Below are 54,962 nucleotides of genomic sequence, written 5' to 3' on the forward strand. Positions count from 1 at the left end.
CTGGCATCCGCCCAGCATGTTCGGGGCGACCACGAAGTAGCGCTCGGTGTCGATCGCCGCCCCCGGACCCACGAGGTCGCTCCACCACCCGGCCGTGGGGTGACCGGGGCCGGCGGCACCGCGGACGTGGCTGTCGCCCGTCAGGGCGTGCAGGACGAGCACGGCGTTGTCGCGCGCGGGGGAGAGCTCTCCCCAGGTCTCGAATGCGAGGCGGAAGGCGGGGAGGGACTCGCCGCTCTCGGTCTCGAAGGCGCCGAAGGCGGCGAACCGCCGGTCGCCGACCGGGTCGCCGTCGCGCCAGGCGCCCGTCGCGGGCGGCCGGCCGAGCAGGGAGCGAGCGTCGGCCTCCGTCACCGGGGCCGAGGGCACCGTGTCTTCGGAGATCTGCCAGTCCATGGCATCCATTCTCTCCGGCCTCGGACGCGGGCTTCGCACTGTTACGGTGATGCCCCACGCTTCTCGGACGATGGCGCGCGAGGGCGTGTCGCGTGCCGAGGCGTGGACGAGCGCCGCCGCCGACCACCGGCTGACGCCGTTGTCCAGCCCCCGCTGACGCGGAGGCCTGCTCGTCATGATCTCGGCATGGCGAACTTCCTCCTCATCGCGGCCTCGAGCGACATCGGTCAGGCGACGGCGACACGACTGCGCGACGCGGGTCACCGCGTCGTGACCACCGCGCGGGACTCCTCGCGGATCGAGCCCGATTTCCCCCTGGATGCCACGGACTTCGACGCCGTGGACCGTGTCGTCGGCCAGGCCGGTGAGCTCGACGGCATCGCGGTGTTCGCGGGCTCGATGCTGCTCAAGCCCGCACACCTGACCTCTCGCGCGCAGTACGACGACCTCATCGCCGCCTCGCTCACCACGTCATTCGCGGCAGTGCGCGCCGCGGGCTCGCATATGCGCGGCGGGGGAGCGGTGGTGCTCGTGTCGTCGGCGGCCGCTCTCGCGGGGCTCCCGAACCACGACGCGATCGCCGCGGCGAAGGCCGGGGTCATCGGCCTGACCCTCTCGGCGGCGGCCAGCTACGCCGCGCACGGACTCCGTGTCAACGCCGTCGCCCCGGGGCTCGTGCAAACGCGGCTGACCGAGAAGCTCACCTCGAGCGACATGTCGCGAAAAGTATCGGAGGCGATGCATCCGCTCGGCCGGCTCGGCGAGCCCGACGACGTGGCGCGCGCCGTCGAGTTCCTGCTCGCGCCCGAGAACGCGTGGATGACGGGCCAGGTGCTCGGAGTCGACGGCGGGCTGGGGAGCTTGCGTCCGCGGCAGAAGGTGTAGCGCGCTGCCGACCGCGCGTCGGTGACGCCCCGCCGCGAGCGGAGGGGATGCGGGCAAAGGAGGAGGGATGCGGCGACGTCGGTCCTGCGCTCCCCGAATCCCCTCCCGCGGGCTCGATCCGAGGCGGTGCGCGCGGCGCGGTCGGACCGCCCCCTTCTCGAACATGCCCGACGTGCGGAAACGCACGAACGCCCCGCCCGCAGAACCGGGACGGGGCGTTCGCGGCACCGCGTCAGGCGCGGGCGGCCTCGGACAGACGTCGCGCCGAGGCGAGAGCCTGGTCGAGATCGGCCTTGAGGTCGTCGATGTTCTCGAGGCCCACCGACAGGCGCACGAGGCCCGGCGTCACGCCGGCTGTCAGCTGCTGCTCGGGGGTGAGCTGCGAGTGCGTGGTCGAGGCCGGGTGGATGACGAGCGAGCGCACGTCGCCGATGTTGGCGAGGTGGCTGAACAGGGTCAGGGTGTTGACGAACTCGCGGCCCGCCTCGACCCCGCCCTTGAGCTCGAACGACAGGACCGCACCCACGCCCTTGGGCGCGTAGTTGTTGGCGGCGGCGTACCAGGGCGAGGTGGGGAGACCGGAGTAGTTCACCGTGGCGACGTCGGGGTGCGACTCGAGCCACTCCGCGATCTCCTGGGCGTTCTGCACGTGGCGCTCGATGCGCAGCGACAGTGTCTCGATGCCCTGGATGAGCTGCCAGGCGCTCTGCGGGGCGATGGACGCGCCGAGGTCGCGCAGCAGCTGCACGCGCGCCTTGATGATGTAGGCGAGAGCGTCGCCGACGGCCTGCGTGTACACGGCACCGTGGTACGAGGGGTCGGGGGTCGTGAGGCCGGGGAAGCGGTCGGAGTGCTCGGACCACGGGAACGTTCCGCCGTCGACGATCACGCCGCCGATCGTGGTGCCGTGTCCGCCGAGGAACTTCGTCGCCGAGTGCACGATGATGTCGGCGCCGTGCTCGAAGGGGCGGATCAGGTACGGGGTCGCGATGGTGTTGTCGACGATGAGCGGAACGCCCGCGTCGTGGGCGATGTCGGCGACCGAACGGATGTCGAGCACGTTGATCTTGGGGTTGCCGATGGTCTCGGCGAAGAACAGCTTGGTGTTCGGGCGGACCGCCGCGCGCCACTCGGCGGGGTCGTCCTGGTTCTCGACGAACGTCGTCTCGATGCCGAGCTTGGCGAGGGTGTACTTGAACAGGTTGTACGTGCCGCCGTAGATCGAGCTGGACGAGACGATGTGGTCGCCGGCCTGCGCGATGTTGAGCACGGCGAAGGTCTCGGCCGCCTGGCCGCTGGCGACGAGGAGGGCGCCGGTGCCGCCCTCGAGGCCCGCGACGCGCTGCTCGACGACGTCCTGCGTGGGGTTCTGGATACGCGTGTAGATGTTGCCGAACTCGGCCAGCGCGAAGAGGTTTGCGGCGTGATCGGCGTTGTCGAACACGTACGAGGTGGTCTGATAGATCGGCGTGGCGCGAGCCTTCGTCACCGGGTCGGGCTGGGCGCCCGTGTGGATCTGCTTGGTCTCGAAACGCCAGTTCTCGGGTGCCGACATGGCTGCTCCTCAGCTTCGGGAGGCCGGGCGGTCGCCGTGGCCTGCTGCGAGCGTAGGGACCGCCCCGGACGCCGACAAGCGCCCCGGACACGGGCCGTAACACCTCCGCCGTTCCGGTGTCGGGAAGGACCGATAGCGTGGATGCCATGACGCGACGCGCAGTGGTGACCGGGGCCAGTTCGGGTATCGGAGAGGCGACGGCGCGGCTCCTGCGCTCGCGCGGGTGGGACGTCGTCGGGGTGGCCCGCCGCGCCGACCGTCTCGACGCCCTCGAGGCCGAGACGGGAATCGTCGCGCACGCGGCCGATCTCACCGACGCCGACGACATCGCGGGTCTCGCGACCCGGCTGGGCGAGACCGGGGGCGTCGACGCCCTCGTGCACGTCGCGGGAGGGGCCCGCGGCAGTGACCGGGTCGAAGACGGCGACGCCGAGGACTGGCGCTGGATGTTCGAGGCCAACGTGCTCTCGGGGCAGCGGCTCGTGGCATCCCTTCTTCCGCTTCTGCGCTCGGCTGCGGACGCGACCGGCCATGCCGACCTGCTCTTCGTCACCTCCACCGCGGCGCAGACGGCCTACCCGGGTGGCGGCGGGTACAACGCGGCCAAGGCGGGCGAGGCCATGCTCGTGCACGCGCTCCGCCAGGAGCTCAACGGCGAGCCGCTGCGCGTCATCGAGATCGCGCCGGGCATGGTGCGCACGGAGGAGTTCACCCTCAACCGCCTGGGTGGGGATCAGGATGCCGCCGACAAGCTGTACGCGGGTGTCGAGGCGCCGCTCGTCGCCGGTGATGTCGCCGACGTGATCGCCTACGCACTCGAGGCGCCCGGCCACGTGAACCTCGACCTCGTGACCCTGCGTCCCGTCGCGCAGTCGGCGCAGCACCTTCTGGCGCGGGGGCCGCTCACGACGCGCTGACGCGGGGCGGGCCCCGCTCGCCGCGGCGACCGCGATCTCCGCGTGATCCGCCGAACGCGACCGCCCCTCGGGACTCCGCATGGCCATGCCCGTCGAGCGTGCTACGTTCATTCGTAAACGTGCAAAAAGGGGCGGTCGGATGGGGCGGGACGCGCAATCCGCGATCGGCGGGGCGGGGCTGCGTTCCGACATGACGCCGTCCGAGATGGTGACCCGCTTCGCGCGACTCAACGATCTGACCCTCGCGCAGTCCGCAGGAGAGTTCGATGGCCCGCTCTCGACGACTCCGACCTTACGTGCTCGCACCGTCTCCGCTCGCCTCGCCGAGGAACGGCAGCTCCTCGGGGGCGTGACAGCGCGGTGTTTCGCCGACGCCGTGTTCGATCGCTGGCTGCGCGCGCACGTTGCGGTGTCGCACCGGGGAGTGGCGTGGGAGCGGGTGAGCACGCTCGGACGGTACTCGCGGCTCGTGTTGACGCTCGCGGCCACGATGAGAGTCGATACCCGTGCCGCTCTGGTGCGCCTGGATCACGATGTGAGCCGTGTCGCTCAGGCCCTCGAGATCGAGGGGTGCGCGGGGGCGTTCGCGGACTTCCATGACGGAGCGCGCGCATTCGCCCACCCCGGATCGCCTCGGGTGCAGGCCGGGGTGCATCTGCGTCCCCCGGGGGACTGGCGTTGGGCCGAGCGCGAGCGGTTCTCGCGCATGCTGCAGCGGCACGGACTTCGCGCGCGCTCCGGCCTGGTCGAGGATCAGTGCCGTCTCGACGGTGCCGCGCCCCTCGTCGTCTGGAACCCCCGTCTCGTCACCCTGCCCCTCGGGCTGCCGCCCGTGACGGCCGGAGAACTGCGGGTGGCGGCGCGCCTCTGAATCGTTCGCCGCGGCGGGGGACGTGACGCGGGTTCTGCGTGCAGCGTCCGGTGCGAGCTCACGGTCAGCGGTCAGGTGTGTTACTTTCTGCTTGTAAACAAGCAAAAAGCAGGAGCACCCGTGTTGAGCAGCGTCACTGCCCCCTCCGAGTTCGCACCCCGCATGTCGCCCGAGCGCCTGGCACGGGAGAACCTGCCCCTGGCGAAGTACCTCGCCGTCGAGAAGGCGCGCACCGCCCTGCACGTGGACCTCGACGACCTCCTGTCGGCGGCGTATCTGGGCTTGGCCACGGCGTCCCTCGAATACGAGCCCGAGCGCGGCATCCCGTTCGGCGCCTACGCCCGCACCAAGATCACCTGGGCGATCCTCAACGAGATGCGCTCGGCCGATCCCGCGGGGGAACGCAGCCGCGAGAAGATCGAACGCGTGCGCGTCGCCGACGAGCTCGTCCGGGTGCGCACGGGACGCACGCCGACCGCGGCGGAGCTGGCTCTCGAGTCGGGACTCGACGTCGAGGTCGTGGGGAGGATGCAGATCCTTGACGAGATGGTCCGCACGGGGACGAGCTTCGAAGTGCAGTTCGCGGGCGACGACTCCCGCCCGGCACCCGACCTGACCGACACGGTGATCCTCCCCGAGCACGCGGTCGAGCAGGCGGAGAAGCAGCGGATGCTCGACCGCATCATCGACGCCCTGCCCCATCAGATGCGCCAGGTCATTCGCGGCGTGTACCTCGACGAGCGCATGGTGAAGGACGTCGCGGCCGACCTCGAGGTCAGTCACGCGTACGTCTCGAAGCTCCGACGCATCGGGCTGGGGCTCATGCGCGAGGCACTGGACGCCTGGGAGAACGGCACGACGCCCGACCGCTCGACGGCCACGCGAGCCGCGTTCTTCGACGGCGTCTTCGGCCCCGTCGCGGTGCCGTCGGCCCGGGGCCCGCGCGAGGCGGGAGCGTCGAGCGTCGACCTGACGGGACTCGCCCTGCCCGCCTGAGCCGCGAATCTCGTCGCGCGCCTCGGTTACGCGTCGGCGGGGCCGTCGCGATGGTGGGTGGTGCGGGGCCACGGACGGCCCCGCGTCGAATATCCCATCCACGGAGGAACAACATGGGTCTTCAGATCGCAACCAACGTCGGCGCCCTCAACGCCTACCGCAACCTGTCGTCGAACCAGAACGACGTGTCGAAGTCGCTCGAGAAGCTCTCGAGCGGTCTGCGCATCAACCGTGCGGCCGACGACGCCGCCGGCCTCGCCATCTCCGAGGGCCTGCGTTCGCAGGTCAACGGCCTGAACGTGGCCGCACGCAACGCCCAGGACGGCATCTCGGTCATCCAGACCGCGGAAGGCGGCCTGACCGAGGTCCACTCGATCCTGCAGCGCGTGCGCGACCTCGCCGTGCAGGCCGGTAACGACTCCAACAACACGGACTCGCGCAAGGCCATCACCTCCGAGGTGACCCAGCTGGTCGACGAGCTCGAGCGCATCGCGGACAGCTCGAACTTCAACGGCATCAAGCTGCTCGACGGCTCGGCCGGCGCCGCCGGAGACGGCAAGCTGAGCTTCCAGATCGGCGCGGACGGTTCGGCATCCAGCCAGATCTCGGTCGACCTCGGTGCCGCCGACATCAAGACGCTGGCCACCGACCTGCGCACCAGCATCGTCACGACCGACGGTTTCGCCGACCCGACGGTCGCCGCCGCGACCCTCGACACGGTCGACACGGCGATCAAGTCCGTCTCGTCGGCCCGCGCGGAGCTCGGTGCCGTCCAGAACCGCTTCGAGTCGACCATCAACTCGCTGCAGGTCTCGGCCGAGAACCTCTCCGCGGCCAAGAGCCGCATCGTCGACACCGACATGGCGGCCGAGATGGTCAAGTACACGGCCTCGAACATCCTGGCTCAGGCGGGCACCGCGATGCTCGCCCAGGCCAACCAGTCGGGCCAGGGCGTCCTGCAGCTCCTGCGCTGATCCGCAGCGCTGACGCGCCGACGACGCCCGGGCGGGGGTTTCCTCCCGCTCGGGCGCCGTCTCACCCGGGATCGCTTCACCGACGGAAGGCGGAGACACGATGAACATCGACGGCTTGGCATCCGGCATGAAGACGAAGGACGTCATCGACGCGCTGATGAGCGTGGCGGCGATCCCCAAGACCCTGGTGACGAACAAGATCACCGACCGCAACACCATCATCTCCAACCTGCAGTCGCTCAACACGTCCCTGCAGGCCCTCGCGGACAAGGCGAAGACCGCGGCATCGGCGACGTCGCTCGCGCGTTTCTCGGCGACGAGCTCCGCCGAGGCCGTGACCGTCGCCGCCGGCGAGAAGGCCCGCGCGTTCTCGACCGCCGTGGTGGTCGACACCCTCGCCACCGCCCACGCCGTCGTGACCGCCCCCGGAGGCGCGGACGCCTTCGCGGGGCCGTTCACCCTGGTCGCCGCAGACGGCACGGCGACCGAGATCTCGCCGGCCGGTTCCGCGGCGAGCGACCTCGTCACCGCCCTCAACGCCGCCGGTGCGGGCGTCACCGCCACGGTCGTGCCGGGCGGGAAGGATGCCGACGGGCGGCCCCTGTCGCGCGTGCAGATCACCGCGACGCAGACGGGAGCGGAGGCCGCCTTCACCCTGCACCGGGGCAGCGCCGCCGAGGTCGCCGCGGGAGACGCATCCAACATGGCGACCGAGACGGGCGCGGCGGTCATCGGGCACGGCGCGGACGCCGTCATCCGCCTCTTCGCGGGGACCGCCGCCGAGCAGACGGTCACCAGCTCCTCCAACACCTTCACCGGGATCGGCGAGGGCATCGACATCACGGTCGGCGCCGCCTCGACCCAGCCCGTCACGATCACCGTCGCCGCCGACGTCACCGCGCAATCCGATGCCGCCGCGGCCTTCGTGAAAGACATCGCCGCCCTGCTGACCCGCATCGACAACGGCTCGAAGGCCACCGTCGCCGCCCCCGGCTCCGCCACCACGCTCGGCGTGTTCACCGGAGACAGCACGGTGCGCGCGCTGCGCGGCGCCCTCGCGAGCGCCGTGCAGAGCCCCGTCGACGGTGTCTCCCCGTCGACCATCGGCATCAGCGTCGACAAGTTCGGCGCACTGTCGTTCGACCAGGAGAAGTTCACCGCGGCGATGCGGGCCGACCCGGACGCGACGCAGGCGACCTTCTCCGCCATCGCGGGGCGTGTGCAGTCGACCACGGCGCAGTACTCCGACAAGTACGACGGTCTGCTCACCCAGCGCATCACCGGCCAGCAGACCGAGGTCAAGACGCTGCAGCAGCAGGTGGAGCGTATGGACCTGCGGCTCGACGTGCGCCGGGCCACGTTGGAGCGCACCTACGCCGCGATGGAGGTGCGTCTGTCGGGGCTGCAGTCGCAGTCGTCGTGGCTCACCTCCCAGCTGGCCGCCCTCACCCCCTCGTCGAAGTGACGCGAACAGGAGACAGATCGATGCCCGTCACCACCCTCGCCCGGGCCCAGCAGGAGTACCTCGAGCAGCAGGTCTCGTCGGCCACCCCCGAACGCCTCGTCACGATGCTGTACGACCGTCTGCTCGTCGACGTCGAGCGCGCACGCGTCGCTCAGGAGAGCGGCGATTGGCCATCGGCCGGAACGTACCTCACACACGCGCAGGCGATCATCGCGGAACTGAGCGGGTCGCTGAACGACGGCTGGGACGGGTCGGACGGGCTGCGGGGGCTCTACACGTACCTCACGAGCCGGCTCATCGCGGCCAACGTCGGTCGCGACACGAAGGCCACGGCGGAGTGCGCGGCCCTCATCGCCCCACTCCGCGAGGCCTGGCACGCCGCGGCCGCCGCCCTCACCGTCTCGTGACGCACCGATGACCGACGACGCGGCCTGGGCCGCCCTCCTCGACACCTTCGAGCGCGCCCTCGACAGGGGCGACGAGGTCGTCCCGGGAGGTTTCGCGCGACCGGACGGTCCACCGCCGGAGCACCTCGTCGCCCGCGCGCGAGAGGTGCTCGAGAAGCAGCTGCGTGCGATCGAGGCGCTCGGGGTGGCCCGTGCCGAGGTCGCTCGCGAGCTCGCGGCTCTGCGGCGGATCCCGTCCGCACCGGTGGGTGCACCCGTCTACCTCGACGTGCGCGGGTGAGCCGAGACCACCGCTCGGACGATGTTCCGGAGGTGCCCGAGGGGTGGCATCCGTCCGCGCATCCCGATCGCGGTTACGCCGCGGTGCACCCGTCGCGATAGTCGGTGCCGAGCACGGATCGCTCAACGACTGGCCACGGATCGGCTCGCCCCCTCGACCGGAGTGCCGCGTGCTCGAATCCGTCACCTCAACCGCCCTGTCCAGCGCCCTCGACGCGTTGTCGATCCGGCAGCGCGCCATCGCCGAGAACATCTCGAACGTCAACACCCCCGGCTACCAGGCCAAACGCGTGTCGTTCGAGAACGAACTCACGAGCGCCGTCGCGCGCGGGTCGGGGAGCGTCGAAGCGGTCGTCCAGCGTTCGCTCGAGCCCACGCGGCTCAACGGCAACAACGTCAACCTCGACACCGAGACGATGTCGAACATCGACACGGTGCTGCGGTATCAGTTCGCCGCACAAGCCCTCAGCGGGCAGGCGTCCTCCATCACCAAGGCGATCGGGCAGGCCTCCGCATGAGTTTCGACGCGATCGGCATCGCCGGAACCGGGCTGTCGGCCCACCGCAAGTGGCTGGACGCCATCAGCGACAACATCGCCAACGTCAACACCGCCACCCCCGCGGGCCAGGACATGTTCCGTGAGAAGTACGTCACCGTGGCCGAGGGGACCGAGACTCCCGGCGTCTACGTCACCGGTGTGCGCGAGTCGACGGCCGAGGGGCGTCTCGTGTACGAGCCGGAGCATCCGTACGCCGACGAGAACGGTTACGTGCAGTACCCCAACGTCGACCTCGGCGACCAGATGAGCATGCTGATCCTCGCTCAACGCGGCTACCAGGCCAACGCCGCGGTCATCGACCGCGCCAAGACGAGCTACGAAGCGGCCCTACAGATCGGACGAAGCTGATGAGCATCCCCATCGACCCGGTCGCGGCCGGCGGCGTGACACCCCTCAGCCCCTTGAGCTTCGAGCAGACCGCGGCGGCGCCCGCGGCCGCGGGCACCTCCGGCGGACAATCGTTCGCCGGTTCGCTCGCCGCCGCCGTCGAGAACCTGCAGCAGCTGCAGGCGACCTCGAACGGCTTGGCCGTGCAAGCCGTCACCGGAGACCTCGACGACATCCACAAGGCGACGCTCGCCTCCACGCGCGCCGGGGTCACGCTCGACCTGATGGTGGCCGTGCGCGATCGCGGTGTCGCCGCGTTCAACGACGTCATGCGGATGCAGGCCTAGTCGTGCCCCGCGTGCTCGCGTCGTCGCTCGACCGGCTCAAACGGATCGTGGCCGGATTCAGCATCGCTCAACGCACGATCGCCGTGATCGGCGCCGCCCTGGTCGTGATGGGTGTCATCGCGCTCGGCACCTGGCTCGCGAAACCCCAGATGAGTCCGTTGTTCACGGGACTGAGCCCCAGCGACGCCTCGGCTGTCGTCGAGCAGCTCAAGTCGGCGGGGGTGAGCTACGAGCTCACCGAGGGCGGTGCGACGGTCCTGGTACCCGACGCGCAGGTCTATCCGCAGCGTCTGGCCGCCGCGGCGGCGGGCCTGCCCACCTCCGACACCGGCGGGTACACGCTCCTCGACAAGATGGGCGTGACCGCGAGCGAGTTCCAGCAGTCGGTGACGTACAAGCGCGCCATCGAGGGCGAACTCGCCGCGACGATCGGGGCGATGTCGGGTGTCACCGCGGCATCCGTGCAATTGGCCATTCCCGAGCAGAGCGTCTTCGTGGCCGACAGGCAGCACCCCACGGCATCCGTGTTCGTCAAGACCCAGGGCGGGTCGAGCCTCAGCGAAGACCAGATCGCCGCCATCGTGCACCTCACCAGCGCCTCGATCCCGGGAATGACTCCCGAAGACGTCGCGGTGACGGATCAGTCGGGGCGGGTGCTCGCAGCGGTCGGTCAGGGGCTCACCGGCTCGGCGAGCACCCAGGCGTCCGAGCACGAGGCGAAGGTCGCCGGGGCGGTGACGAAGATGCTCGAGACCATCGTGGGCCCGGGCAACTCCACCGTCAGCGTCAGCGCGGACGTTGCCAACTCGACCTCCGAGCGCATGGACGAGACCTACACCGCTCCCGAGGGCGGCGTGATGACGAACGAGCAGACCCGCACCCAGACCTCGACCGGCGGTCAGGCGGGGGGAACGGGTGTGCTCGGACCCGACAACATCGCCGTGCCGAACACCGGGGGAGCGGGCTCGTTCGAGTCGGAGGAGTCCACGCGCAGCAATGCCGTCAACAAATCGACCGAGAAGACGACGACCCCGGCCGGCGAGGTGACCCGGCAGACCATCAGCATCGCCCTCGATCGCGGGTCCGTGCAGGGCGTCACGGCCGAACAGGTGCAGGCGCTGGTGACCAACGCGGCCGGCATCGACGCGGCCCGCGGCGACACCGTCACGGTGGAGTTCGTCGACTTCAGCCAGAGCGCCGCCGCCGCGGCCACCGCGGCGCTCGACGCGGCGGAGGCCGCGAAGGCCGCTCAGGTGCAGTCCGAGCTCGTGCGCGCCGCCATCATCGGCGGTTCGATCGTGCTCGCGGCCTTGATCCTCGTGGTCGCCCTGCTGGTGCGTCGCCGCATGAAGCGCCGCACGCTGTACACCGACGATGGACCCATCGAGTACTTCGCGACGATGACCGAGACCGAGGAGCAGAAGCTGAAGACCCTCAAGGGTCTGGCCGAGCCCATCGCGCTTCCCGCGGTGCCGCCGACCAAGGTCATCCCCACCCTCCTCGACATCGAGGAGGAGCCAGAGTCGCCGCAGGTGCTCGTCGAGCAGCGCCGGCGCGAGGTGGAGCAGCTCGCCAAGAGCGACCCGCAGAACGCGGCGAAGGTGCTGGCACACCTGATGGACGAGGCGATGGCATGAGCCCGTCGGACACCCGGGCGACGGATGCCGAGCACGCTCCCGCCACCGCCGCGACCGAGGTGCTCGCCGTGCCGGCGGTCACGATGTCGGGTCTGCGGAAGGCGGCGATCGTCGTGCTCGCCATGGACCGCGACACCAGTGCCGAGGTGCTGCGTCACCTGGGCGAGGAGCGTGCCGAGCTGCTGGCCGGCGAGCTCGCGCAGCTCGGCGGCATCGACGCCGCGGCCACGGCCTCGGCGCTCGCCGACTTCCGTCGCATCGCCTCGGGCCGCTCGTCGCTGAGCCGGGGCGGCGAGCAGTTCGCGACCGGGCTGCTCGAGACGGCGTTCGGGCGCGAGAAGGCCGTGGGCATGGTCGGCCGCGTGATGTCGCAGGGCGTGGTCTCGTTCGACTTCCTCAACGCGGCGGACCCGACCCAACTCGCCACGATCCTCGACGGCGAGATGCCAACCACCGTCGCCGTCGTGCTCGCGAACCTCCGCGCGGATCGGGCCGCCGCCGTGCTGGCCGCCCTACCGGACCCGTTGCGCACGGACGTCGCCCAGGCGATCGCCGAGCTTGGGGTCGCCTCCCAGGAGGCGATCACCGTGGTCGCCGAGTCGTTGCGCGCGCGCACGGGCGTGTTCGGCATGCGAGAGGCGCACGAGGCCGTCGGGGGCGTGCAGCCGCTGGTCGACATCATCAACCGGTCCGACACCGCCCTCGAGAAGGCGCTGTTGGCCGGCCTGGAGGACCGCGATCGGGTGCTCGCCGAAGAGGTGCGCAGCCGGATGCTGACCTTCGCCGACATCTCGCGGCTCGAGGATCGCGACGCCCAACGCGTGCTGAGAGGAATCGATCTGCGCGTTCTCGCTCTCGCGCTGAAGGGCGCCGACGAGCAGATCCGCGACGTGATCCGCCGCAACATGACCGAGCGCAACCGCGAGAACCTCGACGAGGAGACGCGCGCTCTCGGACCCGTGCGCATGCGGCAGGTGGACGAGGCGCGCGCCGAGGTCGTGCGCGTCATCCGCGAGCTCGAAGCCGCCGAGGAGATCACCCTTTCTCGCGAGGACGACGACGAACTGATCGAGTGATCGCGGTACCGGCCGCCCTCCCCGGGGACGGCCGGTTACGGCGGGGCGTGCGCGTCGCGATAGTCCGGGGAGAGCACGGATCGCTCGTCGACTTGGCCACGGATCGGCTTCGCCACAACCGCAGGGTGCTCACCGTGTCCGATCCCGTCTTCACGCCGCTGGTGCCGCCGCGCCTGGGCGAGGAGCGACCGGATGCCCGCGCCGTGGCGGAGCGGGCACGGGCGCGCGGGTACGCCGACGGGTTCGCCGCGGGACGCCGTGACGCACGCGTCGAGCTCGAGCGCGAGCGTGTCGAAGCCGAGCGCCGCTTCGCCGAGCGCCAGGCTGCGGCCGACGACGCCCACCGGGCGGCCCTGTCGGCTCTCGGCGTCGCGCGGAAGCGGCTCGACGCCGAGGTCGCCGGTGTGGCGGCATCCGATGTGCGACGTCTCGAAGAGCTCGCCGTCGAGATGGCCGCCGCGATCCTGCGGGCGGAGATGTCGGATGCCGCCCGCTCGGCCGCGCACGCGATGCGGCGGGCCGCGGGAGCGACGCCCCCCGCGACGTGGGTGCGCGTGGCGGTGAACGCGCGCGACCTGCTCACGCTCCGCGAAGCCGGTGCTCTCGCGCTCCCGGAGGGTGTCGAGGTCGTGGCGGACATCGACGTCGATCCCGGCGGTGCGCTCGTGCAGATCGCCCACGGGAGCGTGGACACGCGGATCGACGCGGCGCTCGCACGGGCACGTGAAGAACTCGCCGTGGACGAGAACGTCGAGGACCCCGCGTGACCGCCGTGAGCCGCCGGTGGGAGCGGGCGCTGACGGCGACCGGGGCGCACCGATCGGGGGTCGTGAAGGCCGTCGTGGGCCTCGGCGTCGAGGCGCTCGGCATCCCCGCCGCCGTCGGCGATCGCGTGCGCATCGCCGGTGCCGTCGAGATCGAGGCGGAGGTCGTCGCGGTCGACGGCGACGCCATCCGGTGCATGCCGATGGGGCCGATGACCGGCGTCCGCGTCGGGGCCGCGGTACGCCACGCCGGCGCTGCGCTGATGGTCCCGACCGGTCGCGCACTGCTGGGCCGCGTCCTGGACGGTCTCGGTCGTCCGATCGACGGTCGCGGCCCGCTGACCGGTGCCCCCGTCGTGCCCCTGGGCAACACCGCGCCCAGCGTGATCGGTCGTCAGCGCATCGACCGCCAGCTCGGGCTGGGCGTGCGCGCTCTCGACACGATGACGCCCGTCGGCGTGGGCCAGCGTCTCGGACTGTTCGCGGGATCGGGCGTCGGCAAATCGTCGCTGATGTCGATGATCGCGCGCGGTTCGACGGCCGATGTCACCGTCATCGCCCTCGTGGGCGAGCGCGGACGCGAGGTGCGGGAGTTCCTCGAGGACGACCTCGGTCCCGAGGGCCTCGCGCGGGCGGTGGTCGTGGTGGCCACCTCGGATCAGCCGGCAATGGTGCGCCTGCGCTCGGCCTTCGTCGCCACGCGCATCGCAGAGCGGTTCCGCGACGACGGCCTCGACGCAGTGCTGATGATGGACTCGCTCACGCGCGTCGCGATGGCGCAGCGCGAGATCGGGCTGTCCGCGGGAGAACCACCCGCGACCCGCGGGTACCCGCCCTCCACCTTCTCGGTGCTGGCGGGTCTGCTCGAACGTGCGGGCACCGGGCCCGCCGGGTCGATCACGGGGTTGTACACCGTTCTCGTCGACGGCGACGATCACAACGAGCCGGTCGCCGACGCCGCGCGCGGGATCCTCGACGGGCACGTCGTGCTCGACCGCGGTCTCGCGGTGCGGGGCCACTTCCCGGCGATCGACGTGCTGGGGTCGGTCTCGCGGGTCGTGTCGAAGGTGACCACGCCCGAGCAACGTGAGACGGCGGTGATCCTCCGCCGTGTGTTGGCCGCTCGCCGCCAGGCGGACGACCTCATCGACATCGGCGCGTACACGGCCGGAGCGAACCCCCTCGTGGATGCCGCCCTCGCCCACCGCGGAGCGATCGACGCGTTCCTCACGCAGCGCATGGACGACCTCACCCCGGCCGACGACTCCTGGCGGCGGCTGGCCGCCCTGACCACCACCTTCGGAGGACTCCCGTGACGTTCCCCCTCTCCGCTCTGCTGCGCGTGCGCGGCGTCCAGGAGCGCGCCGCGGCCGCCTCGCTCTCGAACGCCCGCGCCGCGGCCGACGCCGCGGAATCGGCGGTCGAGCGGGCGGTGTCGAGCTTGAGCGACATCGCCCCCCAGATCGACGATCCCGCGACGCTGCTGGCGATGGTCGCGGCGCGTTCGTCCGGGCAGGCGGCGCTGGCCGACCTGCGTGTCCTGGCTCAGGTGCGACAGGATGCCGCCGAGGCGGCGTCCCGCGCTCACGTCGAGGCGCGCCGTGAGCTCAAGGGCCTCGAACGGCTCGAGAGCGCCCACCTCGAGAGCGAGCGTGCCGAGGAACGCCGGGTCGAACAGAACGTTCTCGACGAGATCGCCGTCGTGCGCGCGGCGCGGGACGCGGGGAGTGCCGCGTGAGCATGCTCCTGTCGACGGTGGGGTCGACGCCCCCCTCACGCGGGGGTGCTGCCTCGACGGGGGACGGATCCTCGCTCGCGGGTACGGGCTCGAGCTTCGCCGACGCGCTGGCCGACGCGGTGACGAGTCGGGGCGGGGCCGCCGATCCGGGGCTCGAGGCCGGCTCGACCACCGCCGCGGGAGATGACCCCGACGCGCCCACGCGCGAGTCCGACGACCGTCCCGCCGAGCCGGGGCGGTCACCGGGGCCGGATGCCGCGGCGTTCCTGACCGGAGCTGCGACGGCGAACCCGACACCCGTGTCCGTGGCGCTCGCCACCGGCATCACGCCGGCGGTCGGCGCTGACGTGTCGCTCACCGCGTCGGTGCCCGTCGGGGTGCCCGCCGCGGGGGAGTCGCCCGCGGCGACGGCGGCTCCCGCGGGAGGGCAGATCGACGGCCGACACGCCGTCGGCGCACCCTCCGCCCGACCCCTCGTCGAGGGGCACACATCGTCGAGTGCCGATCGGGGCACCCCTGCGCCCGTCGCGCTAGCCGGCGTCGAGAGCCCGTCCGAGGGCGCGGTGACCGAGGCTGTCACGACCGGCACCCCCGCCGAGACCCCCCTGCCGATGTCGGCGTGGCGCGGGGTCGCCGTCGTATCCACTCCGGTGGGTGCCGCGACGGCGGCGTCGCCGGCCACGGGGGTCGCCGCGGAGTGGACGCAGGCGGCACGCGTTCCCCCGGCCGTGCCGGCATCCCCCGCCCCGCTCCTCGGCTCGGCCCCCGCGGGAACGCCCGAGGCGGCGGACCCCGCTGGCATCGTCGTCACCGGCCCCGCGCCCGTCGTCGCCCCGGCAGACGCGCCCACCCGTCACGAGGCGGCACCGCCGGCGGCCACCACCGCCACCGGGTCGACCGGCGTCGCGGTGACCGCGCCCGTCCCGGCATCCGTTCCGCTGTCATCCGCCCCGGGGGAGGCCGCCGCGCCGACCGTCGCCCCGCGGTCGCTCGCCGCGCAGGTCGCCCCCGCGATCGTGCACATCGCGCAGCGCCCCACGGGCACCCATCAGATCACCGTCACCGTCGCCCCCGAAGCGACGGGGCCGGTGACCGTGCGCGCCCACATCGGACCCGGGGGAGAGGTCCGCATCGACCTGGCGGGGGCCACCGAGGCGGGCCGCGACGCCCTGCGCGCCCTGGTCGGCGACCTCCGCCGCGATCTGGCCGCCGTCATCCCGCACGCCCACCTCAGCGTCGGCTCCGCTCTCACCGCCGACGCCGGAACGGGCGACCGCGGCGCGTCCGGCGGGATGGGGTCCGACCCGTCCGACGCCCGACGCGGCTCCCGCTCCGACGACACCGCCCCCCCGGCATCCGCGCGCCCCACCGCCCGTCTCCCGCCCGCGCCCTCGACCGCCGTCGCCGGCGGCGGGCTCGACATCCTCGTCTGAAAGGACCGCCATGACCGTCACCGCCGTCACCGGCACGCCCGCCCCGATCCCCGCCGGTACGACCACCGCCACGACCACCGCCGTCGCCGCGAAGAAGGGGCTCGACAGCGAGGTGTTCATGAAACTCCTCGTCACCCAGCTGACGAACCAGGACCCGTCCACCCCGATGGACACAAACCAGATGATCTCGCAGACGACGCAGCTGGCCATGATGGAGCAGCTGACGGCCATGAGCCGTACCTCCACCGAGGCGTTCGCCCTCGACATGCGCCAGGCCGCGTCGACGCTCATCGGCCAGCAGGCCGGCTACCTCGACGCGAAGGGCGTCGCCGTCACGGGGATCGTGACCCGGGTGAGCTTCGACGGCCCCGTCCCGCAGGTCACCATCGGCGACACGACCGTCGCTCTCGACGAGATCACCTCCCTCGCCACCTCCCGTACCCCCGCGTCCGCCTGACCAACCCACGAAAGAGACCTCCATGCTCCGTTCCCTCTCGTCCGGCATCTCCGGACTCCGTGCGCACCAGACCATGCTCGACACCACGGGCAACAACATCGCCAACGTCAACACCGCCGGCTTCAAGGGCGCCTCGGTGCTCTTCCAGGACACGCTGTCGCAGGTGGTCGGCGGGGCGGCGATCCCCGGTGCCGACGCCGGCGGACGCAATCCCGCCCAGGTCGGACTCGGCGTGCAGGTCGCCGGCATCCGCACGAACTTCAGCCAGGGCGCCGCGCAGAGCACCGGCCGAGGCGGCGACCTGATGATCCAGGGCGAGGGCTTCTTCGCGGTGCGTTCGGGCGGAGAGACGCTCTACACACGCGCGGGCGGCTTCGGCTTCGACGGCGCCGGCAACATGGTCACCGCCGACGGGGCGTTCGTGCAGGGATGGACCGCGCAGAACGGCGTCTTGGGCGCCGGTCAGGCGATCGGCAACATCTCCCTGCCCCAGGGGGCGGTCTCGCCGGCGCGCGCCACGACGACGGCGACCGTGACGGGCAACCTGCCCTCGTCCGCCGCCGTCGGCGACCAGCTCGTCCGCGACATCGACGTGCACGACGCCCAGGGCGCCACCACCACTCTGAGCCTCACCTTCACCCGGACCGCGACGGGCTGGGACGTCACCGAACCCGTGAGCGGCGCGACCGGCGCCCTCGCCTTCACCGACGGCCGCCAGACCGGGGGACTCACCCTGAACGCCGGCGGCGTCGCCGTCGACCTCACCACGGTCACCGGGTTCGCCGACATGAGCACGGTCGCCCTCACCTCGCAGGACGGCGCGGCGGCGGGCACCCTGCAGTCGTACGCGATCACGGCAGACGGCTCGATCGTGGGCACCTTCTCGAACGGTCGCACCGAGACCCTCGCGAAGGTCGCCATGGTGACCTTCGCCAACGCCGAGGGTCTCGAGAAGGTCGGTGGGACGGCCTACCGCGCCACCGTCAACAGCGGAGGCGCGCAGGTCGGCGAGGCCGGCCAAGCCGGTTTCGGCAAGCTCGTCTCGGGCTCGCTCGAGATGAGCAACGTCGACCTCTCTCAGGAGTTCACCAATCTCATCGTCGCGCAGCGCGGCTTCCAGGCGAGCGCCCGCATCATCACGACGAGCGACGAGGTGCTGCAGGAGCTCACGAACCTCAAGCGCTGACGCTCCGCCCTCGACGACGCGGCCCATCCGAGTTACCCCGGGTGGGCCGCGTCGCGATAGTCGGGGGCGTCCCCGCACCCCTCGACCGGAGATCCCCCGATGATCACGCTCACCCGTCTCGACCACACGCGATTCGCGGTGAATCCCGACCTGATCGAACGGGTGCACGAGTCCCCCGACACCACGCTGCACATGGTCGACGGCCGCGTCTACAACGTCGAAGAGAGCCTCGACGAACTCATCGACCGCATCGTCGCCTATCGCGCGCGCGTGCTCGCCGCGGCATCCGCCCTCTCGGCCCCGTCGGAGAGCTGACATGGACATCGCCTTCATCGTCGGCGTCGTCGTGGCCTTCGGCGCCCTGTACGCCATGATCACCATGGAGGGCGCTCACCTGAGCGCGCTCCTGCTGCCCGCCCCGATGATCCTCGTGCTCGGTTCGACCATCGGCGTCGGTATCGCCAGCCACACGCTGCGCGACGCGATCGCTGCCTTCAGCTCGCTGGGACGCATGGTGCGCGGCCCCCGTTCCACCCCGGCCGCCGTGATCCCGATCCTCGTCGCATACGCCGAGAAGGCGCGGACCGAGGGTCTGCTGCGCCTCGAGGACGAGCTCGACTCCGCGCCCGACGACTACACCCGCCGCGCCGTGCAGGCGGTGGCGGACGGCGTCGACGCCGAGGAGCTGCGCACGCTGATGGACGACGAGATCGTCGCCGAGGCCTCTCGCAACCGCGTGGCCGCACGCTTCTTCTCGGCGCTCGGCGGGTATGCGCCCACGATCGGCATCGTCGGAACGGTCGTCTCGCTCACGCACGTGCTCGAGAACCTCAACAAGCCCGACGAGCTCGGCCACATGATCGCCGCCGCTTTCGTCGCGACGCTGTGGGGCCTGCTGTCGGCGAACTTCATCTGGAACCCGATCGCGGGGCGCCTGAACCGCATGGCCGCCGTCGAGCAGGAGCGCATGACGCTGGTGTGCGAGGGCATCCTCGCCATCCAGGCCGGCAGCGCGCCACGCCTGGTCGAGGAACGACTGCTGGCGCTGACCACCTACAAGCCGAAGAAGAAGAAGGATCCGCGGCCCGACAGGGTCGCCGCGACGGGGGATGCCGAGTGAGCACCGGCCGTCGCTCCCGCGGCCGCGGACACGACGAGGGCGAGCACGACGAGCCCGACGAGCGCTGGGCGGTGTCGTACTCCGACATGGTGACGGTGCTGATGTGCCTGTTCATCGTGCTGTACGCCGTGTCGATCGTCGACGACACCAAGTATGAGCAGCTCAAGAACGGTCTCGCCGAGGCGTTCGGCCAGTCGCAGACGCCGGGCGGCGGCGACTTCACCGAGGGGCTCGTGATCCCGCCCGAGCTGTTGGCCCCGGAAGGCGTCGAGGACGTCGCGGTGCGAGCCGCCCGCGAACGCGACAATCTCGAGCAGATGAAGCAGCAGATCACCTCGGCGCTGGCCGTTCAGGGCCTGGCGGAGACGGTGGACTTCGTCATCGACGAGCGCGGACTGAAAGTGGGTCTCGTCGGCGCCGAGACGTTCTTCACCGACAATCGCACCGACCTCTCGGCGAAAGCGGACGCCGTCCTCGACGCGATCGGCGACGTGCTCGCCTCCGCGGGAAACCCCCTCAGCATCGAAGGGCACGCCGACCACCGGGCGGCGGTCGCCCCCTACGAGAGCAACTGGGAACTCAGCAGCGGCCGTGCGACCAAGGTCGCGCGTTTCCTCGTCGAGCACGAGGGGATCGCCGGCTCCCGGGTGCAGGCGGTCGGCTACTCCGACCAGCGCCCCCTCGTCGAGGGCGACACCGCCGAAGACCTGGCGGCGAACCGTCGCGTCGACATCGTCGTGCAATCCACCGAGGAGGAGCAGGTGCGTGCCCTCATCCCCGGCCTCGTTCAGACCGCCCCGCAGGGGTGACCCCCGTGACGACCATCCTCAAGGAGACCGCCATGTCGACGACCGTCGTCCGCGATGACCCGCTGCGCCGCTTCCCCGCGTACGACTTCAGCCGCCCCGCCCAATTGGGGCGAGAGCACCGGCGTCGGCTCGAGGCGGCCTTCGAGGCGTTCGCGCGGCAGTGGGCGTCGCAGCTGACCGGCAAGGTGCGCCTGCGCACCCACCTCACGCTCGAGGGCGTGGAGGCGATGTCGTACCAGGAGTACGCCGACACCCTTCCGACGACGACCGCGATGGTGACCGGGGCGACCGCGGGCCGCGACGAGCCGGGAGTCGTCCAGTTCGATCTGGGCGTGGCACTGACATGGGTCGTGCAGATGCTCGGCGGCCGGACCCGTGCACCGATCGAACCGCGCACCCTCACCCCCATCGAGGCGGCGTTGATCCGTCAGCTGATGGACCGCACCTTCGAGCTTCTGACGACGAGCCTGGGCACGCTGCTCCCGCACGCGCTCACCTACGCCGGTCTGCACGACAACCCGCAGTACCTGCAGGTCATCTCGCCCGGAGAGGCCGTGATCGTCGCGCGGTTGGCGATGCGCCTGGGCGATTCGCACTCGACGGCAACCGTCATGCTGCCCGCGGCCCTCGTCGTCGACCAGCTCGCCGAGAGCGAGCGCGACGCCGCCTCGGCGCATCGAACGGGCGCGACGGCCGACCAGGTGCTCGGCACCCCGCTCGAGGTGTCGCTGCGCGTCGCACCGCGGGTCATCGCCGCCGGAGAGGTGCTGAACCTCGCCCCGGGTGACCTGTTGCGCTTCTCGCACCCCGAGACCAAGCCCTTCGAACTCGTCGTCGGCGACGTCCCGATCGCGCGCGCCGTCTCCGGTGCCCAGGGATCACGGCTCGCCTGCACGATCACCACCATCCTCGAGGAGACCACCCGATGAGCACCTTCCACGCCGCCGCCATGGCCGCCGCGATCGCGGCGAAGCTCCCCTTCGGCTTCCCCGTGCTGCCCACGCCCTCCACCGACCCGGGGGCGTCGGGGAGCGCGGTCGTCGTCGCCTTCAGCGGTGCCCCGGGCGCGAGCATCGCGATCCAGGTCGCGGACGCCGCGGCCCTCGACGACGGCTCGAGCGACCAGCGGCTCGCCGATCGCCTGCACCCCGCTTTCGAGGCGGCCGTTGCCGTTCTCGGAGCCGGCACCCTCGGCGAGGGGGACGAGGTGGATGCCGCGAGCGTCTTCACCGAGGCCGGATCCCAGGTGTTCGATCTCGTGCGCGAGGACGGCAAGACCGTCGCCCGCGCGGCGATCCGCATCGACGACGCCCGCGTGGCGGCGTCGGCGGGCCCGGTCCGTCTCAGCCGGATCGCCGGGGTCGAGATGGAGCTCGTGGTCGAGATCGGACGTACCCGACTGCCGGTGCGCGACGTGCTGAGCCTCGAGCCGGGTCACGTCGTCGAATTGGACCGCGCCGCGGGTTCCCCCGCCGACATCACCCTCAACGGTCGCCTCATCGGCCACGGCACGGTCGTCGTCGCCGACGGGGATTTCGCGGTCCGCGTCGAGCGCATCATCGACCAGGCCGGGACCGACTGATCGTGGACGAGCTGCTTCTCGCGGCACGCACCGTCGTCTCGCTCGCCGCGGTAGTGGGGCTCCTGCTCTTCCTGGCCAAGCGCGTGCAGAAGGGGCAAGCCGCGGGCGACGGTCCGTTCTCGGCGCTCATCCCGAAGAGATGGGGCCGACTGCGGAACCTCCCGGGTCTGCCTTCCCGCCCCGGAGCGGGGTCACCTGCGCGTCCCCGCGGTGAGAAGATCACGGTCGTCGCCCGTGCCGGTCTGGGCGGCCGCGCACAGCTCGTCGTGGCGGAGTTCGGCGGCATCCGGTACGTGCTGGGCGTGAGCGAGAAGGGCATCGACGTGGTCGACACGCAGGAGGCGCCGATCGCGGACGAGAACGAGAACATCGTGACGCTGACGGATGCCGGCAGCCCCCGCGGCGGCGAGACCACCGGGGTGCACGCGGCCTGAGCGGTTACGGCGCACGGACCCCGTCGCGATAGTCGGGCGCGAGCACGGATCGCTCGACCCCCTGGCTACGGATCGGCCTCGTCACCCACGCACGGAGTGCCGTCTTGCCCGTCCCCTCGCCGCGCACCGCGCCCCGCCCCGCCGGGCGCCGCCGCGGGCGCCGGGGTGCCGGCATCCTGGGTCTGCTCGGTCTTGTCGCCGTGCTCTTCGCCGTCGACGTCCTGTCGCCGGGAGCGGCTCTGGCGGCCACGGGGGACTCGGGCGGCGTCAGCATCAACGGCATCAACGCGACGCCCTCCGACAGCATCACGACGCTGCTGGGCATCACCGTCCTCAGCGTCGCGCCGGCCCTGCTGCTGATGATGACGAGTTTCACGAAGATCTTCGTGGTGCTCGCCCTCACGCGCAACGCGCTCTCGCTCCCCTCGATCCCCCCGAATCAGGTGCTGGCGGGGCTCAGCCTCTTCCTGACGCTGTTCATCATGTGGCCGGTGCTGACCGAGATCAACCAGCTCGCCGTCGCACCGTTCACCGCGGGGCAGATCGACTTCGGGCAGGCTTTCGACGCCGCTCAAGCTCCGCTTCGCACGTGGATGCTGCAATTCACGCGCGAAGAGGACATCGCGCTGATGCACCGCGCCGCGCAGATGGCGAACCCCGACAGTCCCGAGGCGATCCCGCTGTACACGCTCATTCCGGCGTTCATGCTGAGCGAGTTGCGCGCGGCCTTCGTGATCGGGTTCATCGTGTTCATCCCGTTCCTCGTCATCGATCTCGTCGTCTCGAGCGCGCTGATGTCGATGGGCATGATGATGCTGCCCCCGGTCATGATCTCGCTGCCGTTCAAGATCCTGCTGTTCCTGCTCGTCGACGGGTGGGGCCTGGTCATCACCTCGCTGGTGCAGTCCTATCGAGGCGGCACGTGAACCCCGAGGCGGTCGTCGACATCGGTGCGAGCGCCCTGATGCTCGCGGCCAAGCTCAGCGCGCCGCTGCTCATCACCGCCCTCGTGGTCGGCTTCGCCATCTCGCTCCTGCAATCGATCACGCAGGTGCAGGAGATGACGATGTCGTTCGTGCCCAAGCTGCTGGCGGTGGGGATCGCGCTCATGGTCTGCGGCAACTGGATGATCGCCGAGACCGTCACCTTCACCCACGAGCTCTTCGACCGCCTCCCGTCGCTCCTGAACGGCGGCGGATGAACATCCCCGTCGACTTCCGGTGGCTCGAGGCCACGGCCCTGGCGATCGTGCGCATCACGGCGTTCCTCGTCATCGCGCCGCCGTTCAGCCACGGCTCGATCCCCATGCGCGTGCGCGCGATGCTCGGGGTGGGGCTCGGGCTGGCCGTGTCGCCCGTGGTCGTGCCGGGGTATCAGCGCCTGGACGCCGGGGGCTTCCTCCTCGCGTCCGCGGGGCAGGTGCTCATCGGCGCGTTGCTCGGCTTCCTCGTGCTGGTGCTCTTCAGCGCCGTTCAGGGCGCGGGCTTCCTCGTCGACACCTTCGGCGGGTTCCAGCTCGCCCAGGCCTACGACCCGGGGATGAACGTGAACGGCGCGCAGTTCACCCGCCTGTTCCAGATGACGGCGATCCTGCTCCTGTTCGCATCGGACGCGTACCAGCTCGTGCTGGGCGGGTTGTTTCGCTCGTTCGACGCGGTCTCCGTCGCGGGGACCATCGACCTGTCGCGACCCGCCGAGGTGCTGACCTCCGCGGTGGGACAGATGCTGCTCAGCGCGGTGCAGATCGCCGGACCCCTGCTCATCGTGCTGTTCCTCGCCGACGTCGGCCTCGGTCTCGTCTCGCGCGTGGCCCCCGCCCTCAACGCCTTCGCGCTGGGCTTCCCCATCAAAATCGCCCTGACCTTCCTGCTGGTGGGCTTCGTGTTCGCCGCTCTCCCCACGATCGTCTCGGCGATCGCCGACGAGGCCGCCCGGCTCGTGATCGGGGTGACCCGATGAGCGGCGCGGATGCCGGGGAGCGCACCGAGAAAGCGACCCCGGAGCGGCTGAGGAAAGCCATCGCGAAGGGGCGCATCGGTCGCAGCCAGGACTTCACCGCGTGGGTGGGAATCGGTGCGGCCGCCGTCATGATGCCGGCGACCCTGTCGTCGGCCGAGGCGGTGCTGACGGAGCAGACGCTGCGGGTGGGGACGATCGCGAAAGACCCGTCGGCGAGCGCCGCCGTCGAGTCGTTGGCCACCGCGATCGCCTCGATCGGTGAGGTGCTTCTCCCGCTCCTGATCGTCGTGCTTCTGGCCACGACCCTCACGGCCGTCGCCCAGGGCGGCATCCATCTGCGAGGCATCCCCGCGCGCGTGGAGCAGTTCGACGTGGTCGCGGGCCTCCGGCGCACGGTCGGCGTCGCCGCCCTGTGGGAGGGGGTCAAGGCGCTCCTGAAGACCGCGGCGATCGGCGCGGCGCTGTGGAGCGTGGTCGTCGGTCTCGTGCCGATCCTCATGGGCAGCGGGCGCCACCGCATCGCGTGGCTGCTCGAGGTGGCGGGCCAGGCCGTGGCGACGCTCCTGCAGGTGGCGGTGGTCGTGGGCCTGCTGCTGGCGGCGATCGACGTCTTCGTCGTGATCTCGCGCAACCGCAAGCACACGCGCATGACCAAGCAGGAAGCGCGCGACGAGCACAAGAAGACCGAGGGCGACCCGCTCATCCGTTCGCAGCGTCGCGCGCGCCAGCTCGCCGTGAGCCGCAACCGCATGATCGCCGCGGTCGCCGACAGCGACGTGGTGCTGGTGAACCCGACGCACATCGCCGTCGCCCTGCGGTACGAGCCCGGGACCTCGGCTCCCCGGGTCGTGGCCAAGGGCGCCGGCGTCATCGCGCAGAAGATCCGCGAGCGCGCCCAGGAAGCCGGGGTGCCGCTGGTGCGCGACGTCCCGCTCGCGCGGGCTCTGCACGCGGGTGTGGAGATCGGTCGCGAGATCCCGGAGGAGCTGTACACCGCGGTGGCGCAGGTCCTCGCCTTCATCCAGCACCTGAAGAAGAGGGGAGCGCGCACGGGGACGTTCGAGATGCCCCCGGCCGCCCTGACCGGACGCGGCCTCTAGCCGCCCGAGAACCACGAGACGAAGGAATCGCATCGCATGATCGGTCAACTGCTGTCGAAGGGCGCCGTCCCGGTCGGCGTGGTGGGAATCATCCTGCTGCTCATCGTCCCCATCCCGGTGGGGCTGCTCGATCTGCTCATCGTGACCAACATCGCCTTCGCCCTGCTGATCCTGCTGACCGCGATGTTCGTGAAGAAGCCGCTCGATTTCTCGGTCTTCCCCAGCCTGCTGCTGGTCGCGACGCTGTTCCGCCTCGGTCTCAACGTCGCCTCGACGCGTCTGGTCCTGAGCGAGGCGCACGCGGGTCAGGTCATCCAGGCGTTCGGGCAGATCACGATCAGCGGTTCGCTGGTGATCGGCTTCGTCATCTTCCTGATCCTCGCCGTCATCCAGTTCGTCGTCGTCACCAAGGGCGCCGAGCGCGTCGCCGAGGTGGGCGCGCGCTTCACCTTGGATGCCATGCCGGGCAAGCAGATGGCCATCGACGCCGACCTCAACGCCGGGCTCATCACCGACGAACAGGCCCGCGCGCGCCGCGCCGAGGTGGCCGCCGAGGCCGATTTCTACGGGGCCATGGACGGTGCGAGCAAGTTCGTGAAGGGCGACGCCATCGCCGGCATCGTGATCCTCGTCATCAACTTCGTCGGCGGCATCATCATCGGCATGACCATGCACGGCATGGCCATCGACGAGGCCCTCGAGACCTACAGCCTGCTCACCATCGGCGACGGCTTGGTCACGCAGATCCCCGCCCTGCTCATGGCGGTGTCCACGGGCATGATCGTCACGCGCGAGAACGCCGAGGCCGAGCTCGGCCGCGCGGCCGGCCGTCAGCTCCTGCAGTCGCGCACCGCCCTGCTGATCACGGCGATGGGGGCCATCGGCATGGGGCTGATCCCGGGCATGCCCTTCCTCGCGTTCCTGGCCATCGGCGCGGCCCTGCTGTTCGCCGCCTCGAGGGTCAAGGCGAATACCGAGCGCGCGGCCGCCGATGTCGCCGAGGCCGAGGCGCGCGAGCGTGCCGAGGCCGCCTCGGCCGAGGGCCCCGACGACCTCATGGACACCATGCGCGTGCACGCTCTCGAGATCTCCCTCGCCCCCGACATCGTCGACCTCGCGGCCGGCGGCGCGGGAGACCTGCTGTCGCGGGTGAAGTCCCTGCGGCGGAAAGTCGCCCTCGAACTCGGCACCCTCATGCCGCCCGTGCGTACGCGCGACAACGTGGGGCTACCCGCCGAGACCTACGCGATCCTCGTGGCCGGCATCGAGGTGGGGCGCGGCGTCGTTCCGCGCGGGCACGTGCTCGCCATCGGCGCGGGACTCGAGCACCTGCCGGGCACCGCCGTGGTCGACCCGGTGTTCGGTCTCGAGGGCAAGTGGGTGCCGACCGAGATGTCGCACGCCGCCGACATGGCGGGGGCCACCGTCATCGACCGGGCGAGCGTCATCATCACGCACCTGTCCGACATCGTCCACGCCCAGGCGCACCGCCTGCTCTCGCTCGAGGACGTCCGTCAGCTCACCGACCACCTGAAGCAGACGCAGCCGAGCGTCGTGGAGGAGCTGACCCCCGCGCTGCTCCCGCTCGCCCTGCTCCAGCGCGTTCTCGCGAGCCTCCTCGCCGAGCGCGTCTCGATCAACGACCTCGGCCGTATCTATGAGTCCCTCGCCTTGCGCGCGAAGTCGACGACGGAGGTACCCGCGCTCGTCGAGGCCGCGCGTTCGGCTCTCGGCCCCGCCATCGCTGCGAGGTTCGCCCAAGACGGGCGTCTGCGTGTCGTGATGTTCGACACCCTCCTCGAGCAGCAGATGCTCGAGGGGCTTCGGCACGTGGAGGGTCGCGCGCAGATCGTCCTGAACGCCGATCAGACGATGCAGCTGATGGAGGGAGTGCGCCGTGCGGTTGCTGACGTCGAACCCCTCGGCGGCGAACCGGTGCTCGTGTGCGCCCCGTCCCTGCGTCAGGGCGTGCGGGCGCTATTGGCCGGACAGGTGGCCGGCATGCCGATCCTGTCGTACGACGAAGCGGCCGCGGGCGGCTTCGCGACCGACGTCGTCGGCATCGTGCGTGCCGAGCAGATCGCCCTGCCCTCGTCATAGGTGAGCGAAGAACGCTCGTAAGCGAGGAGAAAAGGTAGTCTGGCGGGGGACGGCGCCGCGGGCGCATCAGCCACGGAAGGCGGCCACACGCACATGCTCGTACTCACTCGACGCCCCGGTGAAAGCATCATGATCGGCGACGACGTGACGGTGACGGTCCTGGGGGTCACGGCCACCGGTGTGCGCATCGGCATCGACGCCCCCCGCGACACCCGCATCCATCGCAGCGAGATCGTCGTGGCCGTGTCGAACGAGAATCAGGATGCCATCACGGCCTCGCGATCCGCGGATGCCGAGGCCGCCCTGCTCGATGCGCTGCGCGGGGGAGCGCGCGTGGAGGCGTCGGACTGAGGGGTTACTCGCGCGTCGCGACGTCGCGATAGTCGGTCCCGTGGTGGGCGCACCCGCCCCACGACTCGACCCGAACGAGGTGACTCACGTGTCCGCTACCGACCTGAGCATGCATCTGCTGCGTCAGCGCGAGGTGCTCGAGCTCATGCTGTTCAAGCTCGAAGAACTCGAGCTGCTGCTGTCGACGGGCAGGACGCGCTGGATCCAGCGCGCCACCGTCGAGGTCGAGCGCGTCGCCCAGGCCCTCACCGCGGGAACCATCGAGCGGGACACGCTCTTCGTCGACGTCGCCGCCGAGTGGGGCGTCCCCGAGGCGACCTCGCTGCGCGAGCTCATCGACGTCGCCCCCACGGACGCCTGGCGCGAGGTCCTGGGATCGCACCACGAAGCACTGTCGGACCTCGCCGCCGAGATCGCCGAGAAGAAGGGCTCGGTCGACCAGCACCTGCGCTCGGCCCTGCGGGTCACACAAGAGACCATCGCCGGCCTCGGCGAACCCACGGGCGAGTACGCGGCGAGCGGCTCCCGCGTCGCGGGCGCCGGCTCCCGACTGCTCGACGTGCAGGTGTAGACGGTGTCGACGTTCGCAGGACTCCAGGTGGCCGCCTCCGGTCTCGCCGCCGCGCGGGCCGGAATGACCGTAACCGGTCAGAACATCGCCAACGAGACCACCCCCGGCTACACCCGTCAGCGCCTCGAGCAGTTCTCCGTGAGCGCGTCCGGCACGGCGGGGCTCTGGGCGACGGGGTTCTCCGTCGGGGGCGGAGTCTCGGTGCAGGGCATCGCCCGCCTCGGCGACGAGGTTCTCGACGCCCGCGTCCGCGATGCCCTCTCGGCATCCGGATTCTGGTCGGCCCGGTCGTCCGCAGCGCAGAAGGCGGAAGCCCTGATGGCGGAGCCGACCAAGGACGGGCTGGCCGCCAGCCTGAACCGCTTCTGGTCGGGGTGGTCCGACCTCGCCAACACCCCCGAGCCGGCGGCCGCGCAGGTCGTCCTCACCAACGCCCGTGTGCTCGTGGGGCAGATCGCCGCGGGCTACGACGCCGCGGTCGGGCAATGGTCCGATCTGCGCGCGCAGATGGATCGCGACGTCGCGGTCGTGAACGTCACCGCGAGCCAGGTCGCCACGCTGAACGGGCAGATCCGTTCGGCCCTGCAGTCCGGACGCACCGCGAACGAACTCATCGATCAACGCAACGTCCTCGCCCAGCAGTTGTCCACGGCCATCGGAGCGACGGGTCGTGTCGAGGACGACGGCACGCTCACCCTCCGAGTCGACGGGAACGCCCTGGTGAGCGGCGACTCGAGCCGCGAGCTGTCGATCACGGGACCGCGTGCTCTCGCGGACGGCGGAAGGGTCTCGATCACGTGGTCGGATCGACCGGACGCGCCCGTCGCGGTCACGGGCGGGTCCCTGGGAGGGGCCATCGGCGTGCTCGCGCCCGCATCCGACGGGGGGACCCTCGCGCGCGTGGCCGACGCCTACAACGCCGCGGCCACCTCGCTCGCGCAGACGGTCAACGACGTGCACCGGTCGGGGCAGACGTCGGCGGGCGCCGCGGGGGGAGACTTCTTCGCGCTCGCGGCGACCGGCCCCGCCGCCCTCGGGCTGTCCGTGGTCCCCACCTCTCTCGACGAGCTGGCACTGGCCGCACCCGGCGCGGGAGCCCTCGACACCTCGGTGGCCGATCGCATCTCGACTCTCGCCACCGCGGAGGCAGGCCCCAGTACGAGGTGGGCGGGTTTCGTGACCGGTTTCGCCGTGGCCGTCGCCGGCGATGTGCAGCGCGCGGACACGGCGGACCGCAGTGCGATCGCCGCGATCTCGGGCCAACAGTCCCACGCGTCGGTCGACGGCGACGAAGAGACCATCAGCCTCCTCACCTATCAGACGGCCTATCAGGCGGCGGCGCGCGTGCTCACCGCCGTCGACGAGGCCCTCGACACCCTCATCAACCGCGTCGGCCTGGTCGGCCGCTGATCCGGGAGCCATCGTGATCGGACGAATCACCAGCAGCACCGTCAACCAACAGGCGCTGCGCACGCTGCAGGCGGGCCTGGCCGACCGCGCGCGACTGCAGGACCAGGCCACCTCTCAACTCGCGATCCGCACCCCCAGCGAGGACCCGACGCTCGCCGCCGCCATCCTCGGCGTGCACGGGGAGCAGGCGCGTGCGTCGCAGTACGCCCGCAACATCAGCGACGCGCTGACGTGGGTCACCACGGCCGACACCGCCCTGGGCGCCAGCATCGACCTGCTCAACAGAGCGCGCGATCTCACCGCGCAGGGGGCGAACTCTGGGGCCCTCAGCCCCGCCGCGCGCGAGTCGATCGCCGCGGAGCTCGACAGCGTGAGCCGCGAGCTCCTCTCGCACGCCAACACCACGGTTCTCGGTCGCACCGTGTTCGCCGGCACCGACGACAGCGGCCGGGCCTTCGATCCCGTGACCTTCGCGTTCAGCGGGACACCGGGATCGACCGTCGAGCGTCGGATCTCCGAGAACGAGAAGGTGCGGGTCGACGTGGACGGCGCGGGCGCTTTCGGGACGGGCGGAGCCAGCGTCTTCGCCACCCTGCAGGGCGTGGCCGCGGATCTGCGGGCGGGAACGGATGTGAGCGCACGGCTCACCGAGGTGGACGCTCAGCTGAAGCAACTGGTGGCGGCCCGGGGAGTCACGGGCGCGCGCCAGGCGCAGATCGAACGCGCTCAGGCGGCGAATGTCAGCGCCGGTGTCGATATCGAGGCACGGCGGGCCGGGGTCGAGAACGTGGACACTTTGGAGGTCTACATCGCGCTTCAGTCTGCGGAGCTCGTCTACCAGTCGGCCCTCCAGGTCACCGCCAAGACCCTGCAGACCACTCTCTTGGAGTTCGTGAGATGACGACACCCTTTCCCCTGGCCAACCTCGACGTCGACTTCGCGACATCGCTCCCGGGCCTCGCCCCGCGAACGTCCTTCCGCCTGGAGCGGATCGAGGGAGCCGAGGGTCTGTTCGCTCTGCGCTCCACGAGCGACGACCTGCGCCTCTTCCTGCTCGACCCCGCCGGCGGCGGTCTGGTCTACGACCCGCCTCTTACCGCGGCGGCACTCGGCGAGATCGGAGCATCCGCCGGCGAGGTGGGGGTGTTCGTCGTCGCGAACCCGGGGGAGGACGGCGTCAGCGTCAACCTGCGGGCGCCGATCCTCGTGAACGTCCGCACCGGGGCGGCGGCCCAGGTCATCTTCGACGACCCGGCGTATCCGATCCGTGCTCGTCTGAGCGAGCGCCCCGTCGAAGCGGGCGGCGCTGCGTAACACGACGCCCGCACGGGGGTGGGACCAGTAGGATCGACGCGAATACGAGCAGAATCGACGTTCGTCCCCGCGACCCGAAACGCGGTGACGTCCGCCCGTCGGACGGCTGGGGCATGACCCCACCCGTCTGTCCAACCGGTGTCGTCTCCCCGAACGACGATGCCGACGACGTGCGCGTTGCGAGTGGCGAGGCAACCCCTCTGCCTTTCGCGACGACGACGCCTACGTTCGTAACCGAGCACAAGAGCAGGGGAGGGCGAGCAATGCCCGTCACGAGAACCGATGAGCCCAAGGTGAGCAAGAGGGAGTTCATCCAGCGCGTATCCCAGCGCGCCGGATTGTCTCCGAAGGTCACGCAGATGGCGTACGAAGCGATCTTCGGCGAGATCCTCGATCTGGTGAATGCGGGCAACCGCGTCACGTTGACGGGTTTCGGGAAGTTCTACGCCCAATCGCACAAGGGGCACAACGTCGTGCTGAACATCCGCGACAATCCCGAGAGCCGGGGTCGTGTCGAGGATTACAGCGTGTTGAAGTTCTCGGCGACCCGAGAGGTCAATAAGAGAGTCACGCAGCCTCGCGACCTCGGCGACTGACGGCGTCAGCGGTCGAAGGAATAGCTCGCCTGCCCGACGAGGGTGAGGCTGATGCGGATCGGCAGCTCGTCCGGGATCTCGTCATCTTCGTCCGACGCGTCGATCTTCTGGACGGGGACCGAGATGTTGCCGTCGTCTTCGAAGATCACATCTCGGGGCGCGAACGAGAAGAAGAGCGCGCGCTGGGTGCTCCGCAGCTCGACGGTGCGGCTCACGTCGCTGCGCTCGTGGAGGTTCAGGACCGCTTCGTCTGCGACGACGGAACCGTCGAGGTACGTCGCTTCGACCCGGTAGGTGCACGGCTCGATCGCCTTGATGTTCAGGTCCTCGACGATGTCGGCGAAGGTCGCCTCGGGGTGGTTCATCTCGAACGCGATCGCCCGCAGGTGGTCATAGGTGAGGTTGACGCGGCGCGAGAAGAGCGCCGCGTTCTCGATCTCGGACGGGGCCGCGTGCGGCGCCTGGTCGACGAGGTACTCCCGTACGTCGTCGGGGCTCGGGTAGTCGAACCGCATGTGGTAGTGGAACCGACCCGGTCGATTGACGATGTAGTGACTGACGTCCTGCACGTCGTTCACGGTGAGGCAGTAGATGCGCTTGATCGAGGACGTCCCGTCGAACAGCGTGAGGAACTGGTTCTGACGGTTGGGGCCGTCGAGCGGGCCGCGGCCCGATGAGAAGGTCTTCTCGAACTCGTCGAAGATGACGAGGCACTCGTCGAGCGTGTCGAGGAAGTCCACGATGCCGTCGGCGTCCTCGCTGACGAGGACGACGGGGATCGCATTCTCTATCGCGCGGGCGGCCAGCATGCGCAGGAACATCGATTTGCCCTGGCCCTTGTTGCCCGAGAGCATCACGCCGAGGTTGCGCTCGAAACGCGCGTAGGTGCGGAAGATCTTGTCGACCTTGGCCTCGCGGCGGCCGTACACCTTCTCGGATCCCACGCCGAGGTCTTCGGTGCGCAGGAGGCTGAAGCCCTCTTTCACGCTGTAGCGCACGCGGTAGGTGCCGAGGGGGAGCGAATCGTGAGCTTGGACGGCCGAGTCGTAGACCCGCACCTGTCCGCCGGTTTCGATGTACGTGCTGCTCACTGCGTCGGGCTCCTGAGGGGAAGAAGGCGTGCCGGTGGGCGGATCCTTGTCTGAGATTTACATTAGCGTCTTCTCATCTTTGTGTGAGGATTGCCCGAATTTTGGCGCAAGAACGTAACACAGGCCCGTATTTCCGGGCTTTCTCGCCGCGGCCTACCGCATACCACGCCGCATTCCTAGCGCGAAAGATGAGAACTGCCCGACGGCATTTCGCTATGGTCAGGAAAAAGCCGAGTGCCTCCCGACACTCCGACAGGCCGTGGGGGCCACATGGCAGAACAGTCCGACCCGGATGCGACCGCGTTCCAGCTCACGCTTCGCACCACCGACAACGGCGTCGACCCCGAGATCTGGCGGGCGACGATCCGTACCGGCAGTGCGCCCGGCGTGGCCGAGGCGACGGTCTATCGCGTCCATTACGCGAACCCGCGTTGGGTCGAACAGCTCCAGGATGCCAAGGTCGACCTGACATCGATCAGCTCCGCATTCGTGGACCGAGAACTCATCTCTTTGCTCGACGAGTCGTCATTGTTCACAGACAATCTCTGCGTCATCTCGTCGGTCCACGTCGAGGATTTCCGTGACGGGCCGTCGCTGAGTCACGAGCTCGTTCGCCGCATCGCGCGGGTCTTCGACGGCGACACGATCACGCTGCTGACCGCGCGCCGCACGGGCGACGACGGGGCGACCGGGTTCTGGGCCGATCGTGCGCACTGGGCGGCGATCGGGTTCGTCGACATCCCGGGGACGATGTCGATGATCCTTCCGGTGGGCTCGCGCCCCTAGGACGGCCGCCCTCGCTGTGCCCCTAGGGTGAAAGCAATCGAGGAGAGGAATCCGCCGTGACGGACGAACGCGAACGCCTGAGCTGGGACGACTTCGGAGTCGCGACACGCGACATCTCACGGGCGATCGTGGCCGACGGTTTCCAGCCCGAGGTGGTCGTGGCGATCGCCCGCGGAGGGCTGCTCCCGGGTGGGGCCATCGCCTACGGACTCGGTGCGAAGAACTGCGGAGCCCTGAATGTCGAGTTCTACACCGGCGTCGGCACCGTGCTCGACGCCCCCGAGGTGCTGCCCCCGGCTCTCGATCTCTCGTACCTCACCGGACGACGGGTGCTCCTCGTCGACGATGTCGCCGACAGCGGCCGCACGCTGGATCTCGCCGTGAAGCTCCTGAACCGGCAGGGTGCCGACGTGCGCTCCGCGGTCATCTACACCAAGCCCACGACGATCATCGCGCCCGATTACTCGTGGCGTGATACGTCGCTGTGGATCGAGTTCCCCTGGTCGCACCGGGGTTCCGTGCAGGAGGAAGACGCCGCGTGAGCGCGATGACGCTTCCCGAGCTGGCGGACGCGGGTCTCATCGATCGCTCATGGGTCGAGGACCTCGCGCCGGTGGCCGCCGACATCGCGGCCGTGGGGGAGCGTCTGCGAGCCGAGGGTGCTCCGTACTTTCCCGCCGGCGACCTCGTGCTCCGCGCCTTCCGCACCCCTCTCGACGCGGTGCGCGTGCTCATCGTCGGACAGGACCCGTACCCGACCCCGGGTCACCCGATCGGCCTCTCGTTCGCCGTCGACCCCCATGTGCGTCCGCTGCCCCGGAGCCTGTCGAACATCTACCGGGAACTCTCCGACGACCTGGGCATCGCCCCCGCGCCGCACGGCGACCTCTCGGCGTGGGCCGCTCAGGGCGTCATGCTGCTGAACAGGGTGCTGACCGTGGCGCCGGGGGCACCGGCATCCCACCGCGGATGGGGATGGGAACGGGTGACAGAGCACGCGATCCGCTGCCTCGTCGCCCGCGAGGCCCCGCTGGTGGCCGTGTTGTGGGGCAAGGACGCCCAGGGTCTCGCGCCCCTGCTCGGCGACACCCCGATCGTGGCCTCGCCGCACCCCTCGCCCCTGTCGGCGAGCCGTGGTTTCTTCGGGTCCCGCCCGTTCTCGCGCGTGAACGTCCTGCTCGAGGAACAGGGCGCCCTGCCCGTGGACTGGCGCATTCCCGCCTGAGACCCCGTCGGCACCGTACCCGTCACACGCGCGAAACCGCGACGCCCGTAGAGTGGCGGGGTGCTGGAAGAGGAGTACGAGAAGAGCCGGCGGCGGTTGCCCGCCCACCTGCGTCCGACGCCGAAGCCGGAGCAGCCCTTCTCCTTCGAGATCCGGCCCGCGACCGAGGCCGACATCCCCGACATCCGCGAGATCTACAACTACTACGTCCGCAACTCGGTGGTGACGTTCGACGAGAAGGCCTGGTCGCTCGCCAAGTGGCGCGACAAGTTCGCGACCCTCCACAAGCTCGGCCTGCCGTTCCTCGTCGCCCAGTCGCCCAGCGGACAGATCCTGGGCTACGCGCTCGTCCAGCCCTGGCAGTCGAAGTCCGCGTACCGGTACACCGTCGAGAACTCGATCTACCTCGGCCAGGCGGCCGCGGGCAAGGGCCTCGGTCGCGCGCTGCTCGAAGCCCTGATCGCGGCGTGCCAGGAGCTCGGCATCCGCGAGATGGTCGCCGCCATCAGCGACAAGGGCGCCGACGCCTCGATCGCCCTGCACGAGAAGCTCGGCTTCACCGAGGTGGGCCGGATGGGCCGTGTCGGGTTCAAGTTCGGGCGGTGGCTCGGGGTCGTGTACCTGCAGAAGAGCATCCCGTCGAAGAAGAAGCGGCGGAAGCTGTTCGGCTGAGCCGGCTCGAACGGGCGTGCCGAACTCCGGAGATTTCGCATCAGGATGCCGTTCGCCGCGCTCGCGACGGGCGCCGCGCTGCATTTCTCCGGAGTTCGGCCCGCCCGGCCGGCTCAGTCCTGGCGGGCGGCGGCGAGGATGACCTCGGCGAGATCGCGCGGACGTGACCACATGGGTCAGTGGCCGGTCGGCAGGTCGATGCTCTCGACGCGCGTCAACATCGCCACCTCGGCGAACATCGGGTGGCCCGCGTGCGCGAGCTCGAAGACCTGCGCGCGGGGAAGGGAGCAGCACACGAGGGTGGTCGGCACGTCGTGCGACTGTCCCGCTGCGTTCGACGCGGCCTCAGCGCCCGCGCGGCGGCGATGGAGCGGCCTGCCGCACCTCGTCGACCAGCGTGCGCCACGGCCCCTCGAGCTGCCCGTCGCCCAGCCGCGCCTGGTGGACGGCGGTGTCGCCCCGGTGCACCTCGATGCGCCACTGGTAGCGGTCGGCGCCGGGGGAGCCGGGGGAAGGGGCGTCCCAGGGGCAGCTCTCGACGAGCTGCCGCCACCGGGGGAGCCGGTCGCGATCGGGCTCGGCCCGCCACTGCTTCGAAAGCCCCGCGATCCCTCCCGAGCGCACGACGAGGACGCTCCAGCGCTCTTCGTCGTCAGGCTCGGGCATCCTCCTCGACGCCGACCCCGGCCCATGCGGCACGGACGGCGGCGACCTCCTCCGACTCCTCACCGTACTCGCTGGCCGCGGCGCGGAGGGTCGCGGTGGCGAAGGCCGAGAAGTCGGCCGTCGTCGACAGGGTGCCCGCGGTGATCGTGCGGTACCAGATGAGGCCCGCGCGCTCCCAGGCGAAGCCGCCGAGCGCCGTCGCCACCAGATAGAACGCGCGGTTCGGGATGCCGGAGTTGATGTGCACGCCGCCGTTGTCGTCGTCGGTCTCGACGTAGTCGCGCATGTGCCCGGGCTGGGGGTCCTTGCCGAGGACGTCGTCGTCGTAGGCCGTGCCCGGCGCCTTCATCGAGCGCAGCGCGTCTCCTTGCACGTCGTCGGCGAAGATGCCCGCGCCGATGAGCCACGATGCTTCGTCGGCGCTCTGGCCGAGGTGGTGCTGCTCGGCGAGAGCCCCGAAGACATCGGACAACGACTCGTTGAGGGCCCCGGACTGGCCCTGGTACTCGAGGCCCCCGGCGGCTTCGGTCACCCCGTGCCCTAGCTCGTGCGCGATGACGCTCAACGAGCGGGTGAAGCCGACGAACACGTCGCCGTCGCCGTCACCGAACACCATGCGCTCACCGTTCCAGAAGGCGTTGTCGTAGTCGTCGCCGTAGTGGACGGTGGCCAGCAGCGACCCGCCCGCCCCGTCGATACCGTCGCGCGCGAAGGCGTCCCAGAAGAAGTCGTACGTCTCGCCCAACCCGTCGTACGCCTCGTCGACGGCGGCGTCGCCGCTCGGCTCGTCGTCTTCGCTGCGGACGCGTCGGCCCGGCAGGTTCTCGGTGTTCGCCGCATCCGAGATGATGCGATCGGGCGCGGGTCCCGTCTCGGCGACGAGGGTGTCGCCGTCGATCGACAGCCGCAATCTGGTGCGCGTGGGGCGCGGCGGGCGAGGCGCGGCGAGGGTCTTGCGCGCGGCGGCGGCGGCGCGGGCGAGGCGCGGGTCGTCGGTGGAGGCGAGTCGGTCGAGGAGGAACGGGGGAACGATGCCGGGGGTCATGCGCCGAGGCTAGCGCCGACCCCCGACATCGCGGCAGCTCTTGTCCGACGGGGTCGCGGGGTGCTCGGGGCGCCGGGGGCCGGCATCCGTCCCGAGAACAGCGACGCCACGAGAACGCCGTCGTGACGACGCGCCTCAGGCGGGAAGAGTCGGAATGGATGCCAACAGCTGCCGCGTGTACGCCGCTTGCGGTTGCAGCAGCACCTTCTCGGTGGGCCCCTGTTCGACGACCCGACCGTCCTTCATCACGACGACCTGGTCGCAGACGTTCTGCACCACGCCGATGTCGTGCGAGACGAGCACGAGGGTGAGGTCTTGCTCGACGCGCAGGCGCGCGAGGAGGCGCAGGATCTGCGCGCGCACGGTGACATCGAGTGCCGAGAGCGGCTCGTCGCCGACGAGGATGCGGGGGCGGTGGACGATCGCGCGCGCCAGGGCGATCCGCTGGCGCTGGCCGCCCGAGAACTCGTGCGGGAACCGCGTGGCCATGTCGGCGTCGAGACCGACCTGTTCGAGCACGTCGCGCACGCGCGCGCGGCGGTCCCCCTCGATGCCGAGCGCCCACAGCGGTTCGCCCACGATGCGTTCGACGTTCATCCGCGGGTCGAGCGAGGCGTACGGGTCTTGGAAGACGATGCCGGTCGCCCGGCGCAGCCAGTGCAGCGACCGCGCCGAACCACGCGCGTCGACGGGGCGTCCGACGACCTCGATCGTCCCCGCGCTCGGTACGTCGAGGCCCAGCAGCAGGCGCACGAGGGTGGACTTGCCCGACCCCGATTCGCCGATGATGCCGACCGCGCTCCCCGCGAGCACCGAGAGGTCGACGTCGGCGAGCCCCACGGTCTGCTCGGCGCGGCCCACGCCCCGCGTCCGCGGCGTCGGGTAGGTGCGCGAGAGACCCCGCGCGCGCAGGAGCGTCTCGGTCACGGGGTCTCCTCGGTCTCGTCTCGGACGACCCCGCGAGGGGGGAGCTCGGGATGCCACAGCGTCGCCGTCGCATCCCGCAGCAGCGCCTGCGTGACGACAGACGTCGGCGCCCGCAGCAGGTCGGTGACCGCGCCCTCTTCGACCACCCGGCCGTGCTCGAGCACGACGGCGTGGGTGGCGACCTGCGCGAGCACCGCGAGATCGTGCGTGATGAAGACGAGCGACATGCCGGCATCCTGCACGAGAGAGCGCAGAAGCGACAGGACGCCCGCCTGGATCGTGACGTCGAGGGCGGTGGTCGGTTCGTCGGCGATCAGCAGGCGCGGGCGGCACGCCAGGGCCATGGCGATGGCGACGCGCTGGCGCTGGCCGCCGGAGAGCTGGTGCGGGTAGCGCGAGACGATGCGCTCGGGGTCGGGGAGCGCGACGCGCTCGGCCTCGGCCACGGCGCGGCGTAGCGCTTCGCGGCGCGAGACGCCCTCGTGGATGCGCACCGACTCGCCGATCTGCCGACCCACCGTGCGCACGGGGTTGAGGGCCGTCCGCGGCTCCTGGAAGACCATGCCGATGTCGTCGCCGCGCAGGCGCGCGAGCTCGCGATCGGGGAGCCCGAGGATCTCCCGGCCGTTCCAGAGGATGCTTCCCGAGGCCCGCGCCCCGTCGGGGAGGAGCCCCAGCACCGCCATGGCGGTCAGCGACTTGCCCGAACCCGATTCGCCGATGAGACCCACGCGGGCGCCCTCGGGCACCGAGAACGAGACGTCGTCGACGACGGCGCGCTCGCCGATCTCGATCCGCAGGTTCTTCACGACCAGGCTCACGCGACCACCCCCGGCACGTGCGTGCGCGCTGCGGGGGCGCGCTCGCCGAGGGTGGGGTCGGCCGCCTCGCGAAGCGCGTCGCCCAGCAGGTTCAACCCCAGCACCGTCAGCGTGATCGCCAGGCCCGGCCACACCACCGTGAGCGGATGCACGGCGATGTACGCCTGCAGGTCGCTCAGCAGAACACCCCACGAGGGCTGGGTCACGGGAGCGCCGAAGCCCAGGTACGACAGCCCCGCCTCGGCGAGCACGGCCACGGCCATGCCCCACGACAGCTGCACGATGAACACCGGCGCGACGTTGGGGAGCAGGTGCCGGGTGAGGTTCTGTCCGGTCGACAGGCCGCTCGCCCGCCCCGCGAGCACGAAGTCGCTGTGCAGCACGCGCCGCAGCTCCGGTCGCGTCACGCGCGCGATGTTCACACCGAACCCGATTCCCACCGACCAGATCACCACCGCGAGGGAGCCGCCCCACACGGCCGAGATCATCATGGCGATGATGAGGACCGGGAACGCGATGAGGATGTCCACGAGGACGGCGACGCTCTCGCGGATCCAGCGCGCGGTGAGCGAACCGAGGGCGGCGAGGACGATGCCGAGTACCGAGGCCACCGCTCCCGCGCCGACGGCGACGACGACGGTGGTTCGCGCTCCGGCCATGAGCAGGCTCGCGATGTCACGGCCGCTGTTGTCGGTGCCGAGCACGTGCGGCCACGAGGGGTCGCTCCAGCGCGCGCGAGCGTCGACCGCGGCCGGGTCGAAGGGGGTCCAGAAGACAGAGACGACGGCCGTGACGACGACGAGGGCGACGATCAGGATGCCGAATCGCCCGGTGCCGAGACTCCAGAGGCGCCGAAGGGTGGTCACGAGGCCTCCCTCTGGCGGGGGTCGATGACCCGGTGGGCGAGGTCGACCACGAAGCCGACGAGCAGCACGAAGCCGGTCAGGGCGAGCAGTTCGCCCTGCACCTTCGGCAGGTCGCGTGCGGCGACGTCGGTGACGAGCATGCGGCCGACCCCGGGGAGGGTGAACAGCTGCTCGATGACGACGGCGCCCACGATGATGCCGGCGATCTGCACGCCGAGCACCGTGATGACCGAGAGGCCGACGTTGGGCAGGCCGTGGCTCAGCAGGGCGCGCGTGCGCGTGAGCCCCTTCGCCGCGGCCGTGCGCACGTAGTCCTGGCCGAGTGCCTGCAGGGTCGCGCTCCGGACGAAGCGCAACAGCATCGCCCCCTCGACCACCCCGATGGTGAGGGCGGGGAGCACGAGGGCGCGGAGCGCGGCCGCGGGGTCGTTCCACCCCGCGCGGGGGAAGCCCTGGGGCGGAAGCCACCCCAGCCACACCGCGAACACGACGACGAGCATCATGCCCGCCCACACCACCGGGACGGCGGCGAGGGCCTGCGCGGCGACGCTCAGCGCCGTGCCGGCCGCCCGCCTGCGACCGAGAGCCGAGAGGACGCCGAACGGGATGCCGACGATCAGGGCCACCGTGAACGACATCGCCGCGAGCGGGACCGTGACGCGGGCCTTGTCCGCCAGCTCCGAGACCACTGACGAGCCGGTGATGAGCGAGGTGCCCAAATCTCCGCGCACGAGCCCGGCGATCCAGTCGAGGTACTGCGTTGCGAGCGGGGCGTCCAGGCCCAGGCTCGTTCGCAGGGCGTCGACCTGCTCGGGCGTCGCCTCGGTTCCGGCGATCAACTGCGCGACGTCGCCGGGGAGCACCCGGAGCGAGACGAAAATCAGCACGCTGGCCACGGCCAGGCCCAGCACCAGCAGGCCCAGCCGTGTCAGCGTGTAACGGATCACTCCGCCGCGACCGTCACGCCCGCCAGCGGCAGGCGCACGTTGAGGGAGTTCTTCGGGAAGTTCGACACGTTCGTGCCGACCGCGGTGAGGGGTGTCGACAGGAACAACCAGTCGGCGGCATCCTCGTCGCTCACGATGCGGGCGGCTTCGGCGAGCAGGTCGGAGGACTGCTGCTGGTCGGTGGTGGCGAGCGACTGGGCGTACAGCCCCTGCACCTCGGCGTTGTCGTAGCCGAAGTAGTACGAGGGGTTCGCCCAGTTGCCGAAGTCGCGGGCCTCGACGTGGCGCACGAAGCTCAGGTCGTAATCGTGGTTCGTGTACACGTCCTGCAGCCACGCGGTGAAGTCCACCGAGTTGACCTTGAGGGTCACGCCCACGTCGGCGAACGACGAGACCAGGAACGTCGGGATCGTCGTCGGGTAGACGTTGGGGATGGTCAGCGTCAGGCTCAGGTTCTCGGCCCCGGCCTGGGCGAGCAGCTCGCGCGCGCGGTCGGGGTTGTACGAGATGCTGCCCGACAGGTCTTCGTAGCCCGGGTCGAGGGGGGCGATGGGACCGTAGAGCTCGTCGCCCGAGCCGAGCGTCTCGATGAGGGCCTTGTGGTCGATCGCGAGGCGCAGCGCCTCGCGCACGCGCTGGTCGTTCAGCGGGGCGCGCTGGTTGTTGAAGGCCAGCGTGCCCTTGTCGGTGGTCAGGCCCGACTCGATGGTGAAGTTGTTCGTGCCCTCGATCTGGCCGCGCAGCTCGGGGTCGATCTCGAGGGCCACGTCGACGTCGCCGGCGACGGCGGCGTTGGTCGCCGCGCTCTGGTCGGGGATGTAGTCGAGCACGACCTCGGCGACGCCGGCCTTGTCGCCCCAATACCCGTCGTAGCGCGAGAGGGTCAGGCTCTGCCCGGCGTTGCGGCTCTCGACGCGGAAGGGGCCGGTGCCGTTCGCGGCGGTCTGGAAGTTGGTCGTGTCGCCGCTCTTGAAGATGAGGCCGGCGCGGCCGGTCATCGCGAAGAGGAAGTCGATGTTGGGCTTGGCGAGCGTCACGACCACCGTGGAGGCGTCGGGGGACGCGATCGAGGCCACGTTCGCCAGGTCGGAGCTGTTCTGGATGGTGGGGTCGTCCTTGGCCGTCTGCAGCGAGGTGATGACGTCGTCGGCCGTGAGCGCGCTGCCGTCGTGGAAGGTCACACCCTGACGGAGGGTGAAGGTGTAGGTGAGTCCATCGGGAGACACCGTCCACGCCGTGGCGAGTGCCGGGGCGATCGCGTTGGAGTCGTCGCCGTTGCGGGTGACAAGGCCCTGGTAGACGTTGTCGATCAGGGCTTGCTCGAGCGAGGCGCCGCTGGTGCGGCGGATGTCGAGGTTCGACGGCTCGAGCGACAGACGCACCGTGAGGGTGGCGTTCGGGTCGGCCTCTCCGGTGGGGTTCGGCGTCGTGTTCGAGCCGGTGCACGAGGTGAGCAGGAGCGCTCCGATCAGGAGCATGCTCGTGGCGAGAGCGGTGCGGCGCAGCATTGCGGGGTGTGTCCTTTCGCAGGCCGAGGCATCAGGGTGCTGTGGATGCCGAGCAGGGGTGGGAACAGCCTACTTTCACCCGTCTCCCCTCGACGCGCTCTGTGACGGCGCGCGACGCACGATGACGCGACGCCGGGGCCGGATCAGGGAGAGGGGACGAGCGATCGGATCACACGCGCCAGGCCCCGGGGGTCCTCCTCCTGCGCATTGTGCCCGGTCGCCAGGACGTGGACGTCGACCCCGGGCACGTGCTGCGCGAGCTCCTCGGCATCCCTCTGAGTGACGAATCCGCGCTCGCCGCGCACGAGGGCGACGGGTGCCGTGACCTCGGCGAGGTCGTCCCAGCCGGTCGCCGACAGGACGGCCCTCACGGCATCCGGGGTCGTGGGATCGGCCCCGGCGTTCGCGGCGGCCGCCGCGAGATGAGCGAAGTGGTGCTTCCACTCCACCCGGCCGTCGGGGCGCACCCGGGAGTTCAGGAAGACCCCGCGCGCCGCCGCCTCGGGCGAACCGCCCAACCCGAACGACAGGGCGCGTTCCACCAGCTCCTCGCGGGACGCCCAGTCGGTGGGGCCGGCGAAGAACGCGCGGATCTGCGCGGGGCCGGCGGTCGGGTCGACCCCCGGCGTGATGTCGACGATCGCGAGGCGCGAGACCAGATCGGGTCGGGATGCCGCGACGGCGGCCGCCGTGAGACCGCCGAGCGAGTGCCCCACGAGCACCTGCGGACCCGTCGTCCACTCCTCGAGCGCCGTGACGACGTCGGGGGCGAGGACGCGCGCGACGTACGCCGCGTCGTCGCGCCACGAGGAGTCGCCGTGGCCGGGAAGATCGAGCGCGAGAGCGGGAAGACCCAGATGCAGCAGGGTCGTGTCCCACGTGTGGGCGTTCAAGCCGGCGCCGTGCAGCAGCGTGACCGCCGGGGGAGCGTCGCCCCAACGCAGGCCGCTCAGGGTGCGGCCGTCGGCGAGGGGCAGCTGCACGCGTTCGACCGGGGGGAGCTCGCGGCCCAGATCGGCCGCCTGGGCGGGGAGGAACGAGAATTCGTCGCGCTCGGGCATGGGACCAGCCTGTCACCGCGGCGGCGCCGACGTCGCCGCCGTGCCACGGGGGCGTCACCGATCCCGCCCGACCCCGCGGGGCCGCCGTAGGCTGTGGACATGGGCGAAGAACGTCGCGTGCACCTGTCGAAGTCGGCTCCCGAGGCGTACGCCGCGCTGCGATCGTTCTCGACCACCGTCGGTCGCCTCGCCGCCGGGGCCGGCATCGATGCGCGGCTGCGCGAGATCGTGCAGATCCACGCCTCGCAGCTCAACGGGTGCGCCTACTGCGTTCGCGTGCACGTGGATGCGGCGGTGAAGGCCGGGCTCGACGCCGACGTCATCGCCCAGATCGCGACGTGGCGGGAGTCGGGCGTCTTCGACGAGCGCGAGCGCGCCGCCCTCGCCCTGACCGAGTCGTTCACCTTCATCCATGAGGACGGCGTTCCCGACGAGGTGTACGACCAGGCCGGCGGCATCCTGAGCGAGGCCGAATACGTCGCGCTCAGCTGGGTGCTCGTGGCCATCAACGCCTTCAACCGTGTCGCCATCGCGGGTCGCTACCCCGTGCCGCCCCGTGCGTCCTCGGCGGCGACCGTCGCTCCGGATGCCGCGCCTCCGGCGACGACGAGTCCGCGGGAGCCCCACGTGCACGCGGACGGCTCCGCGTGAGCGGCACGCTCGTCTCGGGCGCGGTGAACTTCCGCGACGTCGGCGGGCTTCCCGCGGGAGAGCGGCGCACGCGCTCGGGCGTGCTCTACCGCTCCGGCAACCTCGTCGCCGTGGACGATGAGGGCGCGCGGACTCTGCGAGACCTGGGCATCCGGCGCGTGATCGACCTCCGCGACGAGTCCGAGGTCGCCCATGCGCCCAGTCGTCTCGACGGCGCGGTCGAGATCCAGCACGAGCCCTTGTTCCTCGGATCGGTCGCGTCGTTCTTCGAGCGCGACCTGAGTCTCGACGAGATGTACGCGGCCCTGATCGACGACTCCGCCGATCGGGTGGTGGCGGCGGTCCGCGGCATCCTGCGGGCGCAGCCCGTGCTCGTGCACTGCACCGTGGGCAAGGACCGCACCGGGGTCACGGTCGCGATCGCGCTCGCCGCGGCCGGCGTCGACCGCGAGGCGGTGATCGCCGATTACGCCCGCACCGAGGACTTCCTGCCCGCGGAGCGAAACGCCCGGGTGCTCGCGGCGATCCGCGCCGTGCACCCCGACAACGTCCACGCCGAAGCCCTCGCGACCCGCTCGCCCGCTCCGGTCATGCGCGCGCTGTTGCACCGGGTCGACCGCGACTTCGGTTCGCCCGCGGGCTACCTCCGCGCGAAGGGGATGACCGAGGCCGAGCTCGAGGAGCTGCGCGAGGTGCTGGTCGGCTGAGGGCCCCTCGGGTTGTATCGATGTCGAGATACGGGGCTCGAACACAGGTTAGGCATACCTACATCGCGGGTATAGTGGAGTCATCATGTCGATCCCCACCGAGCACAACGCCGCCGCGTGCCGCGCGTCGCGGCACACGCGCGTGCAGCATCTCGTGACGGCCGACGAGACTTCGCTCGTCGAGCTCGAGGCCCTGCTCGCCACGCTCCCGATCTGCTCGACCGGTCGCGTGTTCGTCGAGGTCCCCGACGCGTCGTGGATCGGATCGATCGCGGCTCCCGCACGCATGACCCTCACCTGGCTCGACCGCTCGCGTCGCGGCGGCGCCCCCGGCACCGGCCGCGGCTGCGCGGCGGGTGAGGCTCTTTCGCGCGCCGTCTCGGGCTGGGCGGGCGAGATGCTCTGCTGCGACGACGACGCGACCCGCGTCATCCTGCTCGGCGCCTACCTCGGCACGGCCGAGATCGTGGACGACCTCGTCACGCGTCACGGCGTCGACGCCCAGGCCATCCACACGCCCGAGCGCTTCGGGCTCGCCACCGCGCGCTGACGCGACGACCTATCCCCGCAGACGCCCTGCGCCCCGGCGCTCGTCAGCTCCCGCGACGGACGTAGTTGCCCTCGACGAGCCCCGCCTCGATCTCGAACCGATTGCGAAGGGGATCGCGCCCGGCGAGGGCGTAGAGCAGCGGCATGAGGAAGCCGTACCGGCGCCACTGTCGCTGGTGGACCGCCTCGTGCCCGAGCACGGTGTCGGTCGGGCGGTCGTCGCCGGTGAGGAAGCAGCCGCCCACGCACACGCCCCCGCGAGGAAACGCCCACGCCGGTAGGCCGCGGAACACCCACAGGCCTCGGCGCTTCTCGATGCGGCCGGTGCTCCAGAGCGATCCCCACACCCACCCGACGGTGCAGCCGTACCAGTAGCCGACGCGGCTGAGGGGGGAGTCGAGCAGGACGCCGGGGATGAAGCGATCGAACCGTCGCCCGCGCGCCACCGCTTCGTCGGCTCGTTCGCGCCAGCCCGCCGGGGGCGGCGGGAGGGGGCTCATGCGAGGGCTCCGATCAGTCGCAGGATCGTCCCGAGGTCGTCGACGGCGGCGGCCGGGGTCGAGGGGGCGAACTCGGTCAGCGTGGCTCCCGCGAGCGGCACCCGCTCGCGCAGACGACGAAGGGATGCCACGACCTCGGCCGTCCGAGCGCCGAAGGGTACGGCCTGGGCGATGCCGCCGATGTCGGCGGGGTCGAGCGCGTCGAGGTCGATGTGCACGTGCACACGAGCCGCTCCGGTGGCGGCGACGGCGTCGGCCACCGCATCGGAGGAGGCGAGCTCGTCGGCGCGGATCACGGTGATCCCGTGAGCGGCGACGAACGCCTCTTCTTCGGGATCCCAGGCGCGGGTGGCGACCAGCACGAGGCGCGAGGGCGCGATGCCGGGATCGAGGCGGAGGAGCGTCTCGCCCTCGCCGGCGATCGCCCGCAGCGCCATGCCCGTGAACGCTCCGCTGGGGGAGGAGTCGGGGGTGTTCAGGTCGGGATGGGCGTCGATCCACACGACGGCGAGGTCGTCTCCCGCGATCGCCGAGACGGCTCCCAGCGCGACTCCGCAGTCGCCGCCCACGACGATGGCGGGCTCGTCGGACGCCCGCACGGCTTCCTCGATGCGCTCACGCATGCGCACGAGCGCGCTGTGGCGCTGCACACGGGTGCCCTGGGCGTCGCCGGCTTCGGCCGGGGGGTCGAGGAGGGTCGTCGACGCACGCGGCAGATCGCCGGCGATGGCTTCGGCGCCGTCGACGAGCTGCATCGCCCGAGCGGAGGACGAGCCCTGCCACTGCGGGGCGACGATGAATCGGGTCATGGCGGTTCCCCTCACCGAGAGATACGAGTGCACCGCCCGACCGATCGGGCGGTGCACTCGCGGTCGTGGATCAGACCTGGTCGGGGCTGGGCGCGTCGATGGCCGCGCGCTGCGGACCGCCGACCTTCAGGGCCGCGAGACGGGCTTCGACCTCGGTGAGCTCTCCGACGTCTTCGAGAGCGTTGAACTGCGCGTCGATGCTCGAGGCGGCGAGCTCCTGCTTGCCGGCGGCGAGGGCCTCCTGGCGGCGGATCTTGTCTTCGAAGCGGCCGAGCTCGCTCGTCGGGTCGAGCACGTCGATCGACTTGACGGCGTCGTGCACCTTGTTCTGCGCCTCGGCGACCTTGGCGCGAGCGGTGAGCTCGTTGCGCTTGGCCTTGAGCTGCTCGAGCTTGGTCTTCATGCCGTTCAGGCCGTCTTTGAGCTTGTCGACGACCTCGGTCTGGGCGGCGATCGTGGGAGCGGCGGCCTTGGCCTCTCCCTCGGCGGTGATCTGACGCTGCAGGGCGATCTTGGCGAGGTTGTCGAACTTGTCGGCTTCGCTCAGGTTGCCGCCGGCGCGCAGTTCGTCGCCCTTGCGGCTGGCGGCGAGGGCCTTGTTGCCCCACTCGGCTGCCGCCTGGACGTCTTCCTGGTGGTCGCGCTCGAGCAGACGGAGGTTTCCGATGGTCTCGGCGATGGCCGACTCCGCGTCGGCGATCGAGTTCGAGTAGTCGCGGACGAGCTGGTCGAGCATCTTCTGCGGGTCCTCGGCCTGGTCGAGGAGCGCGTTGACATTCGCGCGGACGAGGGTCTGGATGCGACCGAAGATGGACTGCTTGGCCATGCGGGGTGTTCCTTCCTGAGGGAGACGGTGTCGAGTCTGGTGGCGGATTCTACGAATTGTCTGTGATGGCGCGGCGATACCGCGAGGGGTGGACTAGCGGCGCGACCCCCGTCCACCGCCGGCGCGGCTGCGCCCGCCGCCCGAGAAGCCGCCGCCGCCCCCGCTGCGGGAGCGGCCGCCGCCGGAGAACCCGCCGCCGAAGCCGCCGCCGCGCGAGCGCCCGCCGCCGCCGGAGAACCCTCCGCCGAAACCGCCGAGGCCGCCCAGGCCACCGAGGCCGCCGCCCCCGAAACCGCCGCGAGAACGCCCGCCGCCGAGGATGGCGTTCACGGCGATGCCGCCGAGGATCGCGCCCATCATGTCGCCGCCGCCCCCGCCGCCCCCGCCGGCTCCGCCGCCGAAGGCCCCGACGTCGCTCTGCGCGGCGGAGTCGGCGTCCGCCGCGAGCTGCGCCGCGCGCTGGGCGGCGGTGAGGGCTGCGACGGGGTCGGCGGTACGTAGCTGCTCGGCCTGTACAAGGGCCGCGCCCGCCTCGGCGAGACGCGTGCGTGCTGTCGCTCCGACGGCTCCCCGGCGTGCGGAGATGAAATCCTCGGTCGCGCGCACCTGTGCGCGCGCCTGCGCCAGCGTCGTGTCGAGCTGGCTCTCGGCGCGGCGACGACGCTCGGCCGCGTCGCGGGCCTCGTCGAGCACCGCGTCGATCGTGGCGTTCGCCTGTTGCAGCGTCTGGACCGCCCGCATCGGGTTCGGACGCGGGGCCGAGAGCGCGCCGTGCGCGTCGTCGAGCTGCGACCGTGCGGAGGTCGCCGCCGCCGTGATGCGTCCCTCGGGATCGGGCAGTTGAGAGGCCGCTGCGAGGTCGCCCTCGATCTCTGCGACGAGAGCCGAAGCGCGCTGCTGTGCCTCGGCCAGGGCCGATTCCAGAGCGCTCACCGCTTGCTCGAGGGTGTCGGCCTGGGCGACTGCCGCCTGGGCGGCACGGATCGCGACCGCCGCTTCTCCGGTGCGCCCCGCGGCGAGAGCCGCCTCGGCGGCCGCCTCTTGGGTGCTCGCCAGCTCGAGGCGGGCTCGGGCCTGGGCCGGGTTGTCGGCGACGGTGGAGAGCGCGTCATCGCTGAAGCGCTCGGTCAGGCGCGCGAGCCCGGCCTCCGCCGCGCTGAGGGCCTCGGCGATCGTCGCGTGCTGCCGGCGGGTCACGGCGAGGGCTCCCGGCGCGTCGGCCTCGAGGGCGCGCAACTCGTCGAAGGCGGCTGCCTTGGCATCCAGCGCCTCGTCGGCAGCTGCGCACAGCCGCAGGATCTCGGTGTAGCCCGCCCTCTGCTGCTCGGGGGTCTCGGGGGTGCTGTCGTCCAGCTGCTGCTGGATCGAGAACGCCCGGTCGAGGTCGGACTGAGCCTGGGCGAGCACCTCGCGGAAGGGCGCTGCGGCCTCGTCACCGAATTGCGCGCGGGCGAATCCGAGCTCTTGCTCGCTGGTCTTGACGGCGTCGTCGACGGCCACGAGAGCGGAACCGGCGCGACGGGAGAGATCGTCGATGCTCTCGGTCGGGGCGGCGTCCGCCCCGGAAGCCGTCGCCCGGCGACGGCGGCGCACGGCCAACCAGACGAGGGCGGCGGCGATCGCGAGCAACAGCACACCGACGAGCACGATCGGCACGATCGCCGGGCCGTTCTGCGTGGCGGGAGTCGGGGGAGGGTCGGGCATGTTGCCACCCGCCTGCGCGTGCGCGGTGCGCAGGCCGTCGGCGGCGGCGACCGCCGCACCGGCGTCGTCGCCGGCTTCGAGCGCCGGTTGCACACGGTCCTGTTCGATGGAGGCGAGCTGGGCCGCCGAGATCCCGCCCGCGTCGACGTCTCCCGAGAGGTAGTACTCGAAGGTGTCGCCCTCGATCGCCACGGCCAACAGGTACTGGTTGGGTCCGAGTCGGTTGAGGTTGGCGGTCTCGTTCGCCCAGTCGTCGGCGCCGGTGGGGCTCTGGAAACCGTCGACGTAGGCGACCCAGAGGTCGAGTCCGGTCTGCTCCGACAGTGTCAGCAGGCGCCGCTGCACCTCGGCTTCTTGCGCGTCGGTGAGGACGCCCGCCTGGTCGAGCACGTAGCTCGAACCCAGCGTGGGCGGGGGGATCGCTGCGGCGCTCAGGGGAGCGACCAGGATTCCGACGAACGCGAGCAGCAGCACCGTGATCGTGTGCAGCACGGTCGGCTTTCGCATGCAGTCCCCTTCGGTTGCCGGATGTCTCCACCCTATAAACGACCGCTGACACCGGGGTGGGAGCGGCGCGTCCGCTGTGAGCGCACGCGTGCGCCGCCTAGGCTCGGACGCTCGGAGGTACACCATGGACGACCGTTACGGAACGGACGTGCTTGCCCGCGGCTGGCGCGACGCCGGACGCATAAAGCCCGCCGAGGTCGCGGCATCCGCCGACCTGGTCGTGGAGATCGCGGGCGACGGCTTCGTCGGTGCGGTGACCCGCATCGACGGCATGAACGTCGAGCTCGAAGACCGCTTCGGCAAGCGCCGCCTGTTCCCGCTCGGCGGAGGCTTCCTCGTCGACGGCAAGCCGGTGGTGCTGAAGGCTCCCGCCGCCGCTTCGAAGGGGCGCACGCGGACGGCATCCGGATCCTTCGCCGTCGCGGACCAGCGCGCCCGCACCGCCCGCGCGAGCCGCATCTTCGTCGAGGGCAAGCACGACGCCGAGCTCGTCGAGAAGGTGTGGGGGGCAGACCTCCGCGCCGAAGGGGTCGTGGTGGAATTCCTCGAGGGCGTCGACCTTCTCGAGCAGACCCTGGATGCCGAGCCGCCCACCGCCGAGCGACGCTACGGCGTGCTCGTGGACCACCTCGTGCCGAACTCCAAGGAGTCGCGCATCGCCGAGAAGATCGCGCGCGGCCGGCACGGAGCGCACGTGCGCATCGTCGGCCACCCCTTCGTCGACGTCTGGCAGTGCGTCACGCCCCGAGCGCTCGGCATCGCCGCCTGGCCCGAGGTGCCGCGGGGCATCGAGTGGAAGGTCGGCGTGTGCCGTGCCCTCGGGTGGCCCGCCGAGGAGCAGGCCGACACCGCCCGTGCGTGGCAGCACATCCTGTCGAAGGTCACCACCTTCCGCGACCTCGAACCGGCTCTGCTCGGCCGCGTCGAGGAACTCATCGATTTCGTGACCGTCCCGTGAGCGGCCGCAAGCGCGCGCTCTCGCGTGAGGGGTCGGAATCGGTCGCCTCCGCGTCGTCTGGGCGACAGAAAGTGGCCCCTCACGCGGCGGATAGCCTGGGGGACATGGACTCCGCCCCCGTCTTCCGCGACAAGCCGGTGTCGTTCGTACGCCGCAGCGGTCGCATGTCGGAGGCGCAGGATCGCGCGTGGGCGGAACTCTCGCCGTTCTACCTGCTCCCCGTCGAGCGTGCCGCCGCCACGACCAGTGTGAAGGCGGGCACCGCGATCGATCCGGCCGAGGTCTACGGCCGCACCGCGCGCCTCGTGGTCGAGATCGGCTCGGGCCAGGGCCACCAGATCGTCTCGGCCGCCTCCGCCGATCCCGACAGCGACTTCCTCGCCGTCGAGGTGTTCACCGCGGGGCTCGCCCGCACCATGCTCGACGCCGACCGCGAGGGGGTGAAGAACCTGCGCCTCGTCGAGGCCAACGCCCCCGAGGCCCTCGAACATCTGCTGCCGGCGGCATCCGTCGACGAGCTCTGGGTCTTCTTCCCCGATCCCTGGCACAAGAACAAGCACACCAAGCGTCGCCTCGTCGCCCCCGACTTCGCGCGGATCGCCGCGCAGGCCCTGCGCCCCGGCGGCACTCTGCGCCTGGCCACCGACTGGCAGGACTACGCCGACCAGATGCGCGCCGTGCTCGACGAGGCCCCCGGCTTCGAGCGGGCGTTCGCGGGGGAGTGGGCCGACCGCTTCGACGGGCGCGTGCTGACCGCCTTCGAACGCAAGGGGCTGCGGGTCGGGCGCGACATCCGCGACCTGACCTACACGCGGGTCTCGCCGTGACCGCGCACACCGCGGTGCCGGTGCGCGAGCGTTCCACGTGGACGCCGAAGCTGATCCCGGCGCTGCTGGTGTGCCTCGCCGCCCCGGTGCTGTTCGTCGTCCAGATCGTCTGGCTGGGCTGGATCCTGCTCGCCCTGGCCGTGGCATCCGCGATCCTCGTCGATCGGCGCAACGGTGTCGCCGTGGCCCGGAGCGAGGAACCGAGCATCGCCCGCGACATCTCGCTCGTCGCGATCGGCCAGTTCATCGTCAGCCTGATTCCTCTGCACGCCGAGCTCGACAATGCCGCTTTCGTGCGCTTCACGCTCGCTCTCGGCGGCGCGGTCGTGGTGCCGTACGTGATCTCGCGCTTCGTCTACCGCGACAACGCGATCCGCTTCCCCTGGCGCGGCGGGGGCCGCTGGACCTGGTGGCAGTGGGCGTGGCTCGGCGGCGTCATCGTGCTGGGCTACCTGATCCTGCCGTTCTACTTCATCACCTCGGGCGTCTACCGCAACTGGCCCGAGGTGACCACACCCGACCTCATCGCCCGTCTCTTCGTCGGTGTGGGGGCGGTCGGCATCTGGGACGAGCTCTTCTTCATCTGCACGGTCTTCGTGCTGCTGCGTCGCCACTTCCCCGACCTCACCGCCAACCTGCTGCAGGCCATCGTGTTCGTCTCGTTCCTGTGGGAGCTCGGCTACCAGGCGTGGGGGCCGCTGCTGACGATCCCCTTCGCCATCGTGCAGGGCTTCCTCTTCCTCAAGACCCGCTCGCTCGGGTACGTCGTGACGGTGCACCTCCTCTTCGACGCGGTGGTCTTCGGCGTCCTCGTGCACGCGCACAATCCCGACTCGGCATCCCTCTTCTTGATCTGATCCCGGATGCCGGCACCCCGGCGTCCCGTCCTTCGCGGGGTTCCCGTCTGCCGCCCCACCTCGCGCATAAACGCGACCGGCACGTAGAAACGCGAGCAGAGCGCGTTTATGTGCGCGAGAAGCGTTTATGCGTTGCTCCCTAGGGCGAGGGGCGGATGCCGAGGCGGCAGCGGAAGCAGCGATGGCACGGGGTGCCCGGGTCCCGCCCAGGTGCGCTCGCTACCCTGGTGTCGGACGCCCTCCGCGTCCCCGGACGAGGGATCAGTACCCGGACAGCGACAAGACTGGCCAAGGAGCACAGTCATGTCGTGGATCGTCCTCATCCTGTCCGGCATCCTCGAGGCCGTCTGGGCCACCGCCCTGGGCCGTAGCGAGGGTTTCACCAAGCTCTGGCCGAGCGTGGTCTTCGGCGTGGCGATCGTTGCATCCATGGCCGGTCTCGCCTTCGCGATGCGCGAGATCCCCACGGGTACCGCGTACGCGGTGTGGGTCGGGATCGGTGCGGCGCTGACGGTCGTGGTCGCGATGGTCAGCGGAACCGAGACCGTCTCCCTGGTCAAGGTGCTGCTCGTTCTGGGGCTGGTGGGGTGCGTCGTCGGGCTGAAGCTCGTGGGTGACACCCACTGATCAGGGCATTTTCCCGAAAGTCAACCGGATGGAACGCACGGTTTCATCCGGTACGATCCTCCCCAACTGCACTTGTCCGGGCCAGACACCGTCGTCACTCGCCCACATCTTCCCCCTGTGAAAGGTTCCGAGTGAGCGCACCGCCGAGCGAGCTTGCCTCCCCGACGCGTCCGTCGCGCGTCGTCGCACGACCGAGTCGTCTCGACCGTCTGCGAGATTCGCGCCTGGGTCGTTCCGTGCGCCAGTACGCCAGCGACGTCCTCCGCAAGCCCGAGGGCATCGTCCCCCTCGAGCGCGGTGCCTTCACGAAGGTGCTGATCCTGTGGGCCATCGCCCGCGTGGTCAACTTCGGCATGCTGTGGGGCTTCTATTCGATCGCGAAGGCCGCACGCTGGGGCTTCGGTCCCGACAGCGAGCGCCTCGGCACGTTCTTCGACTACCTCACCGGCTGGGATGCCGACCGATACGGTCAGATCGCCGCGCAGGGGTACCCGATGTCGCTGCCGATGAACGTGTCGGGCGACATCCTCCCCAACAACTGGGCCTTCCTCCCGGTGTTCCCCACCCTGGTCCGCGTGATCTCGGGCGCCACCGGGCTCGGCTGGCAGCCGGTCGCCGTGCTGCTGAGCCTCGGGGCCAGCCTGGGCGCCACCTGGCTGCTGTTCGTGCTCATGCGCACGGTCACCAAGCCCCAGCCCGCGTGGTGGGCCGTCGTCTTCTTCTCCTTCGCACCGATGTCGTTCCTCTTCGTCATCGGCTACAGCGAGGGCCTGTTCATGCTGCTGATGTTCGCGGGCATGCTGCTCGCGATCAAACGGCGCTACCTCTGGATCCTGCCGATCGGCCTCATCACGGCGTACACCCGCCCGGGAGTCCTGGCTCTGGGTCTGGCCCTCGGCATCGTGTTCCTCGTGCGGTTCTTCCGCCGCAAGGTCGATCCGTTCCCGATGCGCGAGTGGCTCTCTCTCATGGCATCCGGTCTCGTGATCGCCGTCGCGGGCCTGTCGTGGAACCACATCGCTCAGTACGTCACGGGCACGCACAACGCCTACATCCGCACCGAGCTCGGCTGGTGGCTGGACTACGTCGGCAACGACGAGTTCACGCCCTTCACCCCCTGGTTCCGTCAGGCGGGTACGCACCTGGGTGTCGTCGGCATCATCCTCGTCATCGCGTTGATCGTCGCTTTCGCGGCACTCATGTGGTCGCGCCCCGTCCGCAAGCTCGGCCTCATGGTCGTCGCGTACGGCTTCAGCTACGGCGTGTACATCTTCGCGGTCTTCCTGCCCCAGCAGAGTACGTTCCGCCTGCTCATGCCGATGGCGCCTCTGCTCGGTGACGAGCGCTGGTCGTCCACTCCGCGACGTCGCACGGCGATCCTGGTCGGATGCCTCGTGCTCCAGGCCGTGGCCATCCTGCTGCTGTGGACCCGCGGAAACCCGTGAGCCCACGCGGAGACGAGAAGAGGGGCGGTGCCGTGCGGCGCCGCCCCTCTTCTCGTCTCACGGAGTCAGTCGGGCTGTCCGCCGGGGTCGACGGCGTCGACGACGTCCTGTTCCGCGGCGTTGTCGGCATCCATCTCCGCCGATCCCGTCGCGTCGTCCTGGGTGCTCGCGAACGCCCCGGCCGACGAGTCCGAGGCCGCCGCGGGTGCCGGTTCCGTCTCGGGCGGGAGGGGGATGGTGGGCTCCGCCGGCGTCGGAGCGGTCGGCTCGGCGGGGTGGGGAGCGGTGGGTTCCGAGGGAGCGGGTTGCGACGGGTCGGACGGGGCCTGGGGGAAGGTCGGGGTGCTCATGTGCCCACTCTGCGCACAGCGGCGAGAGTCCGCGAGCCCCTTCCGCCTCGGGCCGCCCGGGTGTATCCCGGTGCGACTAGGCTCTTCGGCGGGGATTCGACGACGAGGGGACGATGTGTCCACCGCACATGATGTGACGCGACGTGAGGCGATCGCGCAGTACCGCCTGGTCGGCGAGCCCTCCGAGCCCGACCTGCAGGGACTCGTCGAGCTCGCCGCGACCGTGTGCGACGTGCCGACGGCGGTCATCAACATCATCGACGACCGCATGCAGCACCAGGTCGCTGCGGTCGGCATCCAGGCTGCGTCGTGCGCTCGGGAGGACTCGATGTGCGCCGCGGTCATCAGCACGCCCGGTCGCGTCGTCGTCCCCGACGCCCGTCTCGACCCGCGGTTCGCGCACAACGCCTTCGTC

The 54,962-nt window shown here is 70.9% G+C and carries 66 protein-coding genes and 1 riboswitch (2 of these 67 running past the window's edge); of the genes, 49 read left to right on the forward strand and 17 right to left on the reverse strand.

Annotated elements, in window-relative coordinates:
* Positions 1-396 carry the 5' portion of a homoserine O-acetyltransferase gene (locus J2X55_RS06970; protein ID WP_309822607.1) on the reverse strand. 810 nt of this gene lie to the left of the window's left edge, so 396 of the gene's 1,206 nt are visible here — the first part of the coding sequence; it begins with the start codon at positions 394-396; its stop codon lies beyond the left edge, outside the window.
* Positions 397-582: 186 nt separating this feature from the next.
* Here J2X55_RS06970 and J2X55_RS06975 point away from each other — a divergent pair, with 186 nt between their 5' ends.
* Positions 583-1,281 (forward strand): SDR family oxidoreductase, encoded by a 699-nt coding sequence (locus J2X55_RS06975; protein ID WP_309822608.1) that lies wholly within the window; start codon positions 583-585, stop codon positions 1,279-1,281.
* 232 nt (positions 1,282-1,513) lie between these two features.
* On the opposite strand, the gene J2X55_RS06980 is transcribed toward J2X55_RS06975, so the two are convergent.
* Positions 1,514-2,836: a bifunctional o-acetylhomoserine/o-acetylserine sulfhydrylase gene (locus tag J2X55_RS06980; RefSeq protein WP_115915611.1), complete on the reverse strand. Its 1,323-nt coding sequence runs from the start codon at positions 2,834-2,836 to the stop codon at positions 1,514-1,516.
* A 146-nt stretch (positions 2,837-2,982) separates the two neighbouring features.
* On the opposite strand from J2X55_RS06980, the gene J2X55_RS06985 reads away from it, so the two are divergent.
* From J2X55_RS06985 to J2X55_RS07155, 35 genes are all read left to right on the forward strand, one after another.
* Positions 2,983-3,753, forward strand: coding sequence for an SDR family oxidoreductase (locus tag J2X55_RS06985; RefSeq protein ID WP_309822611.1), 771 nt, complete (start codon positions 2,983-2,985; stop codon positions 3,751-3,753).
* A gap of 139 nt (positions 3,754-3,892) precedes the next feature.
* The gene (locus J2X55_RS06990) at positions 3,893-4,624 is read left to right on the forward strand and encodes a hypothetical protein (RefSeq protein ID WP_309822612.1); all 732 of its coding nucleotides are present in this window, start codon (positions 3,893-3,895) and stop codon (positions 4,622-4,624) included.
* Between the two features lie 123 nt (positions 4,625-4,747).
* The gene (locus tag J2X55_RS06995) at positions 4,748-5,620 is read left to right on the forward strand and encodes a sigma-70 family RNA polymerase sigma factor (protein WP_309822613.1); all 873 of its coding nucleotides are present in this window, start codon (positions 4,748-4,750) and stop codon (positions 5,618-5,620) included.
* 113 nt (positions 5,621-5,733) lie between these two features.
* Entirely contained in the window at positions 5,734-6,594 is an 861-nt protein-coding gene (locus tag J2X55_RS07000) for a flagellin (RefSeq protein WP_115915607.1), read from the forward strand.
* Between the two features lie 100 nt (positions 6,595-6,694).
* Positions 6,695-8,059, forward strand: coding sequence for a flagellar filament capping protein FliD (gene fliD / locus J2X55_RS07005; protein WP_309822615.1), 1,365 nt, complete (start codon positions 6,695-6,697; stop codon positions 8,057-8,059).
* A gap of 20 nt (positions 8,060-8,079) precedes the next feature.
* A complete protein-coding gene (gene fliS / locus J2X55_RS07010; protein WP_309822616.1) occupies positions 8,080-8,466 on the forward strand; it encodes a flagellar export chaperone FliS in 387 nt (128 codons plus the stop codon).
* A 7-nt stretch (positions 8,467-8,473) separates the two neighbouring features.
* A complete protein-coding gene (locus J2X55_RS07015) occupies positions 8,474-8,746 on the forward strand; it encodes a hypothetical protein (RefSeq protein ID WP_309822617.1) in 273 nt (90 codons plus the stop codon).
* Between the two features lie 169 nt (positions 8,747-8,915).
* The gene (gene flgB / locus J2X55_RS07020; RefSeq protein ID WP_115915603.1) at positions 8,916-9,263 is read left to right on the forward strand and encodes a flagellar basal body rod protein FlgB; all 348 of its coding nucleotides are present in this window, start codon (positions 8,916-8,918) and stop codon (positions 9,261-9,263) included.
* The gene (gene flgC, locus J2X55_RS07025) at positions 9,260-9,652 is read left to right on the forward strand and encodes a flagellar basal body rod protein FlgC (RefSeq protein WP_115915602.1); all 393 of its coding nucleotides are present in this window, start codon (positions 9,260-9,262) and stop codon (positions 9,650-9,652) included. Before flgB ends, flgC begins: the two co-directional genes overlap by 4 nt.
* Positions 9,652-9,978, forward strand: coding sequence for a flagellar hook-basal body complex protein FliE (fliE, locus tag J2X55_RS07030; protein ID WP_309822620.1), 327 nt, complete (start codon positions 9,652-9,654; stop codon positions 9,976-9,978). The genes flgC and fliE overlap by 1 nt, the downstream gene beginning before the upstream one ends.
* Before the next feature lie 2 nt (positions 9,979-9,980).
* Complete coding sequence (gene fliF / locus J2X55_RS07035; protein ID WP_309822622.1) at positions 9,981-11,615, forward strand: flagellar basal-body MS-ring/collar protein FliF; 1,635 nt, start codon at positions 9,981-9,983, stop codon at positions 11,613-11,615.
* Positions 11,612-12,691 carry a flagellar motor switch protein FliG gene (gene fliG, locus J2X55_RS07040; RefSeq protein ID WP_309822624.1) on the forward strand — a complete coding sequence of 360 codons (1,080 nt, stop codon included), beginning with the start codon at positions 11,612-11,614 and terminating at the stop codon, positions 12,689-12,691. Before fliF ends, fliG begins: the two co-directional genes overlap by 4 nt.
* A gap of 134 nt (positions 12,692-12,825) precedes the next feature.
* Positions 12,826-13,458: a FliH/SctL family protein gene (locus J2X55_RS07045; protein WP_309822625.1), complete on the forward strand. Its 633-nt coding sequence runs from the start codon at positions 12,826-12,828 to the stop codon at positions 13,456-13,458.
* Positions 13,455-14,771 carry a FliI/YscN family ATPase gene (locus J2X55_RS07050; RefSeq protein ID WP_309822626.1) on the forward strand — a complete coding sequence of 439 codons (1,317 nt, stop codon included), beginning with the start codon at positions 13,455-13,457 and terminating at the stop codon, positions 14,769-14,771. Before J2X55_RS07045 ends, J2X55_RS07050 begins: the two co-directional genes overlap by 4 nt.
* The gene (locus J2X55_RS07055; protein ID WP_309822628.1) at positions 14,768-15,193 is read left to right on the forward strand and encodes a flagellar FliJ family protein; all 426 of its coding nucleotides are present in this window, start codon (positions 14,768-14,770) and stop codon (positions 15,191-15,193) included. Before J2X55_RS07050 ends, J2X55_RS07055 begins: the two co-directional genes overlap by 4 nt.
* The gene (locus J2X55_RS07060; protein ID WP_309822629.1) at positions 15,190-16,626 is read left to right on the forward strand and encodes a hypothetical protein; all 1,437 of its coding nucleotides are present in this window, start codon (positions 15,190-15,192) and stop codon (positions 16,624-16,626) included. Before J2X55_RS07055 ends, J2X55_RS07060 begins: the two co-directional genes overlap by 4 nt.
* 10 nt (positions 16,627-16,636) lie before the next feature.
* A complete protein-coding gene (locus J2X55_RS07065; protein ID WP_309822632.1) occupies positions 16,637-17,083 on the forward strand; it encodes a flagellar hook capping FlgD N-terminal domain-containing protein in 447 nt (148 codons plus the stop codon).
* A 22-nt stretch (positions 17,084-17,105) separates the two neighbouring features.
* Positions 17,106-18,269: a flagellar hook protein FlgE gene (locus tag J2X55_RS07070; protein ID WP_309822634.1), complete on the forward strand. Its 1,164-nt coding sequence runs from the start codon at positions 17,106-17,108 to the stop codon at positions 18,267-18,269.
* A 99-nt stretch (positions 18,270-18,368) separates the two neighbouring features.
* Complete coding sequence (locus J2X55_RS07075) at positions 18,369-18,584, forward strand: flagellar FlbD family protein (RefSeq protein WP_115915593.1); 216 nt, start codon at positions 18,369-18,371, stop codon at positions 18,582-18,584.
* Between the two features lies 1 nt (position 18,585).
* Complete coding sequence (locus J2X55_RS07080; protein ID WP_115915592.1) at positions 18,586-19,389, forward strand: motility protein A; 804 nt, start codon at positions 18,586-18,588, stop codon at positions 19,387-19,389.
* Positions 19,386-20,198 carry a flagellar motor protein MotB gene (locus tag J2X55_RS07085; protein ID WP_309822638.1) on the forward strand — a complete coding sequence of 271 codons (813 nt, stop codon included), beginning with the start codon at positions 19,386-19,388 and terminating at the stop codon, positions 20,196-20,198. The genes J2X55_RS07080 and J2X55_RS07085 overlap by 4 nt, the downstream gene beginning before the upstream one ends.
* Positions 20,199-20,230: 32 nt before the next feature.
* The gene (locus J2X55_RS07090) at positions 20,231-21,127 is read left to right on the forward strand and encodes a flagellar motor switch protein FliM (RefSeq protein WP_309822640.1); all 897 of its coding nucleotides are present in this window, start codon (positions 20,231-20,233) and stop codon (positions 21,125-21,127) included.
* Positions 21,124-21,780, forward strand: a complete 657-nt coding sequence (locus J2X55_RS07095; RefSeq protein ID WP_115915590.1) for a FliM/FliN family flagellar motor switch protein — start codon at positions 21,124-21,126, stop codon at positions 21,778-21,780. Before J2X55_RS07090 ends, J2X55_RS07095 begins: the two co-directional genes overlap by 4 nt.
* A gap of 2 nt (positions 21,781-21,782) precedes the next feature.
* Positions 21,783-22,214 carry a flagellar biosynthetic protein FliO gene (locus J2X55_RS07100; RefSeq protein WP_309822642.1) on the forward strand — a complete coding sequence of 144 codons (432 nt, stop codon included), beginning with the start codon at positions 21,783-21,785 and terminating at the stop codon, positions 22,212-22,214.
* Between the two features lie 104 nt (positions 22,215-22,318).
* Entirely contained in the window at positions 22,319-23,140 is an 822-nt protein-coding gene (fliP, locus tag J2X55_RS07105; protein WP_396653246.1) for a flagellar type III secretion system pore protein FliP, read from the forward strand.
* Positions 23,137-23,415, forward strand: a complete 279-nt coding sequence (fliQ, locus tag J2X55_RS07110; RefSeq protein WP_115915589.1) for a flagellar biosynthesis protein FliQ — start codon at positions 23,137-23,139, stop codon at positions 23,413-23,415. The genes fliP and fliQ overlap by 4 nt, the downstream gene beginning before the upstream one ends.
* The gene (locus tag J2X55_RS07115; protein ID WP_309822643.1) at positions 23,412-24,173 is read left to right on the forward strand and encodes a flagellar biosynthetic protein FliR; all 762 of its coding nucleotides are present in this window, start codon (positions 23,412-23,414) and stop codon (positions 24,171-24,173) included. The genes fliQ and J2X55_RS07115 overlap by 4 nt, the downstream gene beginning before the upstream one ends.
* Positions 24,170-25,273, forward strand: coding sequence for an EscU/YscU/HrcU family type III secretion system export apparatus switch protein (locus J2X55_RS07120; protein ID WP_309822644.1), 1,104 nt, complete (start codon positions 24,170-24,172; stop codon positions 25,271-25,273). Before J2X55_RS07115 ends, J2X55_RS07120 begins: the two co-directional genes overlap by 4 nt.
* Before the next feature lie 36 nt (positions 25,274-25,309).
* Positions 25,310-27,373 carry a flagellar biosynthesis protein FlhA gene (locus tag J2X55_RS07125; protein WP_309822646.1) on the forward strand — a complete coding sequence of 688 codons (2,064 nt, stop codon included), beginning with the start codon at positions 25,310-25,312 and terminating at the stop codon, positions 27,371-27,373.
* 93 nt (positions 27,374-27,466) lie between these two features.
* Positions 27,467-27,724: a carbon storage regulator CsrA gene (csrA, locus tag J2X55_RS07130; RefSeq protein WP_115915585.1), complete on the forward strand. Its 258-nt coding sequence runs from the start codon at positions 27,467-27,469 to the stop codon at positions 27,722-27,724.
* 88 nt (positions 27,725-27,812) lie between these two features.
* A complete protein-coding gene (gene flgN / locus J2X55_RS07135) occupies positions 27,813-28,295 on the forward strand; it encodes a flagellar export chaperone FlgN (RefSeq protein WP_309822648.1) in 483 nt (160 codons plus the stop codon).
* Between the two features lie 3 nt (positions 28,296-28,298).
* Positions 28,299-29,705: a flagellar hook-associated protein FlgK gene (flgK, locus tag J2X55_RS07140; protein ID WP_309822650.1), complete on the forward strand. Its 1,407-nt coding sequence runs from the start codon at positions 28,299-28,301 to the stop codon at positions 29,703-29,705.
* Positions 29,706-29,718: 13 nt separating this feature from the next.
* On the forward strand, positions 29,719-30,606 hold the full coding sequence (locus tag J2X55_RS07145; RefSeq protein WP_309822651.1) for a flagellar hook-associated protein 3: 888 nt from the start codon (positions 29,719-29,721) through the stop codon (positions 30,604-30,606).
* A complete protein-coding gene (fliW, locus tag J2X55_RS07150; protein WP_115915582.1) occupies positions 30,603-31,019 on the forward strand; it encodes a flagellar assembly protein FliW in 417 nt (138 codons plus the stop codon). Before J2X55_RS07145 ends, fliW begins: the two co-directional genes overlap by 4 nt.
* A 293-nt stretch (positions 31,020-31,312) precedes the next feature.
* Positions 31,313-31,615: an HU family DNA-binding protein gene (locus J2X55_RS07155; RefSeq protein WP_309822652.1), complete on the forward strand. Its 303-nt coding sequence runs from the start codon at positions 31,313-31,315 to the stop codon at positions 31,613-31,615.
* Positions 31,616-31,620: 5 nt separating this feature from the next.
* On the opposite strand, the gene J2X55_RS07160 is transcribed toward J2X55_RS07155, so the two are convergent.
* Positions 31,621-32,706, reverse strand: a complete 1,086-nt coding sequence (locus J2X55_RS07160; protein ID WP_115915580.1) for an AAA family ATPase — start codon at positions 32,704-32,706, stop codon at positions 31,621-31,623.
* A gap of 270 nt (positions 32,707-32,976) precedes the next feature.
* Here J2X55_RS07160 and J2X55_RS07165 point away from each other — a divergent pair, with 270 nt between their 5' ends.
* The 4 genes from J2X55_RS07165 to J2X55_RS07180 are packed head-to-tail and all read left to right on the forward strand — an operon-like array spanning position 32,977 to position 35,389.
* Complete coding sequence (locus J2X55_RS07165) at positions 32,977-33,492, forward strand: hypothetical protein (protein WP_115915579.1); 516 nt, start codon at positions 32,977-32,979, stop codon at positions 33,490-33,492.
* A gap of 56 nt (positions 33,493-33,548) precedes the next feature.
* On the forward strand, positions 33,549-34,034 hold the full coding sequence (locus J2X55_RS07170) for a phosphoribosyltransferase (protein WP_115915578.1): 486 nt from the start codon (positions 33,549-33,551) through the stop codon (positions 34,032-34,034).
* Positions 34,035-34,039: 5 nt separating this feature from the next.
* Positions 34,040-34,717: a uracil-DNA glycosylase gene (locus tag J2X55_RS07175; RefSeq protein ID WP_309823020.1), complete on the forward strand. Its 678-nt coding sequence runs from the start codon at positions 34,040-34,042 to the stop codon at positions 34,715-34,717.
* Between the two features lie 60 nt (positions 34,718-34,777).
* The gene (locus J2X55_RS07180; protein WP_115915577.1) at positions 34,778-35,389 is read left to right on the forward strand and encodes a GNAT family N-acetyltransferase; all 612 of its coding nucleotides are present in this window, start codon (positions 34,778-34,780) and stop codon (positions 35,387-35,389) included.
* Between the two features lie 176 nt (positions 35,390-35,565).
* On the opposite strand, the gene J2X55_RS07185 is transcribed toward J2X55_RS07180, so the two are convergent.
* From J2X55_RS07185 to J2X55_RS07225, 9 genes are all read right to left on the reverse strand, one after another.
* Positions 35,566-35,700, reverse strand: coding sequence for a hypothetical protein (locus tag J2X55_RS07185; RefSeq protein WP_396653247.1), 135 nt, complete (start codon positions 35,698-35,700; stop codon positions 35,566-35,568).
* A gap of 34 nt (positions 35,701-35,734) precedes the next feature.
* On the reverse strand, positions 35,735-36,055 hold the full coding sequence (locus tag J2X55_RS07190; protein WP_267786478.1) for a protealysin inhibitor emfourin: 321 nt from the start codon (positions 36,053-36,055) through the stop codon (positions 35,735-35,737).
* Entirely contained in the window at positions 36,042-37,100 is a 1,059-nt protein-coding gene (locus J2X55_RS07195; RefSeq protein ID WP_115915575.1) for a M4 family metallopeptidase, read from the reverse strand. Before J2X55_RS07195 ends, J2X55_RS07190 begins: the two co-directional genes overlap by 14 nt.
* Positions 37,101-37,235: 135 nt before the next feature.
* Entirely contained in the window at positions 37,236-38,027 is a 792-nt protein-coding gene (locus tag J2X55_RS07200; RefSeq protein WP_181906542.1) for an ABC transporter ATP-binding protein, read from the reverse strand.
* Positions 38,024-38,848: an ABC transporter ATP-binding protein gene (locus tag J2X55_RS07205; RefSeq protein ID WP_309822655.1), complete on the reverse strand. Its 825-nt coding sequence runs from the start codon at positions 38,846-38,848 to the stop codon at positions 38,024-38,026. Before J2X55_RS07205 ends, J2X55_RS07200 begins: the two co-directional genes overlap by 4 nt.
* Positions 38,845-39,714, reverse strand: a complete 870-nt coding sequence (locus J2X55_RS07210; protein WP_115920047.1) for an ABC transporter permease — start codon at positions 39,712-39,714, stop codon at positions 38,845-38,847. The genes J2X55_RS07205 and J2X55_RS07210 overlap by 4 nt, the downstream gene beginning before the upstream one ends.
* Positions 39,711-40,661: an ABC transporter permease gene (locus tag J2X55_RS07215; RefSeq protein ID WP_309822657.1), complete on the reverse strand. Its 951-nt coding sequence runs from the start codon at positions 40,659-40,661 to the stop codon at positions 39,711-39,713. Before J2X55_RS07215 ends, J2X55_RS07210 begins: the two co-directional genes overlap by 4 nt.
* A complete protein-coding gene (locus tag J2X55_RS07220; protein WP_115920051.1) occupies positions 40,658-42,169 on the reverse strand; it encodes an ABC transporter substrate-binding protein in 1,512 nt (503 codons plus the stop codon). The genes J2X55_RS07215 and J2X55_RS07220 overlap by 4 nt, the downstream gene beginning before the upstream one ends.
* 143 nt (positions 42,170-42,312) lie before the next feature.
* Entirely contained in the window at positions 42,313-43,230 is a 918-nt protein-coding gene (locus J2X55_RS07225; RefSeq protein ID WP_309822659.1) for an alpha/beta hydrolase, read from the reverse strand.
* A 99-nt stretch (positions 43,231-43,329) separates the two neighbouring features.
* On the opposite strand from J2X55_RS07225, the gene J2X55_RS07230 reads away from it, so the two are divergent.
* The 3 genes from J2X55_RS07230 (at position 43,330) to J2X55_RS07240 (ending at position 45,138) form a co-directional block, all read left to right on the forward strand.
* Positions 43,330-43,881, forward strand: a complete 552-nt coding sequence (locus J2X55_RS07230; RefSeq protein WP_309822661.1) for a carboxymuconolactone decarboxylase family protein — start codon at positions 43,330-43,332, stop codon at positions 43,879-43,881.
* Complete coding sequence (locus tag J2X55_RS07235; protein WP_309822663.1) at positions 43,878-44,588, forward strand: tyrosine-protein phosphatase; 711 nt, start codon at positions 43,878-43,880, stop codon at positions 44,586-44,588. The genes J2X55_RS07230 and J2X55_RS07235 overlap by 4 nt, the downstream gene beginning before the upstream one ends.
* A gap of 85 nt (positions 44,589-44,673) precedes the next feature.
* Positions 44,674-45,138, forward strand: coding sequence for an SIP domain-containing protein (locus tag J2X55_RS07240; RefSeq protein ID WP_115920057.1), 465 nt, complete (start codon positions 44,674-44,676; stop codon positions 45,136-45,138).
* A 43-nt stretch (positions 45,139-45,181) separates the two neighbouring features.
* On the opposite strand, the gene J2X55_RS07245 is transcribed toward J2X55_RS07240, so the two are convergent.
* The 4 genes from J2X55_RS07245 to J2X55_RS07260 form a co-directional block, all read right to left on the reverse strand.
* Complete coding sequence (locus J2X55_RS07245) at positions 45,182-45,637, reverse strand: Fe-S oxidoreductase (RefSeq protein ID WP_115920059.1); 456 nt, start codon at positions 45,635-45,637, stop codon at positions 45,182-45,184.
* Entirely contained in the window at positions 45,634-46,446 is an 813-nt protein-coding gene (locus tag J2X55_RS07250) for an arginase family protein (protein ID WP_309822667.1), read from the reverse strand. Before J2X55_RS07250 ends, J2X55_RS07245 begins: the two co-directional genes overlap by 4 nt.
* A gap of 70 nt (positions 46,447-46,516) precedes the next feature.
* On the reverse strand, positions 46,517-47,272 hold the full coding sequence (locus J2X55_RS07255; RefSeq protein WP_074694165.1) for a PspA/IM30 family protein: 756 nt from the start codon (positions 47,270-47,272) through the stop codon (positions 46,517-46,519).
* Between the two features lie 93 nt (positions 47,273-47,365).
* A complete protein-coding gene (locus tag J2X55_RS07260; RefSeq protein WP_309822670.1) occupies positions 47,366-49,483 on the reverse strand; it encodes a TPM domain-containing protein in 2,118 nt (705 codons plus the stop codon).
* A 124-nt stretch (positions 49,484-49,607) separates the two neighbouring features.
* Here J2X55_RS07260 and J2X55_RS07265 point away from each other — a divergent pair, with 124 nt between their 5' ends.
* From J2X55_RS07265 to J2X55_RS07285, 5 genes are all read left to right on the forward strand, one after another.
* The gene (locus J2X55_RS07265) at positions 49,608-50,441 is read left to right on the forward strand and encodes a DUF3097 domain-containing protein (protein WP_115920063.1); all 834 of its coding nucleotides are present in this window, start codon (positions 49,608-49,610) and stop codon (positions 50,439-50,441) included.
* Between the two features lie 104 nt (positions 50,442-50,545).
* A complete protein-coding gene (trmB, locus tag J2X55_RS07270; protein ID WP_115920065.1) occupies positions 50,546-51,268 on the forward strand; it encodes a tRNA (guanosine(46)-N7)-methyltransferase TrmB in 723 nt (240 codons plus the stop codon).
* The gene (locus J2X55_RS07275; protein ID WP_309822672.1) at positions 51,265-52,125 is read left to right on the forward strand and encodes a CPBP family intramembrane glutamic endopeptidase; all 861 of its coding nucleotides are present in this window, start codon (positions 51,265-51,267) and stop codon (positions 52,123-52,125) included. Before trmB ends, J2X55_RS07275 begins: the two co-directional genes overlap by 4 nt.
* 229 nt (positions 52,126-52,354) lie before the next feature.
* Positions 52,355-52,418, forward strand: a riboswitch (guanidine-III (ykkC-III) riboswitch).
* Positions 52,419-52,428: 10 nt separating this feature from the next.
* Positions 52,429-52,752, forward strand: a complete 324-nt coding sequence (locus J2X55_RS07280) for a multidrug efflux SMR transporter (RefSeq protein WP_210111041.1) — start codon at positions 52,429-52,431, stop codon at positions 52,750-52,752.
* A gap of 131 nt (positions 52,753-52,883) precedes the next feature.
* A complete protein-coding gene (locus J2X55_RS07285) occupies positions 52,884-54,197 on the forward strand; it encodes a hypothetical protein (protein WP_309822676.1) in 1,314 nt (437 codons plus the stop codon).
* Positions 54,198-54,262: 65 nt separating this feature from the next.
* Here J2X55_RS07285 and J2X55_RS07290 read toward each other — a convergent pair whose 3' ends face one another.
* On the reverse strand, positions 54,263-54,547 hold the full coding sequence (locus J2X55_RS07290; protein ID WP_309822677.1) for a hypothetical protein: 285 nt from the start codon (positions 54,545-54,547) through the stop codon (positions 54,263-54,265).
* Positions 54,548-54,662: 115 nt separating this feature from the next.
* Here J2X55_RS07290 and J2X55_RS07295 point away from each other — a divergent pair, with 115 nt between their 5' ends.
* On the forward strand, positions 54,663-54,962 hold the beginning of the coding sequence (locus J2X55_RS07295; protein WP_181906544.1) for an ATP-binding protein. The gene runs 876 nt beyond the window's last position; only the first 300 of its 1,176 coding nucleotides appear in the window; the start codon lies at positions 54,663-54,665; its stop codon lies beyond the right edge, outside the window.

The sequence above is a fragment of the Microbacterium sp. 1154 genome (genome assembly GCF_031455375.1).
Taxonomy (GTDB): Bacteria; Actinomycetota; Actinomycetes; order Actinomycetales; family Microbacteriaceae; genus Microbacterium.

What these genes read in the sequence shown, in the direction of transcription:
- J2X55_RS07175 (WP_309823020.1), top strand. Translation starts at nt 34,040, where the DNA reads ATGACGCTTCCCGAGCTGGCGGACGCGGGTCTCATCGATCGCTCATGG.
- J2X55_RS07265 (WP_115920063.1), top strand. Translation starts at nt 49,608, where the DNA reads ATGGACGACCGTTACGGAACGGACGTGCTTGCCCGCGGCTGGCGCGAC.
- J2X55_RS07000 (WP_115915607.1), top strand. Translation starts at nt 5,734, where the DNA reads ATGGGTCTTCAGATCGCAACCAACGTCGGCGCCCTCAACGCCTACCGC.
- J2X55_RS07290 (WP_309822677.1), bottom strand. Translation starts at nt 54,547, where the DNA reads ATGAGCACCCCGACCTTCCCCCAGGCCCCGTCCGACCCGTCGCAACCC.
- fliE (WP_309822620.1), top strand. Translation starts at nt 9,652, where the DNA reads ATGAGCATCCCCATCGACCCGGTCGCGGCCGGCGGCGTGACACCCCTC.
- J2X55_RS07220 (WP_115920051.1), bottom strand. Translation starts at nt 42,169, where the DNA reads ATGCTGCGCCGCACCGCTCTCGCCACGAGCATGCTCCTGATCGGAGCG.
- J2X55_RS06980 (WP_115915611.1), bottom strand. Translation starts at nt 2,836, where the DNA reads ATGTCGGCACCCGAGAACTGGCGTTTCGAGACCAAGCAGATCCACACG.
- J2X55_RS07165 (WP_115915579.1), top strand. Translation starts at nt 32,977, where the DNA reads ATGGCAGAACAGTCCGACCCGGATGCGACCGCGTTCCAGCTCACGCTT.
- J2X55_RS07245 (WP_115920059.1), bottom strand. Translation starts at nt 45,637, where the DNA reads ATGAGCCCCCTCCCGCCGCCCCCGGCGGGCTGGCGCGAACGAGCCGAC.
- J2X55_RS07255 (WP_074694165.1), bottom strand. Translation starts at nt 47,272, where the DNA reads ATGGCCAAGCAGTCCATCTTCGGTCGCATCCAGACCCTCGTCCGCGCG.
- J2X55_RS07115 (WP_309822643.1), top strand. Translation starts at nt 23,412, where the DNA reads ATGAACATCCCCGTCGACTTCCGGTGGCTCGAGGCCACGGCCCTGGCG.
- J2X55_RS07280 (WP_210111041.1), top strand. Translation starts at nt 52,429, where the DNA reads ATGTCGTGGATCGTCCTCATCCTGTCCGGCATCCTCGAGGCCGTCTGG.
- csrA (WP_115915585.1), top strand. Translation starts at nt 27,467, where the DNA reads ATGCTCGTACTCACTCGACGCCCCGGTGAAAGCATCATGATCGGCGAC.
- J2X55_RS07225 (WP_309822659.1), bottom strand. Translation starts at nt 43,230, where the DNA reads ATGCCCGAGCGCGACGAATTCTCGTTCCTCCCCGCCCAGGCGGCCGAT.
- fliS (WP_309822616.1), top strand. Translation starts at nt 8,080, where the DNA reads ATGCCCGTCACCACCCTCGCCCGGGCCCAGCAGGAGTACCTCGAGCAG.
- J2X55_RS07080 (WP_115915592.1), top strand. Translation starts at nt 18,586, where the DNA reads ATGGACATCGCCTTCATCGTCGGCGTCGTCGTGGCCTTCGGCGCCCTG.
- J2X55_RS07125 (WP_309822646.1), top strand. Translation starts at nt 25,310, where the DNA reads ATGATCGGTCAACTGCTGTCGAAGGGCGCCGTCCCGGTCGGCGTGGTG.
- J2X55_RS07070 (WP_309822634.1), top strand. Translation starts at nt 17,106, where the DNA reads ATGCTCCGTTCCCTCTCGTCCGGCATCTCCGGACTCCGTGCGCACCAG.
- J2X55_RS07095 (WP_115915590.1), top strand. Translation starts at nt 21,124, where the DNA reads ATGAGCACCTTCCACGCCGCCGCCATGGCCGCCGCGATCGCGGCGAAG.
- trmB (WP_115920065.1), top strand. Translation starts at nt 50,546, where the DNA reads ATGGACTCCGCCCCCGTCTTCCGCGACAAGCCGGTGTCGTTCGTACGC.
- flgC (WP_115915602.1), top strand. Translation starts at nt 9,260, where the DNA reads ATGAGTTTCGACGCGATCGGCATCGCCGGAACCGGGCTGTCGGCCCAC.
- J2X55_RS06975 (WP_309822608.1), top strand. Translation starts at nt 583, where the DNA reads ATGGCGAACTTCCTCCTCATCGCGGCCTCGAGCGACATCGGTCAGGCG.
- J2X55_RS07230 (WP_309822661.1), top strand. Translation starts at nt 43,330, where the DNA reads ATGGGCGAAGAACGTCGCGTGCACCTGTCGAAGTCGGCTCCCGAGGCG.
- J2X55_RS07075 (WP_115915593.1), top strand. Translation starts at nt 18,369, where the DNA reads ATGATCACGCTCACCCGTCTCGACCACACGCGATTCGCGGTGAATCCC.
- fliW (WP_115915582.1), top strand. Translation starts at nt 30,603, where the DNA reads ATGACGACACCCTTTCCCCTGGCCAACCTCGACGTCGACTTCGCGACA.
- J2X55_RS06985 (WP_309822611.1), top strand. Translation starts at nt 2,983, where the DNA reads ATGACGCGACGCGCAGTGGTGACCGGGGCCAGTTCGGGTATCGGAGAG.
- J2X55_RS07250 (WP_309822667.1), bottom strand. Translation starts at nt 46,446, where the DNA reads ATGACCCGATTCATCGTCGCCCCGCAGTGGCAGGGCTCGTCCTCCGCT.
- J2X55_RS07190 (WP_267786478.1), bottom strand. Translation starts at nt 36,055, where the DNA reads ATGCCCGAGCCTGACGACGAAGAGCGCTGGAGCGTCCTCGTCGTGCGC.
- J2X55_RS07195 (WP_115915575.1), bottom strand. Translation starts at nt 37,100, where the DNA reads ATGACCCCCGGCATCGTTCCCCCGTTCCTCCTCGACCGACTCGCCTCC.
- fliD (WP_309822615.1), top strand. Translation starts at nt 6,695, where the DNA reads ATGAACATCGACGGCTTGGCATCCGGCATGAAGACGAAGGACGTCATC.
- J2X55_RS07240 (WP_115920057.1), top strand. Translation starts at nt 44,674, where the DNA reads ATGTCGATCCCCACCGAGCACAACGCCGCCGCGTGCCGCGCGTCGCGG.
- fliG (WP_309822624.1), top strand. Translation starts at nt 11,612, where the DNA reads ATGAGCCCGTCGGACACCCGGGCGACGGATGCCGAGCACGCTCCCGCC.
- J2X55_RS07090 (WP_309822640.1), top strand. Translation starts at nt 20,231, where the DNA reads ATGTCGACGACCGTCGTCCGCGATGACCCGCTGCGCCGCTTCCCCGCG.
- J2X55_RS06990 (WP_309822612.1), top strand. Translation starts at nt 3,893, where the DNA reads ATGGGGCGGGACGCGCAATCCGCGATCGGCGGGGCGGGGCTGCGTTCC.
- J2X55_RS07260 (WP_309822670.1), bottom strand. Translation starts at nt 49,483, where the DNA reads ATGCGAAAGCCGACCGTGCTGCACACGATCACGGTGCTGCTGCTCGCG.
- J2X55_RS07065 (WP_309822632.1), top strand. Translation starts at nt 16,637, where the DNA reads ATGACCGTCACCGCCGTCACCGGCACGCCCGCCCCGATCCCCGCCGGT.
- J2X55_RS07015 (WP_309822617.1), top strand. Translation starts at nt 8,474, where the DNA reads ATGACCGACGACGCGGCCTGGGCCGCCCTCCTCGACACCTTCGAGCGC.
- J2X55_RS07120 (WP_309822644.1), top strand. Translation starts at nt 24,170, where the DNA reads ATGAGCGGCGCGGATGCCGGGGAGCGCACCGAGAAAGCGACCCCGGAG.